The organism is Brumimicrobium aurantiacum, assembly GCF_003402975.1.
GTDB lineage: Bacteria > Bacteroidota > Bacteroidia > Flavobacteriales_D > Crocinitomicaceae > Brumimicrobium > Brumimicrobium aurantiacum.
In genome coordinates this window covers 116637-174307 of record NZ_QURB01000004.1, presented here as the reverse complement: position 1 = coordinate 174307, position 57671 = coordinate 116637, and the positions used below count along the sequence as shown (strand labels likewise).

The 57671-nt window shown below is 34.6% G+C and carries 49 protein-coding genes (2 of these 49 cut by a window edge); 24 read left to right on the top strand and 25 right to left on the bottom strand.

The window, feature by feature from the left end; all coding sequences use genetic code 11:
- The 5 genes from DXU93_RS08325 to DXU93_RS08305 all read left to right on the top strand — a co-directional run.
- A protein-coding gene (locus DXU93_RS08325) for an asparagine synthetase B (protein WP_116880822.1) crosses the window boundary here: on the top strand, positions 1 to 1100 show its 3' portion. The gene continues 160 nt to the left of window position 1, outside the view; the window shows 1100 of its 1260 coding nt (coding positions 161–1260); its start codon lies beyond the left edge, outside the window; its stop codon occupies positions 1098 to 1100.
- A gap of 5 nt (positions 1101 to 1105) precedes the next feature.
- A complete protein-coding gene (locus DXU93_RS08320; RefSeq protein WP_123776090.1) occupies positions 1106 to 1558 on the top strand; it encodes a hypothetical protein in 453 nt (150 codons plus the stop codon).
- Positions 1559 to 1904: 346 nt separating this feature from the next.
- Positions 1905 to 2279, top strand: a complete 375-nt coding sequence (locus DXU93_RS08315) for a T9SS type A sorting domain-containing protein (protein WP_116880820.1) — start codon at positions 1905 to 1907, stop codon at positions 2277 to 2279.
- A gap of 26 nt (positions 2280 to 2305) precedes the next feature.
- A complete protein-coding gene (locus DXU93_RS08310; RefSeq protein ID WP_165851367.1) occupies positions 2306 to 3322 on the top strand; it encodes a T9SS type A sorting domain-containing protein in 1017 nt (338 codons plus the stop codon).
- A 9-nt stretch (positions 3323 to 3331) separates the two neighbouring features.
- On the top strand, positions 3332 to 4054 hold the full coding sequence (locus DXU93_RS08305) for a T9SS type A sorting domain-containing protein (RefSeq protein WP_116880818.1): 723 nt from the start codon (positions 3332 to 3334) through the stop codon (positions 4052 to 4054).
- 148 nt (positions 4055 to 4202) lie between these two features.
- On the opposite strand, the gene tsaB is transcribed toward DXU93_RS08305, so the two are convergent.
- Complete coding sequence (gene tsaB, locus DXU93_RS08300) at positions 4203 to 4880, bottom strand: tRNA (adenosine(37)-N6)-threonylcarbamoyltransferase complex dimerization subunit type 1 TsaB (RefSeq protein WP_116880817.1); 678 nt, start codon at positions 4878 to 4880, stop codon at positions 4203 to 4205.
- 126 nt (positions 4881 to 5006) lie between these two features.
- Here tsaB and metK point away from each other — a divergent pair, with 126 nt between their 5' ends.
- Positions 5007 to 6263, top strand: a complete 1257-nt coding sequence (gene metK / locus DXU93_RS08295) for a methionine adenosyltransferase (RefSeq protein WP_116880816.1) — start codon at positions 5007 to 5009, stop codon at positions 6261 to 6263.
- Positions 6264 to 6375: 112 nt separating this feature from the next.
- On the opposite strand, the gene DXU93_RS08290 is transcribed toward metK, so the two are convergent.
- Complete coding sequence (locus tag DXU93_RS08290; RefSeq protein ID WP_116880815.1) at positions 6376 to 8403, bottom strand: S9 family peptidase; 2028 nt, start codon at positions 8401 to 8403, stop codon at positions 6376 to 6378.
- A 249-nt stretch (positions 8404 to 8652) separates the two neighbouring features.
- Here DXU93_RS08290 and fbaA point away from each other — a divergent pair, with 249 nt between their 5' ends.
- From fbaA to DXU93_RS08275, 3 genes are all read left to right on the top strand, one after another.
- Positions 8653 to 9720: a class II fructose-bisphosphate aldolase gene (gene fbaA, locus DXU93_RS08285; protein WP_116880814.1), complete on the top strand. Its 1068-nt coding sequence runs from the start codon at positions 8653 to 8655 to the stop codon at positions 9718 to 9720.
- Between the two features lie 52 nt (positions 9721 to 9772).
- Positions 9773 to 10618: an acetyl-CoA carboxylase, carboxyltransferase subunit beta gene (gene accD / locus DXU93_RS08280; protein ID WP_116880813.1), complete on the top strand. Its 846-nt coding sequence runs from the start codon at positions 9773 to 9775 to the stop codon at positions 10616 to 10618.
- 145 nt (positions 10619 to 10763) lie between these two features.
- The gene (locus DXU93_RS08275) at positions 10764 to 13253 is read left to right on the top strand and encodes a T9SS type A sorting domain-containing protein (protein ID WP_116880812.1); all 2490 of its coding nucleotides are present in this window, start codon (positions 10764 to 10766) and stop codon (positions 13251 to 13253) included.
- 208 nt (positions 13254 to 13461) lie between these two features.
- Here DXU93_RS08275 and DXU93_RS08270 read toward each other — a convergent pair whose 3' ends face one another.
- The gene (locus DXU93_RS08270) at positions 13462 to 15000 is read right to left on the bottom strand and encodes a cation:proton antiporter (protein WP_205679247.1); all 1539 of its coding nucleotides are present in this window, start codon (positions 14998 to 15000) and stop codon (positions 13462 to 13464) included.
- Between the two features lie 327 nt (positions 15001 to 15327).
- Between DXU93_RS08270 and DXU93_RS08265 the strand changes: the two genes are divergently transcribed.
- Positions 15328 to 16527 (top strand): oxygenase MpaB family protein, encoded by a 1200-nt coding sequence (locus DXU93_RS08265; protein WP_116880811.1) that lies wholly within the window; start codon positions 15328 to 15330, stop codon positions 16525 to 16527.
- 24 nt (positions 16528 to 16551) lie between these two features.
- On the opposite strand, the gene DXU93_RS08260 is transcribed toward DXU93_RS08265, so the two are convergent.
- From DXU93_RS08260 to DXU93_RS08245, 4 genes are all read right to left on the bottom strand, one after another.
- On the bottom strand, positions 16552 to 17427 hold the full coding sequence (locus DXU93_RS08260; protein WP_116880810.1) for a pirin family protein: 876 nt from the start codon (positions 17425 to 17427) through the stop codon (positions 16552 to 16554).
- A 52-nt stretch (positions 17428 to 17479) separates the two neighbouring features.
- Positions 17480 to 18079 (bottom strand): Crp/Fnr family transcriptional regulator, encoded by a 600-nt coding sequence (locus DXU93_RS08255; RefSeq protein ID WP_116880809.1) that lies wholly within the window; start codon positions 18077 to 18079, stop codon positions 17480 to 17482.
- A 32-nt stretch (positions 18080 to 18111) separates the two neighbouring features.
- Positions 18112 to 18900: an ion transporter gene (locus DXU93_RS08250; RefSeq protein WP_116880808.1), complete on the bottom strand. Its 789-nt coding sequence runs from the start codon at positions 18898 to 18900 to the stop codon at positions 18112 to 18114.
- A gap of 93 nt (positions 18901 to 18993) precedes the next feature.
- Entirely contained in the window at positions 18994 to 19563 is a 570-nt protein-coding gene (locus DXU93_RS08245) for a pentapeptide repeat-containing protein (protein WP_116880807.1), read from the bottom strand.
- Between the two features lie 91 nt (positions 19564 to 19654).
- Between DXU93_RS08245 and DXU93_RS08240 the strand changes: the two genes are divergently transcribed.
- Positions 19655 to 21484 (top strand): AAA domain-containing protein, encoded by a 1830-nt coding sequence (locus tag DXU93_RS08240; RefSeq protein WP_116880806.1) that lies wholly within the window; start codon positions 19655 to 19657, stop codon positions 21482 to 21484.
- Positions 21485 to 21658: 174 nt separating this feature from the next.
- Here DXU93_RS08240 and DXU93_RS08235 read toward each other — a convergent pair whose 3' ends face one another.
- The 4 genes from DXU93_RS08235 to DXU93_RS08220 form a co-directional block, all read right to left on the bottom strand.
- Positions 21659 to 22039 (bottom strand): GxxExxY protein, encoded by a 381-nt coding sequence (locus DXU93_RS08235; RefSeq protein ID WP_116880805.1) that lies wholly within the window; start codon positions 22037 to 22039, stop codon positions 21659 to 21661.
- A 164-nt stretch (positions 22040 to 22203) separates the two neighbouring features.
- Positions 22204 to 24294, bottom strand: a complete 2091-nt coding sequence (locus tag DXU93_RS08230) for an alpha-ketoacid dehydrogenase subunit alpha/beta (RefSeq protein ID WP_116880804.1) — start codon at positions 24292 to 24294, stop codon at positions 22204 to 22206.
- Positions 24295 to 24395: 101 nt separating this feature from the next.
- Positions 24396 to 25241, bottom strand: coding sequence for a class I SAM-dependent methyltransferase (locus DXU93_RS08225; RefSeq protein ID WP_116880803.1), 846 nt, complete (start codon positions 25239 to 25241; stop codon positions 24396 to 24398).
- Positions 25241 to 25828: a DUF3109 family protein gene (locus DXU93_RS08220; protein ID WP_116880802.1), complete on the bottom strand. Its 588-nt coding sequence runs from the start codon at positions 25826 to 25828 to the stop codon at positions 25241 to 25243. Before DXU93_RS08220 ends, DXU93_RS08225 begins: the two co-directional genes overlap by 1 nt.
- Before the next feature lie 99 nt (positions 25829 to 25927).
- On the opposite strand from DXU93_RS08220, the gene DXU93_RS08215 reads away from it, so the two are divergent.
- From DXU93_RS08215 to DXU93_RS08195, 5 genes are all read left to right on the top strand, one after another.
- Positions 25928 to 26584: a YceI family protein gene (locus tag DXU93_RS08215; RefSeq protein ID WP_116880801.1), complete on the top strand. Its 657-nt coding sequence runs from the start codon at positions 25928 to 25930 to the stop codon at positions 26582 to 26584.
- A gap of 154 nt (positions 26585 to 26738) precedes the next feature.
- The gene (porW, locus tag DXU93_RS08210) at positions 26739 to 29435 is read left to right on the top strand and encodes a type IX secretion system periplasmic lipoprotein PorW/SprE (protein ID WP_116880800.1); all 2697 of its coding nucleotides are present in this window, start codon (positions 26739 to 26741) and stop codon (positions 29433 to 29435) included.
- 15 nt (positions 29436 to 29450) lie between these two features.
- Positions 29451 to 29873, top strand: coding sequence for a bactofilin family protein (locus DXU93_RS08205; protein WP_116880799.1), 423 nt, complete (start codon positions 29451 to 29453; stop codon positions 29871 to 29873).
- Entirely contained in the window at positions 29873 to 30118 is a 246-nt protein-coding gene (locus DXU93_RS08200) for an AtpZ/AtpI family protein (protein WP_116880798.1), read from the top strand. Before DXU93_RS08205 ends, DXU93_RS08200 begins: the two co-directional genes overlap by 1 nt.
- Positions 30099 to 30479 (top strand): hypothetical protein, encoded by a 381-nt coding sequence (locus tag DXU93_RS08195; protein ID WP_116880797.1) that lies wholly within the window; start codon positions 30099 to 30101, stop codon positions 30477 to 30479. Before DXU93_RS08200 ends, DXU93_RS08195 begins: the two co-directional genes overlap by 20 nt.
- A gap of 2 nt (positions 30480 to 30481) precedes the next feature.
- On the opposite strand, the gene rfaE2 is transcribed toward DXU93_RS08195, so the two are convergent.
- From rfaE2 to DXU93_RS08180, 3 genes are all read right to left on the bottom strand, one after another.
- Positions 30482 to 30994 carry a D-glycero-beta-D-manno-heptose 1-phosphate adenylyltransferase gene (gene rfaE2, locus DXU93_RS08190; RefSeq protein WP_116880796.1) on the bottom strand — a complete coding sequence of 171 codons (513 nt, stop codon included), beginning with the start codon at positions 30992 to 30994 and terminating at the stop codon, positions 30482 to 30484.
- On the bottom strand, positions 30972 to 32027 hold the full coding sequence (locus DXU93_RS08185) for a lysylphosphatidylglycerol synthase transmembrane domain-containing protein (protein WP_116880795.1): 1056 nt from the start codon (positions 32025 to 32027) through the stop codon (positions 30972 to 30974). Before DXU93_RS08185 ends, rfaE2 begins: the two co-directional genes overlap by 23 nt.
- Positions 32028 to 32160: 133 nt before the next feature.
- Positions 32161 to 33798 (bottom strand): T9SS type B sorting domain-containing protein, encoded by a 1638-nt coding sequence (locus DXU93_RS08180; RefSeq protein ID WP_116880794.1) that lies wholly within the window; start codon positions 33796 to 33798, stop codon positions 32161 to 32163.
- A 198-nt stretch (positions 33799 to 33996) separates the two neighbouring features.
- Here DXU93_RS08180 and DXU93_RS08175 point away from each other — a divergent pair, with 198 nt between their 5' ends.
- Positions 33997 to 34923 (top strand): LpxD N-terminal domain-containing protein, encoded by a 927-nt coding sequence (locus DXU93_RS08175; RefSeq protein ID WP_116880793.1) that lies wholly within the window; start codon positions 33997 to 33999, stop codon positions 34921 to 34923.
- Positions 34924 to 35020: 97 nt separating this feature from the next.
- Entirely contained in the window at positions 35021 to 36262 is a 1242-nt protein-coding gene (locus DXU93_RS08170; protein WP_116880792.1) for a PP2C family protein-serine/threonine phosphatase, read from the top strand.
- On the opposite strand, the gene DXU93_RS08165 is transcribed toward DXU93_RS08170, so the two are convergent.
- The 5 genes from DXU93_RS08165 to DXU93_RS08145 all read right to left on the bottom strand — a co-directional run bounded on the left by DXU93_RS08165 (position 36259) and on the right by DXU93_RS08145 (position 44282).
- Positions 36259 to 36702 carry a hypothetical protein gene (locus DXU93_RS08165; RefSeq protein WP_116880791.1) on the bottom strand — a complete coding sequence of 148 codons (444 nt, stop codon included), beginning with the start codon at positions 36700 to 36702 and terminating at the stop codon, positions 36259 to 36261. The genes DXU93_RS08170 and DXU93_RS08165 overlap by 4 nt on opposite strands.
- 24 nt (positions 36703 to 36726) lie before the next feature.
- Complete coding sequence (lptB, locus tag DXU93_RS08160) at positions 36727 to 37458, bottom strand: LPS export ABC transporter ATP-binding protein (protein ID WP_116880790.1); 732 nt, start codon at positions 37456 to 37458, stop codon at positions 36727 to 36729.
- 43 nt (positions 37459 to 37501) lie between these two features.
- Positions 37502 to 39952, bottom strand: coding sequence for a DUF5686 and carboxypeptidase-like regulatory domain-containing protein (locus DXU93_RS08155; protein WP_116880789.1), 2451 nt, complete (start codon positions 39950 to 39952; stop codon positions 37502 to 37504).
- Between the two features lie 71 nt (positions 39953 to 40023).
- On the bottom strand, positions 40024 to 40821 hold the full coding sequence (tatC, locus tag DXU93_RS08150) for a twin-arginine translocase subunit TatC (protein WP_116880788.1): 798 nt from the start codon (positions 40819 to 40821) through the stop codon (positions 40024 to 40026).
- A 116-nt stretch (positions 40822 to 40937) separates the two neighbouring features.
- Positions 40938 to 44282, bottom strand: a complete 3345-nt coding sequence (locus DXU93_RS08145; protein ID WP_116880787.1) for a T9SS type B sorting domain-containing protein — start codon at positions 44280 to 44282, stop codon at positions 40938 to 40940.
- A 142-nt stretch (positions 44283 to 44424) separates the two neighbouring features.
- Here DXU93_RS08145 and DXU93_RS08140 point away from each other — a divergent pair, with 142 nt between their 5' ends.
- Together DXU93_RS08140 and DXU93_RS08135 are read left to right on the top strand one after the other, a co-directional pair.
- On the top strand, positions 44425 to 44964 hold the full coding sequence (locus DXU93_RS08140; RefSeq protein WP_116880786.1) for a T9SS type A sorting domain-containing protein: 540 nt from the start codon (positions 44425 to 44427) through the stop codon (positions 44962 to 44964).
- A gap of 1 nt (position 44965) precedes the next feature.
- A complete protein-coding gene (locus tag DXU93_RS08135; RefSeq protein WP_116880785.1) occupies positions 44966 to 46009 on the top strand; it encodes a hypothetical protein in 1044 nt (347 codons plus the stop codon).
- Positions 46010 to 46039: 30 nt separating this feature from the next.
- Here DXU93_RS08135 and DXU93_RS08130 read toward each other — a convergent pair whose 3' ends face one another.
- Genes DXU93_RS08130 through DXU93_RS08120 form a run of 3 tightly spaced genes read right to left on the bottom strand, consistent with a single transcriptional unit; the run spans position 46040 to position 49489 of the window.
- Positions 46040 to 47296 (bottom strand): M16 family metallopeptidase, encoded by a 1257-nt coding sequence (locus DXU93_RS08130; RefSeq protein ID WP_116880784.1) that lies wholly within the window; start codon positions 47294 to 47296, stop codon positions 46040 to 46042.
- Positions 47289 to 48533, bottom strand: coding sequence for a M16 family metallopeptidase (locus DXU93_RS08125; protein ID WP_116880783.1), 1245 nt, complete (start codon positions 48531 to 48533; stop codon positions 47289 to 47291). The genes DXU93_RS08130 and DXU93_RS08125 overlap by 8 nt, the downstream gene beginning before the upstream one ends.
- Positions 48533 to 49489 carry an NAD(P)H-dependent flavin oxidoreductase gene (locus DXU93_RS08120; protein ID WP_116880782.1) on the bottom strand — a complete coding sequence of 319 codons (957 nt, stop codon included), beginning with the start codon at positions 49487 to 49489 and terminating at the stop codon, positions 48533 to 48535. The genes DXU93_RS08125 and DXU93_RS08120 overlap by 1 nt, the downstream gene beginning before the upstream one ends.
- Before the next feature lie 183 nt (positions 49490 to 49672).
- On the opposite strand from DXU93_RS08120, the gene DXU93_RS08115 reads away from it, so the two are divergent.
- Positions 49673 to 50791 (top strand): pirin family protein, encoded by a 1119-nt coding sequence (locus tag DXU93_RS08115; protein WP_116880781.1) that lies wholly within the window; start codon positions 49673 to 49675, stop codon positions 50789 to 50791.
- Positions 50792 to 50870: 79 nt separating this feature from the next.
- On the opposite strand, the gene lgt is transcribed toward DXU93_RS08115, so the two are convergent.
- The 3 genes from lgt to trhO all read right to left on the bottom strand — a co-directional run bounded on the left by lgt (position 50871) and on the right by trhO (position 53726).
- Positions 50871 to 51704: a prolipoprotein diacylglyceryl transferase gene (lgt, locus tag DXU93_RS08110; RefSeq protein WP_240623441.1), complete on the bottom strand. Its 834-nt coding sequence runs from the start codon at positions 51702 to 51704 to the stop codon at positions 50871 to 50873.
- 225 nt (positions 51705 to 51929) lie between these two features.
- Positions 51930 to 52307 carry a GxxExxY protein gene (locus DXU93_RS08105; protein WP_116880780.1) on the bottom strand — a complete coding sequence of 126 codons (378 nt, stop codon included), beginning with the start codon at positions 52305 to 52307 and terminating at the stop codon, positions 51930 to 51932.
- A 333-nt stretch (positions 52308 to 52640) separates the two neighbouring features.
- Complete coding sequence (gene trhO / locus DXU93_RS08095; RefSeq protein WP_116880778.1) at positions 52641 to 53726, bottom strand: oxygen-dependent tRNA uridine(34) hydroxylase TrhO; 1086 nt, start codon at positions 53724 to 53726, stop codon at positions 52641 to 52643.
- A gap of 214 nt (positions 53727 to 53940) precedes the next feature.
- Here trhO and DXU93_RS08090 point away from each other — a divergent pair, with 214 nt between their 5' ends.
- The 3 genes from DXU93_RS08090 to carA all read left to right on the top strand — a co-directional run.
- Positions 53941 to 54231: a hypothetical protein gene (locus tag DXU93_RS08090; RefSeq protein WP_116880777.1), complete on the top strand. Its 291-nt coding sequence runs from the start codon at positions 53941 to 53943 to the stop codon at positions 54229 to 54231.
- A 218-nt stretch (positions 54232 to 54449) separates the two neighbouring features.
- Entirely contained in the window at positions 54450 to 56567 is a 2118-nt protein-coding gene (locus DXU93_RS08085; protein WP_165851366.1) for a protein-disulfide reductase DsbD family protein, read from the top strand.
- A 224-nt stretch (positions 56568 to 56791) separates the two neighbouring features.
- Positions 56792 to 57671: the 5' portion of a glutamine-hydrolyzing carbamoyl-phosphate synthase small subunit gene (gene carA, locus DXU93_RS08080; protein WP_116880776.1), read on the top strand. Its footprint extends 236 nt past the window's final position; only the first 880 of its 1116 coding nucleotides appear in the window; the start codon lies at positions 56792 to 56794; its stop codon lies off the right edge, out of view.

Here is a 57671-nt window from a genome sequence, read left to right as displayed (position 1 = left end):
TCAATTATCGAGGAGGTTCATTTTTAATTCCACATTTAACAAGCATAGAAAATGAATTGGTGATTAGAGGTGTGAGTTATGAAATTGTTGCGGATGGTCAAGTGAATACCATTAAGCGAAATATTGCTTCACCAGAAGTTAATCAAGAAGTTGTACAATTAGAAGTAGCGCCCAAAATCGCGGTTTATACTCCAGGAGGAAAACAACCATGGGATGATGCTGTGACTTTGGTGATGGAATATGCCGAAATTCCTTACGATAAAGTCTACGATAGTACTGTTGTTACAGGTGGATTAAAAGAGTATGATTGGTTACATCTACATCATGAGGATTTTACAGGGCAATATGGAAAATTCTATGCGGCCTATAGAAATGCTCCTTGGTATAGAGAACAAGTTGCAAAACTGGAAGCAAGTGCACAAAGTTTGGGGTTTGCAAAAGTGTCTGATATGAAATTGGCTGTTGCAGAAACAATTAAAGCTTATGTAAACTCTGGAGGTTTTCTCTTTACAATGTGCAGTGGTACAGATAGTTTTGATATTGCTTTGGCTGCACATAAAACGGACATTGCCGAGCAAATGTTTGATGGTGACGGAATGGATCCTAATTATAAATCTAAATTAGACTTTAATAATTCTCTAGCTTTTGAGGATTATCAGATAAAGGAAAACCCAATGGAATATGAATATTCTACCATTGATGGAACGGATCGTCATCGAAGAATAGCAGAAAACGATGATGTTTTTACCCTTTTTGAATTTTCTGCAAAATGGGATGTTGTTCCAACGATGTTAACACAAAATCATACTTCAATTATCAAGAATTTTTACGGACAAACCACTGATTTTGTAAAAGAATATGTTAAGCCATCGGTAACGATCATGGGAGAGTCTAAATCCATAGAAACGGTGAAATATGTACATGGTGAATTGGGAATTGGAACATGGACTTTCTATGGAGGACACGACCCAGAAGATTACCAACATAGGGTAGGAGATCCGCATACAGATTTAACATTACACCCAAACTCGCCAGGTTATCGTTTAATTCTTAATAATGTTCTTTTTCCGGCAGCGAAAAAGAAAAAACGTAAAACTTAATCAAATTGAAATTTCTCTTTAAAAAAGAATACCGTCTAGCTCTTTTACTTATTGCAGTTTTCGGTTTATTCCTTGTATTCGCAGATCAAACCTCCGAACAGTTGGTGACTTACTTTACCAATACTGTTTTTCGATATGAAGAACCCGCTTTTTTAAAATTGGTTTATCTGCTGCTTTTAGTCGTAACCATTTCAATTTTAGCAACGCTCGATAAAAGTGAAAACGCTACTCCGCAAGAAAAACAAAATGTGTTTAACTCATTTGTGTTCTCAAGTGTAACCGGTTTTTTCTCCGGATGGGTAGTACATTTGTATTTTGTGATTCAAACGGTTGAAAATAAAACCAGTTTCATGCAACTTGAATCAGAATTTTGGATTTACCATTGTGCCGACCTCACTTTGGTGATTAGTTTTGCATTTGCAGCCTTAATGAAAGTTAGACCTGCTATCCATAAATGATTACAAGTAAGACTATTCATTCATTAGTTTTCGGACTGTAGCGTAGTGTTTAGATTTATATCAGTAGAACGTTACTTCGAGTGGAGTTCGTAGCATGGCGGAGAAATTTGTATCGAGATGAGATGTGTTTCTCAATTCAATTAAATCAATGACTTTTAACATCTTAAAGTTTGACTGTTGTTAATTTATTCCTAATTTAGTAGAGAATTTCTAACACTATTTATGAATTTCTAACACTATTTATTATGAACCACACACACACACACACACAGCGCTAAAGGGAAGTCGCTAAAATTTTGGTTTATTTCATTAAACTTCATCTTTATGTTTGCCACAACCCAACTTTTTGGACAAAATCAGATTTATTTTTCTGAAAATTGGATGGAAGAAGGTGGCGAGGCTACACTATTTTACAAAAAACACTACCGCAACTGATGGGTTGGGGTATGTTTATATGGCAGGTTCGTCTATCAATTCAAACGGAAATCACGATATTATTATACAGAAATTTACTCCAGATGGGGGATTAGTTTGGGAACAAACCTACAATGGCGCAGCAGATATGGACGATTTTGCTGCTGATTTGTTTGTTGATGATGACAATAATGTTTTTGTAACAGGTACGGCAATTGATGATGTTTCAGATTTAACTAATGGCTTATACCTGTGTAATTTTGTGACAGGGGATAAAAAAATAACTCGAAAATTTATTAAACAATAAAAAAGCATAAAGACATGATTATAAATATGTTAATAAATTTAGTATTGTCTTTTAGGATGAGGGTTTCAGTACAAGCAAAACCATTATTTTTAATGGTTTTGTTTGTCACTATTTTTCCTCCTATTTCGCAATCTCAAATATACCCATCCTCTTGCACAGGTTCCGAATATGCCTTTAATAGATTTAAAATTGATGCAACTCAAATTGCAGTACGTAAGTTTTTTGATCAAAATTTAACTTACAAAGATAGTATTGATGTTCCTGATGCGCATCGAGATACCATTCTCAATGCTTTGATTGCTGTGTATAATTTAAGTATTCCAGAAAGTGATAGTGTAGATTGGCTAGATATTGATATTATTTATCAAAGAATGGGGGATGTATTTATAAGTGTAGATACGTCTTACTTTACAATGAGTGAGCCATCCCTAGATAGCTTAATCACAAAGTATAACTTATCTTATTTTTATCATAATCCTGAAGTTATAGTGTTTAATGTTGCAGATAAATACAACCAAAGGGCATTAATTAAAGCGCTTGAAGATGTTTCTGGTATTAGTGATGCGGCTGGCAGGTTTACTGAAATGGATGGAGGTAATATTGAAGCGGAAATTCATGATGATTATGTGGAGTTGGTGTATACTTATGCTTGGCACTTATGCCCATTTAATTGTCAATATTATCGTCATTGGAAATTTAGGGTTTATTACGATTGCTCTGTAGAATTTGTTGAGGCTTATGGAGACGAGTACTTTCCGCTAGATGAGTTAGGTTTAAACAATAATGGGATTTTTGAAGACATTAGTCTCTTTCCTAATCCAGCAAATGATAAACTCAACATTAGTTTAAATAATTACACTAATTCTATGAAACTAGAAATAATTGATCTAACTGGAAAGAAAGTGAAAACACTAAACTATTCAAGTCAAGGTAATGTAGAGTTTAAAATGTCTATTGATATTTCAAATTTAAGGAATGGTTTATATTTCTGTAAGTTTACAAGTGATGGTAAACAAGTAACACATAAGTTTATTAAACAATAACTACAGATTATGAAAGTCAAAAAAGTCAGCCAAAAAAAATACTTTACAAAGTTGCTGAGAGAAGTGACAATCATCCTTGTTTTAAGTTTTATTAGTTCTCTTAATCAATTCTATGCTCAATCTTATAGTCATCCTATTTTTGATAGTCTTAAAATTATCCCTGCCAACCCAAGTCCAAACGATAATGTAGAACTTGTTTGTTTTACAACATTATCACTTTCTCCTGCATATTTGGATAGTTCTAAAGTAAATTTTCAAAACAATCAGATAGAGGTTGATCTATATTATTTCTTAGGCAATTTTATGTCTGATTTCGTAAGAGTAGACACAATAGACTTAGGTTATTATTCTGCAAACGATTATACTCTTGTTGCATACGCTCATTCTTATATGACAGGCGTTCCTGATTTTAATAAAGATACTACATTTATAAACTTTACTGTTCTTCGTGAAGATGTTGGTCTTAAAACAGAAAAGACCTTTTCAAAAATAAATCTCTACCCTAACCCCGTAAAAAATCAACTCCACTTTACAACCCACTCCAATACAAATAAATTAGAAGTAGAAATTTATGATCTAACTGGAAAGCGAGTGGTTAGCCAGCAGTTTAACAATACTGATAAAGGAAAAATTCAAAATTCAATTGATGTTTCTAGGTTGCGAGAAGGACTTTATCTATGTAGATTTTCAAGAGGAGGAACGGTTGTTACAAGGAAATTTGTGAAAGAGTGATGAATTTCGAATGTTGTACTTAATTAGAAATTTTATCCAACCCAATAAAATCTGTGAAAATCCGTGTTCGGAGATCAGCGTCATCAGCGTTCCGTCATTCACTTAATAACATAGCAATTCACGTTACATTAAGTCAAACAATTACCAATCAAAACAATTTCTTCTTCGAAGGCGTAATCACAAAGTCCTTTAAATATTTAGGTTCGAAATACGCCACGTCTTCAAAGTCCACGTTTTTAAATTTTTCGAAGGCAATTTCTACTTGACCAGCGGCACTTGAAACGATAGATTCATCAATTTGTAGATCACGGTCACTCCATAACTCTTTGGTTTTTGCAGCGCCATCTCCACAAACTAAAATTGGAAGAAATTCCTCGTAGGTTTTTTCATCAAGAACATCGGCAGATAATGGTTTAACAATTTTTAAGTCACTGTTAAAAAGCGTTGAAAACACCTCCATTCTTCTTGCGTCAATCATTGCACATATTGTAGATTCTGGATGCTTTTTGTGTGCTAAAAATGCAATACTTTCGAGTGTGTTCACGGCGATTAATGGAACACTTAATGCATAGCATAATCCTTTTGCTGTTGAAACACCGATGCGTAATCCTGTATAAGAACCAGGTCCGCTCGTTACCACGATAGCACTGATTTCATTGAGCTTCCAATTGTTTTGTTTTACAATTTTTTCAATAAAAACAGTGAGCCTTTCAGAGTGAATATATGCATCTGAACTTTCCTCTAAGAGATCAATTAATTGACCATTTTCGGAGATTGCGACTGAACAAACTTTAGTTGATGTTTCAATGTGAATAAATTTTGCCATGCTCTTGATTTTTCGTTTTGCAAGAATACAATTTTATTACAGAATCGCATTTAATTATCTTAATTAATAGGTCAAATTTGCGAAGTATTGCTATTTTTGGGAGTTCTAATTTAGAAATATTCAAACATGTCATATTTATTTACGTCCGAGTCAGTTTCAGAAGGACACCCAGATAAGGTAGCGGATCAAATTTCCGATAGCCTAATAGATCACTTTTTAGCTTTTGATAAAGATTCAAAAGTTGCATGTGAAACACTTGTAACAACAGGTCTTGTGACTTTAGCAGGAGAGGTGAAATCAAACATTTACCTAGATGTTCAAAAAATTGCAAGAGATACAATTGAAAAAATTGGATACACGAAAAGTGAGTATCAATTTGATGCAAAATCTTGTGGTGTTATTTCTGCAATTCACGAACAATCTGAAGATATTAACCGTGGAGTTGATAAGGAAAACCCAGAAGATCAAGGTGCTGGTGACCAAGGAATGATGTTTGGTTATGCAACTAATGAGACAGAAGATTATATGCCATTGGCACTTGATTTATCTCACCGTTTGTTGATCGAATTGGCAGAATTAAGAAGAGAAAATGACGAAATCACTTATTTACGTCCAGATGCTAAAGCGCAGGTGACAATTGAATATAGTGACGACAATAAACCACAAAGAATTGATGCAATAGTTCTTTCAACGCAGCACGATGATTTTGATGCAGACGAGAAAGTAATGTTGGATAAAATCAACAAAGACGTCAAAGAAATATTGATTCCACGTTTGATTAAAAAATTGAATAACCCACTTGTTGAGGAATTATTCAAAGGAAACATTACTTACCACATCAACCCAACAGGGAAGTTTGTAATTGGTGGTCCTCACGGAGATACTGGATTAACAGGTCGTAAGATTATTGTTGATACCTACGGAGGAAAAGGAGCTCACGGAGGTGGAGCGTTTTCTGGAAAAGATCCATCAAAAGTGGATAGATCAGGAGCATATGCAACGCGTCATATTGCTAAGAATATGGTTGCGGCTGGATTGTGTGAAGAAGTCTTGGTACAAGTTTCTTACGCAATTGGTGTAGCTGAGCCAATGGGACTATATGTTAACACTTACGGAACTTCAAAAGTGGATATGACTGATGGTGATATCGCACGTGAAATTTCGAAGATGTTTGACATGCGCCCAGCGGCAATTGAAAAACGTTTGAAGTTAAGAAACCCAATTTATAGTCCAGCAGCGGCATACGGACACATGGGAAGAAAACCTGAAACAAAAACAGTGACTTTCGAGAATGGTGGAAGAACAGAAACTTTAGAAGTTGAATTCTTTACTTGGGAGAAACTTGATTTTGTTGATCAAATTAAATCTACTTTCGGTTTGTAAAAACCTACATTTTATAACATTAAAAAAGGTCGACAATTTTGTCGACCTTTTTTTTATGTTACGTTTTTCATTATGTAGAGGCGCACCGCCGTGCGCCTCTACATAATATAAATTAATTCTTCAACGTCTCATCCAACCATTTGAAAAATTCACTTTGCCAAATCATCGCGTTTTGAGGAGATAATATCCAGTGATTTTCATTAGGGAAATAAACCATTTTTGATTTTATGCCTTGAAGTTGCGCCGCTTGGAATGCTTCAAAACTTTGACCTTCTGGTACACGGAAATCAATTCCTCCTTGTATGATTAGAATAGGAGTGTCCCATTTCGCAACATGTTTGTGCGGACTAAATTTTTCATAGGATTTCTTGTTTTCTTCTTTCCAATATGGACCACCTAAATCCCAGTTCGCGAAAAATAATTCTTCCGTGGTTCCATACCAAGATGTCATATTGAAAAGTCCTGCATGTGCAATCAATGACTTGAATCTTCCTTCGTGAACTCCTGCTAAATAAAAAACAGAGTATCCACCGTAAGAAGCTCCAACAGCACCTAATCTATCATTGTCAACATATTTCTCTTTACTTACTTCGTCAATTGCAGATAAATAATCACGAATCGATTGACCTCCCCAATCTTTTGAAATAGCATCATTCCATTGTTGACCAAATCCTGGTAATCCTCTTCTGTTTGGCGCAACTACAATATAACCTTGAGATGCCATTAATCTGAAGTTCCAACGGAAAGAGAAGAATTGACTCACTGCACTCTGTGGTCCACCTTGACAGTATAAAAGTGTTGGGTATTTCTTTGTTTCATCAAAATTTGGTGGTAATATCACCCATGTCAACATTCTTTTATTGTCCGTAGTTGTAATCCATCTTTTTTCAATAGTTGGTACACTTAATTCTTTTAGTGCTTCATCATTTGCATGAGTGAGTTGTTTTGCTTTTCCTGTTTTGATATCAACTTCAAACATTTCATTAGGATGCAACATGGATTGACGCATTGCAATTATTTTTTTATCCGCTAAAGCTAAACTTCCGTAGTTGTGATCACCAGTTGTAATTTGACGGTGTTTTTTCGATTTCACATCCAATTCGAACAATTGGTAAGTCGCTTCCGTAACGGCTAAGAAATAAATTTTATCTCCTTTTTCGTTCCAAATAAAATTACTCACTGTTAAGTCAATGCTTGCTGTAAGGTTTCGATCTTCTTGTGTTTCGATGTCTCTTACGATAATGTCGTTTTTATCAGATTCAAAACCATCATTTGCCATGCTTAACCAAGCTAGTTGTTGAGATTTTGTATGTAGTTTTGGACTAGAATCATAACCGTTATATGCTTCTGTCCAGTTGCTTGTCGTTTTAGATTTGATGTCATAAACGAATAATTCTGTGTCGGTACTTGTCGCAAATTCCTTTCCTACTTTTTTCTTTGAAGAATACATCACCTTTTCTTCATTAATAAAAGTAACATTTTCGAGTCCACTAAAAGGTTTTACAACACCTTCATATAATGTACCTTCAAGTAGATTCACGCCATCAGAAACAGCTTTTCCATCTTTGATTTCATATAGGAAAAGTTGGTCACTATATTCATCTTGCCATGAATCCCAATGTTTATACAATAAATCATCATAGATTTGAACATTTGCTTCAGGATATTCAGGGTATTGATCCGCTGTTGTTTTTCTAGTTTTAACTTTTTGAAGCGTCAATAGGTAGTTTCCTTCTGGACTGATTTTAAAATCAATGAGTTCATCAGAAGGAAGAGTGATTAATGTTTGAATATTCGGTTGATGTATTGAAGAGCGTACAATTTTCGTTTGCTCTCCTTCAGAAATCGTCCCCGCTAGTTTATCGTTAAACCAACGCAAACCTTTCATTGATTTGAGTTCAGATGGAAGTTCATTACGTTCTTCAGATTTGAGGTCGTAAATAAAGTAATTTCCTTTTCCAGAGTTTTTGTCAACTTCATATTCTGATGACCTATAAAGTACGTCTGTTCCAGAAGTAGAAACAGTTCCACCACTTAATCTTTTAAGTTTCCATAGCTTTTCAGCTGAGAAATCTTGTTGACCAATTGAAATTGGTGCAATAAGGAGTATTAGGCTGGCGGTAAAGAATTTTAAATTCATTGTTTTGATCTTTAAATTATGAAAAAGTGAATTTATAAAAAATAATGATGATATGGCTTTATTGGAGGTGAATTTAGAAGAATCATTAATTGAAACTCTAGCGTTTTTAAGTAGAAAAATATAAAGTTTTTATTTATGAAATACTGAAGTAGGACTAGTTTTCAATAAAAAAATGGAGCTATCCTAACTTTGAACTATTTCTAATGAAAGATATTTATTACCTTTGCTTTCCTAAAAAACAATAAAAATATGCCACATTCAATAAAGCCCGGAGTTGCAACGGGGGATGAAGTTCAGAAAATATTCAAATACGCGAAGGAAAATAACTTTGCTTTACCTGCTGTAAACGTTGTTAGCTCAAGTTCTATCAATGCATGTTTAGAAACCGCTGCAAAGGTGAATGGACCAATTATTATTCAATTCTCAAATGGAGGAGGAATATTTAATGCTGGAAAATCACTTTCAAATGAAAATGAACAAGCTTCAATTGCTGGATGTATTGCTGGGGCGCGTCATATTCATTTAATGGCAGAATTATATGGAGCGACTGTTATTTTACATACAGATCACTGTGCAAAGAAATTATTGCCATGGATTGATGGTTTATTGACTGCAAGTGAAGAGGAATTCGCTAGAACAGGTAAGCCATTGTTTAGTTCTCACATGATTGATTTGTCAGAAGAACCAATTGAAGAGAACATCGAAATTTGTAAAAGTTACCTTGAGCGAATGAGCAAAATGGGAATGACTTTGGAGATTGAATTAGGAATTACAGGTGGAGAAGAAGACGGAGTAGACAATACAGATGTTGATGCATCAAAACTATATACACAGCCAGAAGAAGTTGCTTATGCTTATGAAGAGTTATCGAAAATTAGCGATAAATTTACGATTGCTGCAGCTTTTGGTAATGTTCATGGTGTTTACCGTCCAGGGAATGTTGTTTTAACACCGAAAATCTTGAAAAACTCACAAGAGTACATTCAAGAGAAATACAATACAGGAGAGAATCCAGTAGATTTTGTATTCCATGGTGGATCGGGATCAACAGTAGAAGAAATCCGTGAAGCAATTGGTTATGGTGTAATCAAAATGAATTTAGATACTGATATGCAGTATGCATTTAACGAAGGTGTTCGTGATTACATGGTGAAACATAAAGATTATTTGGCGACTCAAATCGGAAACCCTGAAGGAGAAGATTTGCCAAATAAAAAATATTATGATCCACGTAAATGGTTGAGAGAAGGAGAGACAGCATTCGTTAGAAGATTAACGAAATCTTTCGAAGACCTAAACAATATCGACACCTTATAATATAACTTGATAAAAATATTCGCTATATTTAGTGATATAAAAATAGAAAATCATGGTTTGGTTTAAGAGAAAATTAGAAGGAATTCAGACATCAACCAAAGACAAGAAGGAGACCCCTGAAGGTTTATGGTACAAATGTCCAAAGTGTCAAACTGTAGTAACTACTGAAGACCATATTTCAAACTTTTTCGTTTGTGAGAGATGTAGTTTTCATGAGCGCATTGGTTCCGAGGAGTATTTCCAGCTCTTTTTTGATGATGCGAAATACAAGGAAATTGATAAGAAATTGAAATCAGGTGACCCACTTGAATTTGAAGATACTAAGAAATATGTAGACCGTATTAAGCAAACGCAAAAGAAATCTGGTTTAACAGATGCAATTCGTACAGCTTATGGTAAAATCGATGGTCAAGATTTCGTTATTGCAGCAATGGACTTTAGTTTTATCGGAGGTTCTCTTGGTTCTGTAATGGGTGAAAAGATTGCACGAGCAATTGATAAAGCCATTAAATTGAAAGCACCATTTATGATTGTTTCCAAATCTGGTGGAGCTAGAATGATGGAAGCAGGATTGTCATTGATGCAAATGGCAAAAGTAAGTGCTAAATTGAATCAACTTTCAGAAGCAAAATTACCATATATTTCTTTCCTAACTGATCCTACAACGGGAGGAGTTACAGCATCTTTTGCAATGTTGGGAGATATTAATATAGCAGAACCAGACGCGTTAATTGCATTTGCTGGTCCACGTGTAGTGAAAGAAACAATTGGTAGAGATTTGCCGCCTGGATTCCAACGTTCTGAATTTGTTTTAGAGCATGGATTCTTAGATTATATTGTTGAAAGACATGACCTGAAAAAAGAAGTTTCAAAATCTGTAAGATTCTTTATGAATTAAGCATATTTTTTAATATTTTACTTTGAAAGTCCTCATTGATTGAGGGCTTTTTTTTTTGATGATTTTTTGTGATTTTAAAAGGTGATAAGCTTTTATTTTTAAGTAATTGTATCTATGTTTGTTAGCAGATGAAATTACTAGTTTTATGAACGGATCACTATATAGCTTAAAGTTTAATGTACCTTATTTCTACTGCACAATTAATCCAGTATTTACTAAGATAAAGTGTCTACTTTTAGTGTTTTTGTTTTTAAGTTCAATCGCTTCTAAATCAGTAGCACAAACATGTAATTCTGGAGGAAATCAAACGGATTATGGAACAGGAAAATGGATAGGATATGTCTATCAACATAGCTCATTCAATAGCCCAATATCCTCTCCTGAGTCTAATGATTATAGAGGTTATGTTATAGAAAATGAGGTTTTTGATAGAAATAATGGTTCGTCAAATCCTAGTTGTGTCAACAATGATTATTTTGCAGTTCGCTATAAGATGAAGAAGGAATTCGTTTGTGGTGTTTATACCTTTGTTATCGGTGGTGATGATGGAGTGAGATTAAGCATCGATGGTGGGGTTACTTGGCTAGTGTCAAAATGGACGAACTCAAGTTATGCAACGGTTACCTCAAATCCTATTACTTTAAATGGTTCGGTGAATTTGGTACTCGAATATTTTGAACGAACGGGGAACAGTCGTGTTTCATTTGCTTATAATGATCAATCCTTTGCTTCAGCAGTAAATGCTGGAACCGACCAATATGATTGTGGTGTAAATAGTATTGTCTTAAATGGTTCTTTTCTTGCCAATGATCCTAATCCTTCATATTCTTGGTCGGGTGGGCCTATTGTGAGTGGAGGCAATACCTTAACCCCAGAGGTTAATCCAACTGTTGCAACAGATTATACATTGACGGTGACTTCGGAAGGTTGCTCAGCCACAGATGATGTTCATATTGATATAGGTGGAGCGATAGCAGGAAATCCATCCGATTTCGGTGATAACTTTTGGAATGTTTATGCTTATAATGGGTCAAGTACAACTTTAAGTAATAATTCTTATCGTGGCTATTACAAACAACCGGCCTTAAGCGCTGCAGATTATGGAGTAGACACAGAGCAATTTTGGAGGGGAAATGAGTCTCCCGTTTTTGCTGGTAGTACCCTCAATAATGGGGATCTATGGCAAGGATGTAATGATTTAACAAAAGATAATCATACTGTTGTACATAAACGAATAGGTTTTCCGTGTGGGAAGTATACATTTAAATTTCATAACTGGGATGACGAAACACGATTATTCATTAATGGAAACAGAATTTGGTCATGTGCTGTTTGGGATGGAAGTCCTGGAGCGTATAGTAACTCAAACAATTCTCAATATAGTTGTGATGGCACTACTAATTTTGTTGTAGACTTGGACGGAAGTTCAAAAGTAGAGTTTCACACCTTTGAAGGATCTGGAGATTCAGATTTGAAGGTAAGTATTACTAAAATAACTCCAACAGCTTTATCGGGAAGTACGCAAAAAACATGCTACGTTAAAGGCTCTGAATGGAATGATTTCTATAATGATCAGAATGAACTAATAGCTTCAATAAATCCAAATGGTATTGATCTTGGTAATGTAACCATGGAATCATTTTTAGGATTACCTTTAGTGATGGAGTCATGTACCTCTTCTAATCCAATTTATCATACAGCTTATATGGGGAGAAGGTGGGTGATGGTTTCCAGCGCTTATCCTAATGGACATGATTTTGGAAATTCTATTTCAGTTCGCTTACCCTATGCCGAAAGTGATTTAGTGAAGTTAAATGATGAAGCTGAAAACAGTACTACCAGTAATAATTTTGATGGAGGATCATTAAACCCTGCAACCAATAGTAACTTGATGTTGACTAAAATAACGGGTTCCACAGAAAATGGAGTAGCCAATCAATCCGATTGTTCAAGTAATATTCGTGCTGTTTTACGTGCAGGAGGAGGGGCGAACCTCTATGGTTTAAGTAATACTGAATATGTAGATTTTAATATCAATCAATTTTCAGAATTCTTTTTACATAAAAATAATGGTGGGTCTGCTCTTCCTATAGAATTAACTAGTTTCTCTGCAAGGTGTAATGATGTAATTAAATTGGAATGGGAAACTGCTTCCGAGCAAAACTCAGATTATTTTGTTATAGAAAGTAGCAGAGATGGAATAGAATGGGAAGAGATGGGAATGCAAAAGGCAGCAGGTAATTCGAGTATTTCAAGAACTTATCGTCAAATAGATGATCAATTAACTGCTAGCGTAAAGTATTACCGACTCAAACAAATTGATCTTGATGGAAAAGAAAGAGTTTATGGTCCAATTAGTGTCATTTGTGATAATATCAAAAATGAAATTAAGGTTTTTCCAAATCCTAATCAAGGACAATTTACTGTAGAAGTACTAAGTAATGCGGATTATAAAGATGTGCCACTCATTTTAACCGATGTAACGGGTAAAGTTCTTCTTTCTAAAAATGTTGATATTGCTCTAGGGACAACGCATTTTAAAATTAATAATTTAGATTTGCAAAAAGGAACATATTTCATCAAATTGTTAAATGATAAACTTGAATTTGCTCCTTTAAAAGTAGTTGTGCTTTAGGAGTTTTAGTGTTACTCTGTTACCTTGATTTACTCGAGAAGATTGAGGTGACTTATTTTATCAAAAAGGGTGGCTATGAGCAAATAAACTTGTGATAGAATAAAATGTTGATCTTTGTTTTAAAAAATATGGCTGGATTAGTAATGATCTAGCCATATTTATTTGTTCATGTCTAAATTAAGCATAACAATTGTTAAGCCAAAAGCACCTATTTTTTCTCATCTTTACTATCCTCATCATTGTCTTTATCGTCAATGTTTTTATCCTCAAAATGCTCATTATCAGACTCATTATATTTCTTGTCTTTTTCTTCATCCGTTTCCTTAACATTAGATGAAATTTCGGAAGTGATTTTATCAGTTACTACTTCCTTGGCTTCATTAATGGTTTTAATGATTTCATCTTGGCTATGATCTGCTTCAGATTTAGTTTTTTTAGCTTCAGCCTCTTTCTGTTCTGATGAAGATTTGGTCACTGTTTCAGTTTTTAAATCTCTATTGGCATCAAAAGAAGCCATGGACATTCTTTCTTTAATTTTAGAAAGGAAAGTGTCCTCTTTTTCAACATTTTTATTGGACATAAGGCCAAACATCATGATGATAACAGTAAGTAGAATAACCTGAGTAATCAAGGTTTCATTCACAATTGCAATATTGTCTTCAGGATTGATGTATAAGAAAAGTAAAATGGTGATTAACCCACGAGGAGCCACAAACATTAATGGCATTGCCGGAAGTCCAGAAGCCTTGAGCTGGATAAATCGAATTAGGAAAATCAATCCTACGATCCCTAGGGCCCAATAAAACGTTTCCAAGTCTAATAGCTCTTCTGTATTGATCAAAAAACCAAATAAAAGGAAGAACATTACACGCACCAAGAATGTACCTTCTGCAAGGATTTCATGAAACTTCGTGACCTCATTTTCTAACTTTTTTAACTTAAAACGACGAATAAATTTGATGCGTTTTATTTCTTCTAAATTCCCTAAGAACATACCAAAGAGCATAATGAAAATTAATGCTGGTAAGTGGTAGATTTTAGAAATAGTATAGATTAAAATAACCAAAATGATAATCGGGACAAACTTAATTTGGTGGTTTATTTTGGCTAATAAGTATGATAAACCTACTGTTGCAAAGAATGAAACCAATGCAATTAGAATCAGTTGAAGTAAGAACATATATACTGATTCGAAATTAATAGTCGCATTTCTAAACATGAAGTCAAAGAATAATACCCCAAGAATATCTGATAAACTACTTTCATAGGTCACAAACTCCTTATTCTTTTTTCCTAAATTTACTGCACTTGGAATAGCAATAGCAGAACTAATTACTGTTAATGGAATAGCTCCAATCAATGCTTTTCTAAAGTCTGGATCAACTGTTCCTCCTGTAAAATGAACTTGATAGTAATAAAATGCACCGGCAAGTAGAAATCCTAATACCACCATCGGAATTAAGGCGACGATAAGGGATTTTTTCAAAACGGGGAGTTTGGACTTATTAAATTCCAGTTCTAAAGCACCCTCAAGAACAATTACAATCAAACCGATAGTTCCTAAAATTGGGAGTAATCCACTTAAATTAGGCATTGTAATTTCAAAAATATCTGTGATTTGTTGTAGTCCCCATCCTAAAAGTAAAAGTAAAATCACGGACGGTATTTTTGTTTTTGAGGTCGTTAGATCAAAAATATATGCCATGATAATGAGGACACAAAATGAAATTATAAATGTATTAGTCATCGGTTTTTTTTGAATTTTATAATGAACCTCCTTCTTAAATGAAGGTAACTCGTTTAATTTTTATATCCTTAAAGATAATAAGTTTTAAAAAACAGGGATTAAAAAGCAAAACCATTTTATAGATAATCCGTTTCTATCGAAAACATAATTTATAATATAATTTTCAGGACACCTTCTGAATTTTCCTTCAAACTCTTCGTAAATACTTTCTAACTTTACATTATATCACATTAAACTAGGCAATCATTTTTGGAAATTTTATCGTCCGATTCTTTTCTATCTTAATTCACTGGAGTACATTTATGTTTTTACCAAATCAGATGGATTATGGAACAGAATACAATTTCTCCTCGATATAAAAATGCACCACACTTTTTAGATTACTGGAAACATGGTAATGGAAATGATATTTTGAAATGGAGTGGAGTAGAGGTCAATTTCGAAGGTTTTGCATCAAAAGCTAAATTGTATTTTCAAGCCGATGAATTAGGTGATGAGGTCATCCGAGAATTCTATAGTAAACATTCCTTTCGAGAAGCGAATCTCAAATTAGAAAAATATATTCGTGAAGGCATTTCTCCTAACGAAGATGTACCGGATAGTGTAAGAAAGCTATTTGAATTTTCAGAACACATACCTGATTGGTTAGATTATGACTTGTTGAAATTAGGGGCTGAGGCATGTATAAAAACTGGTCGTGATGCGCTAATGTCTCTACGTGATTATAGTTTAATGGGCGGTTATGATTATGCTTATCTCAATAAACCATTAGTTTTTACAGGTGCTTTGAAAAAAGGTGCGCTGAAAAGATTGTCTGAAACTCTTGATTTCTGGGTGAATGTCACACGATTGGATGCTATGAAGCCTCATCAAAAGGGGTACGAACATGCCATAAAAACAAGAATGATTCATGCTTTTGCAAGATTTCAATTGAAAAAACACGTGAAAGACTGGGATACACAAACTATGGGTGAACCACTTAATTTGTGGGATATGACAGCAACCGCCAATGGCTTTAGTTTGGTGTTTTTACATGGACTAAAGAAGTTAGGTAATCAATTCACTGCTGAGGAAGAGCTTGGTGTTTTTCATTTGTGGAAATATATTTCTTATTTATTGGGCGTTCCTGCTGATGAATTGCCAAACAATGTAAAAGAAGCAACTCAAAATTTTTATTTGTGGACTTCAATTCAACCGCCAGCAGATAAGGACTCTGTTTATTTAGCGCAATCTTTGATAAAAGAATCCCTAGATAATCCAATTCTAAAATTTCAATTTCAAAGAAACTTCTTGAATTATATTCATGTTTCCAGTTCTAAATTTCTGCTGGATAAAGCTGTTTTCGAACGTTTGAAATTACCACAAGTTTGGAATGCTAATTTTATTCCAAAAACCCTGAAATTGAGTAATCAAATGATGCAGAAATATATTAGTCGTGACAAGTTGGTGAGGCGTGGGAATAAATTGCAAATGGATATTTTACAGCAGTATTTATCAATTACGAATTACGAATTGTATGGTTTTTAATTCGCAATTCGTAATTTTCAATTCTCAATTAAGCTCACCAAATTTCCCTTCATTAAAGTCTTGGAATGCTTCAATTAATTCTTCTCGTGTATTCATGACGAAAGGTCCATGAGCTGCAATTGGTTCGTTGATTGGTTCACCACTTAAAACCAAAACGATTGATTCTTCCAACGCTTCTATTTCAAACTTTTCACCGTCTCTAGCCATCAATGCCAAGTGATCAGTATCAATTTTATTTTCACCGTTTACTTTGATTGCTCCTTTTACAACCAATAAAACGGTTGAATAATCAGCAGGAAAGTTAAAGTCGGCTTTTCCACCTGTATTCAATTTTGCATTCATCATGTGGATTGGTGTAAATGTCGATGCATTTCCTTTTGTTCCATTATATTCACCTGCAATTACTTCAACTGTTCCAGCATCATTGGGTAGGGTGTGACGTTTAATTTTGTCATATTCTACTGCTTGATATTTTGGTGCTGTACTTTTATCTTTTGCAGGTAGATTAACCCATAATTGAACCATTTGAAATTCTCCACCTTTTTTACTCCATTCTTTTTCATGGAATTCTTTGTGTAAAACTCCCTTTCCAGCGGTCATCCATTGTACTTCACCTTCACCGATTACTCCACCGCCACCGCTACTGTCGTGATGTTCTACTTTTCCTTTGTAGGCAATAGTCACTGTTTCAAAACCTTTATGCGGATGAACATCTACTCCTTTTGGTGTTTCAGAAGGCGGGAAATGATGTGGAGAATTGTAATCCATCATAATGAAAGGATCCATTCTTTTCATGTCCATTCTAGATACTCCAGGAATAAAGTTATGAACTCTAAAACCATCACCAACAAAATGTGGAGGATTTGGCGCTGCTATATATTCTATATTCTTTGTTTTCATCATTTTTTCTTACAAAGATACAGCGATAGGTTTGGTTCTACATTGATGTATGTTAAGAATTAGGATTGAAGTTTTTAGAAGCCAATTCTTTACGCACTCGACTTAAACTTTCGGGTGTGATTCCCAAATAAGTAGCAACCATCCATTGTGGAACACGAAGTAAAATGTTCGGATACATATTGATGAAAGACATGTATCGATCTTCAGCTGTGGCACTTAAAAGTAGATTGATTCGGTATTGTAAGTGCCTGATATGATTTGTCATGAGTTTTTTGTTGAATGTCGAAAAACCATCTATTTCATCCTCTAGTTTCTCCAATAATTCAACACTTAAATTAAAAACTGTGGTATCCTCTAATGCTTCAACTTTATATTCTACCGGTTTATTGAGGTGTAACATTTCCCTGTTATTCAGAAACCAACCTTCAGGAGCAAATTGTAAGACATGTTCTTTTCCTTTTTCATCAATGGAATATTGTCTCAATAAACCTTTTTCAACGAAATAAATATATTCTTGTTTAGCGCTATTCAGTGAGATGTGCTCACCTTTTTGAAATGATTTTCTGGAACAATGTTTAAATAACTCCTTTAGTTGAGCTTCATCTGCATTAACATTGCTTGTCAAATAATTATTAAAGCTAAATTCCTTCATGAATATAATTTGTGTTTTGTTACATGATAAAGCTAAGATTTATTGTCTTGTTTCCCTTTTTTTAGCACATTTTTCTCGTCCATTTTGGATTTTTCTTCAGTATCTTTAAGAAATGCTTCTTCTTCCATTTCTCTGGCTTTGGTTAACGCACTAGCAACCAAACCGGCGGGGATTGTCACAATACCCACTCCCATCATAAGAATAAAAAAGGTGAAGAACTTTCCTCCTGCGGTGATTGGATAAATATCCCCATACCCAACTGTAGTTAATGTTACTACTGCCCACCAAGCGCTGTGAAAAATGGATTTAAATTCTTCAGGTTGGGCCTTGTTCTCAAAGTAATAAATCCCAGCTGAAGCCAAAAAAAGAAAAATTCCTGTAACAATTAAAAACAGAATAACTTCCTCTCTAATTAATTTCGCTACCAAATGAAAACGGTTCAATGCTTTGTTATATCTGATTAATTTAAAAGCCCTAAAAACACGAAATATACGAAAGGCTCGAAGAGACATAAATCCTGTTGTGCTCATGAAGAAAAATGGAATGATCGCCAGAAAGTCAATGATTCCATAAAAACTAAAAATGTATTTTAAAGGATGTTTTGCTGTGTATAATCGGAGTATATATTCAATGACAAAAACAATTAAACATACAATTTCTATCCAGAAAAGCGTGTCATAAATTTGATTTGATAAGTCAGGTAGTGTTTCAATGGCATAAGCTGACAATGAGATCATAATCAATATTTGAATGGTATAATCAAATATTTTTCCTTTCTTGGTTGTATTGTCATTAATTATCTCACGTAATTCTTTTCTCATGCTTGGTGAAATTTCATTCTGTTAGTGGTTGGTAAATTTAAACTATAAATTTATAAAAATGAGATGTTCTAATAGTGAATGATCTTACTATACTTATTCAACTGAAATTTTGTGTTTTTCTAGAAGGCCTATTACATTTTGATAAGAGAATTTAGCTCCTTTCATTTTATTTTGTTCTGGGTCAATACTTAAATTATATGCATTTCTAAAATCAGCTTTCTCTAAAACACAATTTGTAAAAGTAGAAGCCTGTAAGTCACATTCTTCAAACGAGGCCAGTTTCAAATTACAGTTTGAAAAATCAACACCTTCTATTTTGCAAGCTGTAAATTGTGTATTTGTCAATTTATTTGATAAAAAAGTGGAGTGACTTAGTTGGCAATTTTCAAATCCTACTTTAAAAAGAAATTCACTGCATTCATCAAAATGAACCCCTAAAATCTTACAATCTTTAAAATGGACATCCTGCAATCCCGCATCAGAAAAATGAATTGCACTGAGATTACAATTGATGAATTCACATTCTATAAAGCGCGTATTGGACAATGAGGAGCCTGAAAAGTCACATTGTTCAAAGGTGCATAGCTCATAATCTCCTTTTTCGATTCTATCCTTAGTAAAATCTTCATTTTTAAAAACTTCTTCTTCGATATAGTTTCCCATTTTCTACGTGATTGTCTATTTCATACAAAGATACTTCAACTTGGGTGTGGCGCAAGGAATTTGATTATTTTCGTGTTGAATAATTGAAGTCATGGAAGAAGTTAAAACAAAAGTAGAAGCTCTAAGAAACCTTTTAAGAAAGGAAGAAGAAGAGCAGGAGAAACGTTGGTTTGAGAAAGATATCTCTTTGAAAGAATTAAGAAGTGAAGGGGCAATCTTACATCCTGTTAAAATTCAAAATAAATCTTTTGGTTACACCGATCAGCCTGTTGTAACGGTTTCTTATCATTCAAATGCCGGTGTGAATTCTTCTTTTTTTAATGAAGGTACTCCGGTTGCTTTGTTTCTTCCGAACACTAATGAAATCTGTAATGGACAATTGTTATCCTTGTCTGAACGAAAGGCTGAGGTAATGTTGTTTAAAGATGATTTTCCAGACTGGATTGACGAAAAGAATATTGGAATAAAACGACTTCCAGATAATCGTACTTTCAAGGTGATGCACGGGATTTTAAAACGTGTTGCAAATGGAGAAGCAAAGAAATCCCTTCAATTGTTTGAGATTGTACATGGAATCAAAAAACAGAATATTGCAGAGTCGCAAAAGAATTCCTATCAAAATGATAAACTCAATGCATATCAATTAAAGGCTGTTCAAAATGGCCTAAATAATACTCCACTTCAAATTATTCATGGACCTCCAGGTACAGGAAAAACAACTACGATTGTAGAATTGATTAAAGAATTACGCAAAGGGGATAAGAAAATCATTGCTTCTGCACCGAGTAATACAGCAGTGGATCATTTAGCCTTAAAACTACTGGAACAAGGTTTAAAAGTTCTTCGATTGGGAAATACAGCCAAAGTGAATCAAAAAGTTTGGGAGCATACTCCAGCGGGAATAATGAGTCAGGATAAATACAATAAGAAAATTAAACGATTGAAAATTCAAGCGGCTGAGATGCGTAAAATGGCTTTTCAATACAAGAGAAGTTTTGGAAAATCGGAGCGTGAACAAAGAAAGTTATTATTTCAAGAAGTACATGCTATCCGAGATGAAATTAGGTCTTTATCCAACTATTATATTTCACAATTCTACGATGAAGCAGATGTTATTTTAGGAACCCCTGTTGGATTGATTGACCCAATGTTGAATGACAAGAAATTCGATGTTGCGTTTTTAGATGAAGCGGGTCAATGTATTGAACCTTTGTCTTGGCTAGTACTAGAAAAAGCTGAACGAGCGGTTTTAAGTGGTGATCACCTCCAATTACCACCTACCGTAATTAGTGAAGAAGCTGCTAGGAAAGGCTTAACGGTTTCTGTTTTAGAACAAGCCATAAATGCTGGCGTTCAAAATGATTTGTTGGGAATTCAATACCGAATGACGCCAGAGATTGCAGGGTTTTCTACGCGTTATTTTTACAATGATGAACTAAAATCACATGCTTCATCTGTTCCAGATTCTTTAATTTTCTATGATACTGCAGGTGCTGGATTTGAAGAGAAAAAACAAGAAAATTCACGTAGTTTAACGAATCCAGAAGAATTAAATATTGTTGTACAACAACTTGATAATTGGACCAAAGATCAACAAAATGTGGTTTTTATTTCACCTTATGCGGGGCAGGTACTTTTGGCAAAATCATTATTGAAAAATGTAAATATCAGTACAATCGATTCTTTTCAAGGACAGGAAGCTGATGTTGTTATTTTGAGTCTTGTGCGTAGCAATGCTGACGGAAACATAGGGTTCTTAAAAGATTATAGAAGGATGAATGTGGCCTTAACTCGAGCAAAGCAAAAGCTTATTGTAATTGGAGACTCTTCTACGCTGGGCAATGATAAGTTTTATAAATCCTTTCTTGATTATGCAGAGGAAGTGGGAGGATATAAAAGTGTGTTTGAACTCTTGTATTAACCACAAAGTGCACGAAGAAGTCACAGAGTTCATAGAGCTTTGTTTGACTGCTGTAAATGAGTTTACAGTTTTAAAATATTCAGATAGAACGATTAAATAATGGTGAATGATTTTTTCTTTTTATCACCTATGATTTCTCAGTGTCCTTGGTAGTTATTTCTATTAAGTTAAAAGTTATAAATAACCGTTAATTACGCGTTTGATACCTTTTTTTAATATAGATACATTGAAGTTGATTAACAAACCTAGTTTATAGTCACCCAATTTAAGGTAAGTTAAGGTTTGTGCTAAATGTATATCATTGAGCGATTCAACGCTTTTCAATTCAATGACAACTTTATTTTCAACTAACAAATCAATTCTATAACCACACTCTAATTGCACTTCTTCAAATACTAAAGGCATAGCTTTTTCCTTGACAACATGTAAGCCTTCTTTTTGAAGCTTATAATACAAGCACTCCTGATAAGCACTTTCAAGAAGTCCAGGGCCTAAAGCTTTGTGAACTTCGATGGCACAGCCAATAATTTTGCTTGAAATTTCATTTTCTGTCATTTTCATTGCTTTCTTATAAGACTAACATCTTTGTATCCACTGTGCACTTTGTGGTTAAATCAAATCTTCTGCATTTCTTTCTACCTTTCAATACCAATAAACTTACAAAACAACCATTTTTCTTAGCGATCTTTGTGCCTACTTTGTGTGCTTTGTGGTTAATTTTAATATTCAATCAATTCCTTCAAAGCGTCGCTTACCTTATCAGCATTTGGCAATAAAGCAAACTCTAAATCACTATGCAGTGGAATGGCTGGAGTATCAACTGCTCCAACAATTGCAACTGGAGCATCCAAGGATTCAAAACAATCACGTTGAATTCTACCTGCTAATCCTAAAGTGAAACTCGCTTCGATAGATTCCTCAGTAACCAACATTACTTTATTGTGTTTTTTCGTTGCAGCGTAGATTGCATCTGTATCTATTGGACTAAGTGTTCTTAAATCAATGATTTCTACTGCTCCAGGATAGTTTTTTGCAGCAGTTTTTGCCCAATAAACGCCCATACCATAAGTAATTACAGCAACACTTTCTCCATTGTCAATCTTGTTTTGATCTGCAGTTTGGACAGTTCTTGCTTTACCGATTGGAACTACGTAGTCTTCATCTGGTTCAACTGACATTGCGCCTTCTGTACCTTTGATTTTTGACCAATACAATCCTTTGTGTTCTAAAATTAAAACGGGGTTTGGATCATAATATGCAGCTTTCATTAAACCTTTTAAATCTGCTCCTGTTGAAGGATAAACGACTTTTATTCCGCGGATATTTGTTACCACAGATTCCACACTTGAAGAGTGGTAAGGTCCTCCTGAACCATACGCTCCGATTGGAACACGTAGCACAGAACTTACAGGCCATTTTCCGTTTGAAAGGTAATTACTTCTACTTAATTCGGTGAATAATTGGTTCAATCCAGGCCAGATGTAATCTGCAAACTGAACTTCAACGATTGGCTTTAAACCAACAGCCGACATTCCCACTGTACTTCCAATAATGAAAGCCTCCATAATTGGAGTGTTGAATACGCGGTTGTCACCAAATTTCTTTCCTAATGTTGCGGCTTCTCTAAATACACCTCCTAAACGAGCACCAACATCTTGACCATATAATAAAGCTTCAGGATGCTTTTCCATCAATTCACGTACTGCGAAAAGCGCACAATCTACCATTACAGTTTTTTGTTTTCCTTTTGGCTCACGTTCTCCTTTTTCTTCCGTAATTGGAGTAGGGGCGAAATAATTATCTGTTATACTTGCTGGATCTGGATCTTCAGCACTTTTTGCTTTTTCGTATTCTTCATCAACCTGCTGTTTTATTTCAGTTTCAATGTTCACTATATCAGCTTCATCGATACCTACACTTCTTGCAAGTTCTTTGATTTTTGGATATGGATCTCTTAAAGCATGTTCATCCAAATCGTCACGGTAAAATTCCTTACGAACACCAGAAGTATGGTGACCCAATAAAGGAACTTTTGCATGAATCAAAAATGGACGTCTTTCTTCACGGATCATTTTCAATACTTTTTTAATCGTATTGTAAGATTCTTCAAAATCAGAACCATCAATTGAAAAAACTTCGATGCCTTTAAATCCACGTGCGTAAAAAGCCATGTCTTGGGCTCTAATTTCTTCTGCACTTGCCGAAATGTCCCATTCATTATCTTGAACAAGATATAAAATTGGCAATTGCTTTAACGCTGCCATTTGAAGTGCTTCAGAAAACTCTCCTTCAGTACATGCAGCATCACCGATTGAACAAACAGCTACTGGATTTTCACCATTTAAGTCCTCAGCTAAATTTTCAATTTCTTTATATTGCATTCCCATCGCAACTCCTGTGATTGGAATAGCTTGCATTCCTGTTGCAGAAGATTGGTGTGGGATTTTAGGCATATCTGGTCGTTTCAACGACGGATGAGAATAATATGTTCTTCCTCCAGAAAAAGGGTCGTCTTTTTTAGAAAAAAGATCGAGCATTAATTCATAAGGAGTCATTCCCATTCCCAAAAGAATACTGTCGTCACGATAATAAGGAGCAACAAAGTCTTGTGGTTTTAATTGCATTCCTAAAGCCAATTGAATGGCTTCATGTCCACGAGAAGTTGCGTGAACATACTTACTCGTAACTTCTTTATTCGCCTCATACTTTTCAGCCAAAGTTTTAGCTGTACTCATGAGTCGAAACCCTTTGAGAACTACTGATTGATCAATGTTTGATGATTTTTTGTTTGCTGTTTTCGTATTTGGCATATTCTTGAAAATTTTTGGTTCGCTAAGATAGTGATAATTTTTTGGAAAGTAGATTTTATCAACCTAGCTTGTTTTGATGTTTTTGGGTCTTTTGTTTAATCTTAATTTTTGTAGGCACGAAGTAAATGTCCGAAAAACATATCTTTACCCGTATAGGTTTTTTTCCACAACTCTGAAAGTTCAACTTTTTCAAAATGTTTTTTTGCGAAATAATTAATCTCTTTCAATTTTACTTTTGGCGAGTAAGTGTTGAGAATCAATAGCCCACCTGGTAATAATAGTTTTGAAGCAATTTCAATTAACCCTTCTAGTTTCTGTTCTATTTTCCACTTTTCCTTTTTCGCTCCGATTCCCCATGCTGGTGGATCCATAACGATGAGGTGATATTGATTTCCACGTTTTAAAGCTCGTTCGGCAAATTTCATAGCATCTTCATGTATCCACCGAATGTCTTCAAGTTGAGAATCCTCCATGTTTGTTCTCGCCCATGAAATAAGTTGTTTAACTGAGTCTACATGTGTTACATCAGCACCTTTTGATTTTCCAACTATAGATGCAGCACCAGTATAGGCAAAAAGATTCAGCATTTTCATGCCTGGAGATAGATGTTTTAAAATCAGATTCCAGTTGGTCGCCTGCTCTGGAAATAAACCTACGTGCTTGAACTTAGTTGTTTCTAAATTGAAGGTAAGGTCTTTAAATTTTATTTTCCAATCTTCAGGAGGAAGTTTTTGTCTTTGTATCCATTTTCCTGCGGTATTCCCTTTTGGGACGAACTCTAAATGTGCTATTTCATTCCATTCTTCAACTGGCATACCTGGTTTGAAATAAGCTTGACGTTCAGGTCTGATGGTGACAACATTGCCCCAACGTTCAAGTTTTCGCTCATTCCCAGCATCGATCAATTCATAATCAGACCAATCTTCACTATATGTTTTTTCGGCCATTAGTTTTCTTCGTTGTGTTTTTGTAATTCTTTGTCAACTTCCTTTAATCCTTTAAAAAAATCATCTCCATAAGCACGGATTAATGGTTCTTTTAAAAATTGATATACTGGAATGTTTAATGTTTCTCCTAAAACACAACCTGGTTTACAAATGTCGATTTCCTCGTAGTTTAAGGCCGTAAAACTTTCGTACTTTTTAGCGCGAATAGGATAGAGTTCACAAGAAATTGGCTTTTTCCAATCCACATCTCCATTTCTGTAAGCTTGTTCTATGGTGCATTTTGTTGTTCCATCAGGATCGTATGCTACAAAGGCACATGCTCCACCTTCAACTAAACTTGTTACAGGTTCATTGAAACGGTCGAGGTAAGAAACACCATCTTTTTCGACTTTCTCAATTCCTTCTTTTGTCATGTATGGTTTAACCTTTGGAAAGATATCCTCCATGATCTTGATTTCTTCTTGGGTAACAGGAGCACCATCATCTCCTTCAACGCAGCAAGCGCCTTTACATTTTGATAAGTCACAAACGAATTTACGTTCGAAAATCTCATCAGTTACTATTTTATCGTCAACTTCTATTAACATGCTGCAAATTTACCGAAAGCAATTGACCCAACATAAAAATCAACCTGTGAAATTGAAGGATGATTTACTTTTCTTTATATATTTAACAAAAAAAGAATTATGAAGAAAAATATGAAGTTTTTGTCTGTAGCTTTAGTAGGGTTAATCATGGCAAGTTGTTCAGGAGAAACGAAAACAAGTGAAGCTGAAACTAACGAAGTTGAATCAAAAAAGCCGGTGACATGCATGTATAGTTACTCTTCAGAAAATACGGAGCTTAACTTTACAGCATACAAATTTTTAGGAAAGACAGGTGTTGGAGGAACATTTACCAATGTAATTGTAAAAGGTGAAGAAAGTCAAAATGCTCAAGAAGTGATCGAAAGTTTGAGTTTTAAAATTCCAATTTCAAGTATTAGTACGAAAGATGAAGGTCGAGATGCTAAAATTGAAGAACATTTCTTTGGTACAATCAATACATCAGAAATCACAGGTGAGGTTGTAGGATTGGATTCGCTTACCAATACAATGCAGTTGAAAATAACAATGAATGAAGTGAGTAATGATATTACAGCAAAATATACTTTAAAAGATGGTGTTTTTACAATCGATGCTGAAATTGATGTAAATGATTGGAACGGAAATCCTGGTATTGTAGCATTAAACGAAGTGTGTAAAGAACTACATACGGATGTTGCAAATGGTGATACAGAGTCTAAATTATGGCCAGATGTTTCTATTTCATTTAGCACTGAATTGAAAGAGAAGTGTGATTAAAATAAATCAACATAAATTTAAAAATGCCAGGGGTAACTCTGGCTTTTTTTGTATAATGAAATAAATATCAAAATTTAATAATATTTTTGTGGGTTTTGAGTTATTTATATCAAGTGAATCAATTGTTTGGTATTACTGGGAGTAGAAGAATTTTATGAAACGAATAAAACATAAGCGAATATCACTTGGAATAATAGCCGCATTTTTGGCTTTTTTAATCATTCTAGGTAGTTGTTCAACAGAAAAAAATACGTTTATTAATCGTACTTACCACAGTACGACTGCAAAATACAACGGTTACTTTAATGCCAAAGAACTCATACGAATGGGGCTGGAAGATTATCGTAAAAACTATAGAGAAGATTATAATGAAATTTTACCGATTGAATTGATGCCTAATGAAGAGGATGTTGTCGATTTTTATCCTATTGTGGATACAGCAATCGTTAAATGTCAAACTGTGATTTCTAAACACAGTATGCCAACTTCTTCAAAGCCTTCTAAAAAGAAAACAGAGCATGCCAATTGGATTGACCAAAACTGGTTTATGATCGGTTATGCCAATTATATTCGTCGCGATTATGATAGAGCTTTAAATAATTTTGAATACATCAGAAAGTTTTACTTAGATCGACCTAGCACATACACAGGGCACTTGTGGGAGGCGAAAACTTATATTCAGATGGGGAAGTTGTCTGAGGCGACAAGGTCATTACAAAAGTTGTCTGTTCGCACCAACAAGGTCATTTCATCTGATGAGCAAAAGAAAAAGAAGAAGAAAAAAAAGAAATTAAAATATGTAAAAAGTAGCAGCGACGATGAGGAAGCACCAGAACTTCCAAAGGATTTTGATTTTGAATTTGCGAAAACGAAAGCCATGTTGGCTTTAGCAAAGGAAGATGAGAAAGTTGCTATTGATGAACTGAGAGAAGCTTTAAAAGAGGCGCCATCAAAACAAGATAAAGCAAGGTTGAGCTTTATTTTAGCACAATTGCTTCAAGAGGCTGGAGATCCAGAAGCAAGGGAATTATACACACAAAGTATTAAAAAGAATGCACCGTTTGAAATGAGCTTTAATGCCAAAATCAATCGTGCTGTAGTGAGCGACCTTGATGATCAAGTGATGATTGAGGAATTGGAAGATCTTGCGGAAGAAGAAAGATACATGGAGTTTCGTGATCAAATTTACTTTGCAATGGCGAAAGTAGAATTGGGGCGTAACGATAAGGAAATGGCAAAATACGATTTATCTAAATCCGTATTCTATTCTTTAAATAATCCAAGACAAAAAGGAGTGAGTTATGAAAAGTTAGGAGACATCTCTTTTGAGGATAAAAACTATGTTTTTGCGCAAAGATATTACGATAGTTCTTCTCAGGTAATACCAGAAACTTATTACAATTATGAAGTTATTAAGAATAAGGCCGATAAATTAGAGAATCTCGTACGTGATATAGACATCATTACTTTTGAGGACAGTGTTCAACGCATTGCTAAAATGGATGAAAAGTCTCGTGAGAAATTCATAAAAGATGTAATAGCAAAGATTCAGAAAGAAGAGGAAGAGCGTAAAAAACGTGAAGCCATTCGTGCAGAACAATTACGTGAACTTCAACAAACATATGCTGAGCAAAATCAGCCGGGAGGAAGTAAATGGTATTTTTCAAATCCTAAAGCCAAAAAAGAAGGTGTTGAAGAATTTAGAAGAATTTGGGGGCAAAGAGAAAATGAAGATTATTGGAGATTGTCGAATAAACCCGCAAGAATTGCTTTCAATAACCTAGAAAATGACTCTATTCAAGGTGATTCTTTAAATCTGGAAGGTATAGAAAATGAGGAACTAGCCGTTGAAGATTTAACTGTTGATGCCTTGATGAAAGATATTCCATTAACGGACTCGATGATGGCTGCAAGTAATGAGAAGTTGCTGAAGTCATTGTATAATTCTGGAATGATTTATAAAGAACAACTTGATGAAGTTCAAATGGGAGCAGTTCAGTTTCAACGTGTTTTAGATCAAGATGTTGAAAATGAACACAATGTAATGGCAGCATTTCAATTGTATAATATCAACCAAGCAAAAGGAAGTTCAGGACAGTATAAAAATTACATTTTGAATAACTATCCGAATTCAGATTATGCCAATTATTTAAGAGATCCTGACTACTTTATCAAGAAAAAAGAAAGAGATGCATTAGCTTTAAAAGATTACTTAAGGTCCGTAACACGTTTTGAACAAGGATTATATTATCCTGTAATTTTGAAAGCGGACAAAGTTATTGCGGATGAACCGAATAACCTTTACAGAAAAGAATATTTCTTATTGAAAGCAATGGCAATGGGACAAATCAACAGTGACAAAACCTCATTGTTGCCTGTTTTGGAGCAAGCTGTAGAAGAATATCCAGATACTGAAGTCGGAGCAAAAGCAAAGACGTATATTCAGTTGATCAATGAAGGTGTTCCTCCATTTGAAGAGTTTAACTTTGAAAGCACTGAGCTTTTTGCCTTAGATTCTAAAACATATTATGTGTTGATTTTTATTAAGGATGGACAAAACAGTAACAGTTCAGCGAACAGTGTTTCTAACTTTAATAGAAATTACTTTAGTCGATTGAGGTTAACAACATCAGAAGAGCTTTACGGTAAGGATACAGAAATTGTTATGGTAAAGGATTTTAAAACTTCGGGTGAAGCAAAACAATATATTAAAGACTTTAAGAGAACGAAACAGTTTATTGGAAACATCAAAGATAATGAGTTGATGTTTATTTCAAGAGAAAATTATAAGGTTGTAATTCAACAACAAAAGTTGAATGAATATAGAGAATTTTACAGTAAAACGTACTAAAAAAAATACAGTATAATGTTTAAAGGAGATAAAACAAAGCCAGAGAGCCCAGACAGATTAAACCGATTGGTTTCTGGGACGAAAATTACAGGAGATATTTCTGCAAACAGTAGTTTGCGTATTGATGGTGAAGTATTGGGGAATATCGAATGTAATGGAAAGCTAGTTTTAGGACAAGAAGGTCAAGTTAATGGAAATATTGTAGCCACCGAAGTTGAAATCGATGGAAAAGTAGAAGGGAATATCAATGCTGAAATTTTACTTGTTTTACACGAAACTGCAGTGGTTGTTGGGGATATCTTTACTGGTAGAATTGTGATTGAAGATGGTGCACAAATCGATGGAAATATCAAAACAGGTGATCAAAGCAAAAAATTGAAAAAAGGAATTGGTCGTACCAACGGTAAAAAAATCGAAACTTCTGAAGTAGTATATTAATGAAGGACAAAAAGGAGAATAAAAAACGAATGAATAATTATGTTCGTTTTTCTAGTGTAGCCATTCAAATGGGGATAGTGATTACTATTGCAGCCTTAGGAGGTGACTATTTGGATGAAAAGCAAGAAAATGATTTTCCGATATGGACACTTGTACTAACATTAATTGCCATTTTTGGATCGTTATATCAGGTAATTCGAGCAGTGATTAAAATGAGTAAAGAAAATGACGATTCTAAAAGATAATCTACTATTTGGTGTGTTTTTTGCCGTTTTGGCACTTATTCACAAAACCTTGTATTCTTTTTTTCCAGAACTGTATTTTGGTGATGAAATAATACTTTCATATGCGTTACTATTTATCCTGAATAGTCTAGGTTCAACACTTTTTCATCTTGGCAATAATGGATCGTTTAAGGTAGACTTTGCTCAATTGTATTTGGCTTTTACCACTATCCAAATGTTGGGCTGTTTTGCCTTTGCTGCATTTATTAAGATTGGTTACCCTGAAAATGCAAAACCTGCTTTAATTCAGTTTGTTATTTTGTTTTTCTGTTCGTTAATTTTTCAAACGATTTACTTCGTAAAAACAAGAGTAAAACAGTAATTCTATTTCAATCTTTCTATAATTCTTGTCGTCGAGAATCCTTCTTCCAGATCAATTGTGTCGACAGTACCACCAGCCGCTTTAACTTCTTTAGCACCTACAATGTATTTTGGATTTGATTCATCTTCTATATCAGCATCATAGTCTGCACCTTTAATTAAAATTGAAGGCTCAATTGTTTCAATGAGTTCTTTAGGAGTATCATTTTCAAAAATAACAACCAAATCAACGACTTCTAAGGACGCAATCACAAGTGCACGAGATTGCTCATCGTTTACAGGTCTATTTGGTGCTTTGTTTAATCTTTTAACACTGTCATCGGCGTTTACACCCACCACAAGATAATCTCCTTTTGAAGCTGCTTTCGCAAGATAAGTAATGTGTCCACGATGTAAAATATCAAAACAACCATTGGTGAAAACCACTTTTTCTTCGTTGTTTTTCCACGAAGAGATTACAGTTTTTGCTTCTTCTTGAGAAACTAATTTATGTTTAATGTGCTCCCATTTTGTCATCACTTTCTTTTTTATAATTCCTTGGTAATAATACCAAAGAGATTAAACCTAATATGATCATCATTATTGTTTGAGATAACCATATAATCATTCCTAATGCTTTCCCAATTCCTTCGGCATGTTGTTGGGCTTCAAATTGATCTCCAATAAAATAAATCACTACAATTCCTACCAAGTAAGGATATGCACCAATTCCTCCGCTTGTAAACATTAAGCCAAAAGTTCCAGCGATAAATCCAATTAAAACACCATTTATAGGGAAGTCTTGTGTTTGTTCAAATGCTTTAAAACAAATGCCGAAAAAGAGGAGGTATAAAATCCATACCATCAAAGTATAAAAGATAAATTGAAATGGATTTTTAGACTTTAAAATACTAAAAACACCATTTAGGACATCTTTTACGAAATCAATAATTTTATTCCTGAATTTCTCAACTTTAAACCATAAGATAGCGAATACGAGAATTCCTCCAGCAATAACTGAAATGATACTATTAATAATCCACTGACTGCTTTGTGCTTCTTTACCAGCCTCTGGAGCACCATCTACAATGATGTCTTTTACAGCAATTAAATCGTCAAAACTTAATATGATTGTGGCCAAAAATATGATTCCCAGCATGACCAAGTCAAACATTCTTTCAGCGATTATGGTTCCAAAACTTTTCGAAAATGGAATTTTATCAGTTTGATATAATAACGCTGGTCGTGTTGCTTCTCCTGCTCTTGGTATTAAAAGATTAACCAAATATCCGACCATCATGGCGTGATATCGGTGCCAGAAATTGGTTTTGAAACCGATAGGTTCAAGCATATACTTCCATCTGTAGGCACGTATAAGATGACTCATGAAGCCAAGTAACATCGAAAGAAAAATCCAAAAATAATCGGCTTCCTTTATGGCTTTAAAAAAGATCTCTTTTGTTGGCTCGTCCATTGCATTGTAAAAATGCCATGTGAGATAAACACCAATCACCAATGGAATAACCACTTTGGCAACAGAAATGATTTTTTTATTGAAATTTTTCGCCATTCTATATTTTAAAGAGCAACGAAGATAAAATTTTCTTGGGAATTATCTTTGTTTAGAAAATTAAACTCATCATCAAAAAGCTCAAAAATCAAGTTCTTGAATGGTAAGACAATAAATAAGAATGTTCTTTTAGTTATCGAGCAAGTTGTATAAAACCTTGTTCCAATTTTTCTTGCCCAATAGAATTGGTTATTATCATTTTATAAAAGTAGCTACCATCACCACATTCAACACCAGTGTTTTTATTTTTCCCATTCCATTTAAAGTCTTTATCTGTGCTTTCAAAAACAACATTTCCCCAACGATTGAGGATAACTACTTCCAAGTCTGAAATACTCTCCGAATTGATTAATTTGAAATGATCATTTTGAAAATCTCCATTCGGTGTAAATACATTTGGAATTTCATAATCTAAGGAAGGAGAAGAAATGGTTATCGTAGAGATGAAAGTATCAGTACAATGATTTGCATCGAATGCTGTCAAAATAACCTCATAAACACCAGGTTCCGAGTTTGGAAAATGATGAACTGGTGAAACTGTATTGTCTAAACTTGAATTGTCGCCAAAATCCCATAGGTAATCTACAGCATTTATCGATTCATTTGTAAAGCTAACCATTGTGTTCTCGGTTGTGGTAATCGACGGAGATGCAGTAAATTGTGCAATTGGTTGACTGATTCCTACAATAACAGAAGCACTATTCATGCAAGGTGCAGTGCCCAATGAATAAACGTATTCACCAGCATTCATTGTTTGTGGATCAAAAGTTCCAAGGTCTCCATTGGTTAAAGGTGATGGTCCTGTCCAAGTACCATTTTTATCTGGATTTCCATTAAGTAAATCGAATAAATTTGAAGGGTTATCTGTCCTACAAAAGTCAATTGAATTGTCATCTCCTGCATTGCCTATCGCTGTGTTTGTTACAGTTACACTTGCAGTTTCTTGGCATGGTGCAGAACCAACAGTATAGGTGTATGTTCCCCCAAGCATTGTTGCAGGATCAAATGTTCCTTGATCACCATTTGATAAGTTTGAAGGACCCGACCATGTTCCTCCACCTAGTGGGTTTCCTCCCAATTGATCAAACAAGTTAGTAATTGGTGAAGTAGAACAAATGTTTAAAACACCATCTTCACCTGCACTTTGAGAACTACATGTGACTGTGATGTCGTCTATCTTCCAATATTCTGTCGAAGACCAGCATTGTACAGAAATTCGGATTTGTAAGTTAGAACCATTGGCAGGAATACATCCTGTAGAATAAACTTGAGAAGGAACATCGTCTGAAGCAATAACATTTATCCCAGCACAAGGTCCAGAACACATTGAAGAATTCGCAGGATCTTGCCACCCTGTTCCATCTATATTGTATTGAAGTCTAACCCAGTCAGCTGAATTACATCCTGTTCCACAAGCTTCCATAGTTCCTTGACTCTCGATGTTTAAGCTAATTTCAATGTTGCCACAATTGGATATATCTATAGCGTCGTCTGTGTTCCAAAATGCTTCTCCATTGGTGTCTTTTCCTTCAAAAACGCCAGATTTAGTTTCCCAATAATCACCGTTAAGGCAAGATGGACAAGAGGAAGACCAATCTACTCCATTTGCAGTTCCTGAAGTAGAGCCGTCAGCACCATTAAATCCTTCATAAAATAAAATTTGTGATTGAAGGTTTCCTGAAGTTAACAAGAAGATAAACAGGATGAATTTTGACGCGTTCAGAATTAACGCATTGAAGTAGGGAATAGATAGCTTACGAAATTGTTGCATCGAAAATACTTTATTTAATTTTTTCAAAATGCAAATAAACCACTTTTTATTCAACTACATCATTAACGAATTATTAAAATTGGTTTTCATTCTAAGATCCTTTACTAACAGATAAAGGCTAATAACTATTTCTTGATTTGTAATTTGTGACCTCGAATCTTTTTAAATTTACTAATTGATCTAAATTTAATTTGTGTTATGAAATTACAGACTCCAAAAAGCCTTAAAGAAATAGCAGAATTACTGAACTGTAGTTTTGTTGGAAACCCTGAACATCAGATTCTTGGATTGAATGAAATTCATTGTGTAGAAGAAGGAGATGTGGTTTTTGTTGATCATCCAAAGTATTATGACAAAGCACTCAAAAGTAAAGCCACAACAATTTTAATTGACAAGGAAGTTGAATGTCCTGAAGGAAAAGGATTGCTGGTTAGTGAACAACCTTTTGATGATTTTAACAGATTGACAAGACACTTTAGACCAACTCAATTCTTGAATGGAAATGTTGGTGAGCATACAAAAATTGCAGAATCCGCTCAAATTTACCCAAATGTGACTATCGGAAACAATGTGATTATTGGCGAGAATGTAGTGATTTACCCTGGAGTTGTGATTATGGATTATACCATCATTGAAGAGAATGTTGTAATTGGAGCCAATACCGTAATCGGTCATTCAGCATTTTATTATAAGAAAAAAGAATCTGGATATGATAGGTTACATACATGTGGAAATGTAATTCTTAAAAAAAATGTAGAGCTAGGAGCCATGTGTACTATTGATGCTGGAGTAACAGCTTCCACGATAATTGGTAAAGGATCTAAATTAGATAATCAAGTTCAAATTGGTCACGATACGGTTTTAGGAGCAAATTGTCTTTTGGCTGCAAATGTTGGTATTGCTGGTTGTACAGTCTTGCAAGATAATGTAACGATGTGGGGACAAGTTGGATGTGCAAGTGATGTTGTGATTGGTGAAAATGCTGTTGTATTGGCGCAATCAGGAATATCAAAAAGTTTAGCACCAAACAAAACTTATTTTGGAAGTCCTGCAAAAGATATTCGTCTGATGTATCGTGAAATGGCTGCTTTAAGAAAGTTACCAGAGATATTGGAGAATATGTAATCCTATATTAATAATGATTATTTCTAGTACAAGACCTTTATAAAGAATTCAAAACTGATGTCCATTAGTTTTGGATAATGAATGGCGATAGATTGAAATGAAACGAGATGCCACAATAAAAGCAATCAAGGAAGAACTCAAGTTTAAAGACTTTGAGTTAAATTCTTTATTGGAGATAACGAAAGGAATCAATTCGAATCAATCATTGGATTATCTTTTGTCAGTTTATGAATACATCCTTAAAGAACAACTAGGATTACAAAAATTTGTATTGTATAAAAAGCAAAAGACTTGGACGCAATTGATCAAAACAGGGATTCGTGGACATATCAATGAATTGAATATTGAAGAAGATTTATTGCGCTTTAAGAAAATTACTTTAATTGAATCTTCTAGCAATAAAGGATTGAATCAGTTTGATGTGGTCATTCCCGTTTACCATCAAAATAGAGCGCTAGCATTTCTATTGCTAACAGAAGATGCCCGTGGTAACAATGAACTCAATTTTTCAAGTTCAATTAAGGAGCTTTCTTTTATTGAAACGCTGACCAATATCATAGTTGTGGCTATTGAGAATAAGAGAATGACGCAATTAGGCCTGAAGCAAGAACGCATAAAAAAAGAGTTAGAAGTCGCCTCTGAAATGCAAAAATTATTGTTTCCAGATGATTTGCCTTCTGACAAGCGTTTTGATTTAGCAGCAACCTATACAGCACGTCATGAAGTCGGTGGAGACTATTATGATTTTATTCGAATCAATGACGATGAATTCTTTGTTTGTATTGCTGATGTTTCGGGGAAAGGGGTGGGAGCAGCAATGTTGATGGCCAATTTTCAAGCAACTATTCGTACCTTATTAAGTTTTGAAAAATACGATTTGGATTATTTAATTCATGAATTAAATCGAAAGGTTATTCATGCAGCCAAAGGAGAAAAATTTATCACCTTCTTTATCGGGAAATATAATTCGAAAACTAGGAAATTTCACTATGTCAATGCAGGCCATAATCATCCGATTTTGACAACCGGTAAAAAAGCACAGTTCCTAGATCGTGGTTCAATAGGCTTAGGAATGCTAGATGAAATTCCTTTTATTGAGTCTGATGAAATTGAGATTCAACCTAATTCAACATTGATACTTTACACAGATGGAATTGTTGAGCTTCAGAATAGCGCAGGAGATTACTTTGAAACAGATCGATTGATTAAATTAATTCATAGTTTTTACCCTCTTAAAATGGAGGACCTAAACAATTTAATCTTTTCTAAACTAGATGAATTCAAAGAGAAAGAAGACCTGGTTGATGATACCGCAATTTTTAGTTGTCGCTTCTTTTAATTTCTATCTACTTCATAAATTACTTCATCATAATATGACGGAATACTTTCTGTAAGTACCCAATTGTTAATGGTTGAGTTGTTTTTGCAGGTTTCGCACTCAGTAATTGAAATATTATAAATGATTGTTGAATCGCTTTTGTTGAGTGTAATATTTCTGTCGTATCCAGAACTACATGATGCTGTTGTGGTCAAAGAAAAAACAGCGTATTTAGAAAAATTTACTGGACTATAGTTTAATCCACCATCAAAACTCACTTCAATAAGTTTATCGTAATTTGATTGATCAGTGATGTAATTCTCTCCCGCTTGGTATCCTATTACTTTCACAATAGCGTCTTCTATTATTTCACCACCATGGCTGTTAGTTGGGTCACATTTGTTACAAGATGTAAAGAAAAGAGCAACTGCTAATAATGTGAATAATAAAGACTTGTTCATGATTTAGTTTTTTGTACAAATATATTATGATTTTTTTCTCAGTTCAAAGTTTTGACCTAAATAAACTTTTCTAACCTGTTCATCAGCAGCTAATTCCTCTGCTGTACCTGCTTTAAGAATATTACCTTCAAAAAGTAAATACGCACGGTCTGTAATCGAGAGGGTTTCTTGTACATTGTGGTCTGTAATTAAAATCCCTATGTTTCTTTTTCTAAGATCAGCAACAATAGACTGAATATCTTCAACGGCAATTGGATCGACTCCTGCAAATGGTTCGTCTAGCAAAACGAACTTTGGGTCAGTGGCTAATGCTCGAGCAATTTCTGTTCTACGTTTTTCTCCTCCTGAAAGAGCAGATCCTTTGTTTTTACGTACATGATTTAATCCAAATTCAGAGATTAATTTTTCGAGTTTAGCATCGCGTTCCGCAGCATTTAGTTGAGTCATTTCTAAAATAGCCATGATATTATCCTCAACACTTAATTTTCTGAAAACAGAGACTTCTTGCGGTAGGTATCCTACACCATATTGCGACCTCTTATACATAGGTAAACGCGTGATGTCTTCTCCATCAAGGTGAACCGTTCCCTGATCAGGTGTTACTAAGCCCACAATCATATAGAAAGAAGTTGTTTTACCTGCTCCATTTGGACCTAATAAACCAACAATTTCTCCTTGGTTGACTTCAATTGAAATCCCTTTTACAACCTTTCGACTTCGGTATGATTTAGTTATATTTTTTGTATATAATTTCATGCTTCAATTATCATTTTCACACTGTTGTTTATCTCATTATTGCTTAGAATCTAATTCTAAATTTAGCTCTTATGCCAATTGGTGAAACTCCTGGATCTAGATGAGTAATTCTCCAAATAGCATCAACTCTGAAAACTTTAAAAATATTTTCAATTCCTAAGGCTGTTTCTAAATAGGGTGTGTTACCAAAAGACTTCGTATTGTTTGGAAGTAACATTTCTGTACTCTGGTTTTGTGATATCTGACCCCAGACAGATTTTGCAGATGCGACAAACCTCCATTTTAATTTTCTAACCAATGGAATTCTATCAAAAAATAATCCATTGAAATGTTGTTCTGCAGATGCTCCAACATAACGGTCTGAAATAAACTCAAAATATTCCATTCTATTGTGTGCTGCAGATTGGAACCAATAGGTTTGCGAACCCTCATGTATTTTTAAAAATGGATAAGCCGCTTGTCCAAAAAATGCTCCTCCGTAAATTTCATAATAGAGCTTACCTAGAATTCCTAATTTTGGACTGTGGCTTAATTTTAATTCAAGCTTTTGATATTCATATTCAGAACCCAATACTCCTTTTATTCCTAAAACTCCTTCTAAACTAATTGCAGGATATTTAGAACCAACTGAAATCCTGTCAAAAGTACCAGAAATAAACTCTTCATTTTTTGCGTATCTTATTTTTAAAGAAGTTTCAAAGGTCGAGATATCATTTACATCTTGATAACCTAGAGAAGAAGTCGGCCTATGAAATTCTGTTTCCCCTAAAGCTTCTAGATTTTTCCATTCTGCTCCCGCTGTAATGATAAAGTTTTTTCCTACATCCTTTTCTAGTTTAGCTCCAAATTTCTCTGTTAAAATTAATTGGTTTAATGGTTGGGTTCTGAAAAGAGAACCTAGTGCTCCATCAATAGCTTCAGCATTGCTAGCCATTCCTAATTGTTGAACATCATAGTCGTAAAATAGGTTTAGCATTCCTCTTTTCTTTGGAGTGATGTTGTAGCGAATACCACCGCCATATTTAAATCGTTGATCTAAATAACCATAAGCTAATTTACCTGAAAACTCTATTCTTTCACTAAAATCATTTGAGGTACGCATTTGAAGTTGATTCCTGAATCCTTCAACTGTATTGTAACTAATCAAACTTTTAATGTTTCCTAATTCAAAATTCCCCATTGGATAAAATCCTGTGGTAACTAAAAATGTGAAGTTTTTAAAGGCCTTGAAGAGTGGAACTTCATTCAATGAGTCTATCATTGTTTCTATATTTTCCTCCTGTTTGTTTAAAGGGACATGTCGGTGTTTTTTCCAATATTCTTCGGATCTATTGTTGGCACCTTCTTCAACAACTACATTCTCACTTGCACGATAAAAGTCTGGAGGATATGGAGTATTAATCACAAAATTTTTCCTTGTGGTAAGTTTACGACCATAAAACCCTAATAGTTTAGAGCTTTCTAAAGCCTTTAAATCAACAATTAGTTTATCTGAAGTCATCATCCAAACTTCTTTTTCAACCTGCTCAAACTCCTGTTCTAAGTAAAATCCATTGACATAGTTAATATTTGCATCTTCAGCAACAGTTGCAGACCAGCTTTTTACAGCATAGGTTGTGTCATGAATCCACATTTCTCCTGTAAAAGTTAAATCTCCTTTTCTTTTAGGTTCAAATGACAATTTATAACACCATTGATTTCCGATAAATGCACTGTCTTTCAAATAAAGTGTATAGTAGGCGCGACCAAATCCTGCGATTGGACTAATGAAAGATTTGTCAAAAATACCGATGTAATTATCGTAAACATTGATGTCTTGATACATTTCTCCAAGAAACTGATTGACTTCAAGATTATTTACTCCAGTTATTCTTGATGCTTTAATTACTTCCTTTTTCTTTTGTGGATTTGTTCTGAAATAGAAATCTGAAAGTGATTCTGTTAATATTAGTGGGAGGTATTTGCCACCATCCATCGTGTCAAGATAATCCATGACAAGATCTAGGTTTTGGACAATTTTTCTATCTTCAAATTGATCCCCTATATTGTTTAAATCTAATTGGATTTTATTGTAAGTTTCATATTCGTATGCACCTAGTTTTTCTTTGTTGTTTATCGGTTTATTGTTTACAATTCTACGATGTAAAACTGTTGATGGTTTTTCATCTGGAGCGGTAATGAATACTTCATCAGTTACCTGTGTCACTGGTTCCAATTGGAAATTGATTACCTGTGAATGGTCTAATTTCACATTTATGATTTGAGTTTCAAAACCTGAAGCGCGCACAATTAAAGAGTCTGTAGCGTAATACGATTCTAGGTCAAATTTTCCATCAAAATCAGTTTCTGTTCCAATTTTAGAATCTTGAAAAAACACACTTGCAAACGGTACAGGTTCACCAGTTTCCTTCTCAGTCACAATACCTGAAACGCCTGTCTTTTGGGCGATAAGTAGAGTGGATGAAAAAATGAATATGAGTATTAGGATTTTCATGCAGTACTAAGTTAACTATATTGAATAAACCCTACTTAGAAATTAATATTTTTTTTGAAAAAGACCTTCTTTTATTTTCCTTGTTCCGCTTTTAGTCTCTTGCGATCAACGCGAGCACTGATTAAAATTCCAATTTCGTAAAGTAAAATAATCGGTATTGAAACAATAACTTGACTAATGAAATCAGGTGGTGTAATTAATGCTGAAAGGATTAAAACTCCTACAATTGAATGTTTTCGGTATTTTCTTAAAATTGGTGCACTCAGTAGTCCGATTTTTGTTAAAATGTAAACGACTACTGGAAGTAGAAATAAGAGTCCAGTGAAAATAACACTTGAGATAATCAGAGACATAAAACTCGCAATCATCCATATATTTTCAAATTCAGTGGATAAAGAAAAGACACCGAAAAATTGAATACATAAAGGAGCAACAACTAGGTAACCGAATACAACTCCAATTAAGAAGAGTAGCGTTACATAAAATGTAATTCCTCTTACTTCTTTTTTTTCATTGTACTTTAATCCAGGTTTTACAAAGCCCCACATTTGATGGAAAACAAATGGAAAAGCAATGATAAATCCTCCTACGACTGAAAGCAAAAGCGCTGTTGTAAATTGTGACCCAACTTTGTTGGATTGGAATTTTATGGGAATGTCATCCATGCAAATGCCCAAATATTCACACATAAACTGAAAGGAAATAAAACTTGGCTTAGTCATCGAAATGAACATGTTTTGAATAATCCATTCTTTGAAAAACCACATTACTATCCCGAACACAAGAATTGCAACTACTGATTTTACGATCCTCCAACGTAGCTCTTCAAGGTGAGCTAAAAAGGACATTTGTTCATCTACTTCTTCCATATCAATAACTGAATATAGCGTTTGTTTTATTGTTTAAAACGCCTTTCTGATTATGTTATAATTTCACAAAGATAAGATATGAATGGTATTTTTTCTAACATATGCTAAAAACAATTTTAATCAACATTTCTGTAGTCTAAAAGTGTTACATGTCCATGTCTTACAACTTCAATTCCGTTACCGTCCCTTAAGGATAGTCTATAGATATAAACCCCTTCATTGGCAAAGCGAGATTGGTCTTTTAGCCTACCATCCCATCCTTCATTTGGATCTGATGTTGTAAAAATGACTCTTCCATACCTGTCGTAAATTTCAAATTGATAGTCGTCAATTTGTCTTTGCCTTGTTTCAGGTTTGAGGATTGGATTTTTTCCACCCAAAGTAAATGCGTTAGGGATATAAATTACCGGAGATATAACTGCACATACAAAATTACTTTGGCTAACATCTTTTATTCCGTATTGATTACTGGCTTCCTCAGCTTCCACATAATAACAAATTTTACCTTCGCTTTCTTCACCAAGAGACGAAACATTGTCAGTGTATGTTCTCACATTATAGGGTAATGTAACGATAGGCGATGGGTCGAAAATACCATCAACTGATCTGTAAATTTTATAGCGCGATAATCCACCAATAAATTCCTCATATGGTGTCCACTGTAAGGTGTTCTTTTCTTGTAATTCGTCTGTAATTACATTTAAGAAAATAGTTTTTCCAATGTTTGAAATCGAGGTAACTTGATTACAAGTGTCAATAGTTTTAGTGCGGTATGTATATGATCGTCTATCAGTTTCTAATAATGGATCTTCATCTATGAAAACAATTTCAGTGTAAATACTAAGTGTTTGTTCTTCTATAAACTCAAATTGTTGTGTTGATTCATTGTAACGCTCTAAAACGATACTTTGCGCACCATCATTTAAAGATACTTTATGTTTGATTTCGATGTTTTCCCCATCTACACTAGCCGCTCGTAAATATGAAATTCCTGGGCCTTGTCCAGATTCCAATGTGACTGTGTCTTTATTTGAAAAAGAAATAACTCCTTGGTCTGAAACTGTTTCTACAACTACAATCAATTCATCACCTATGTTCATCGGTGTGTTGAAGGCATTGGCTTGTGTTTGTCCTAATTCTTGCCAAGCTCCACCATTGGTTTTGATGTGTATTTTATGCGTTGAAATTGCGTTGAATCCATTGTAGCCTGTCCAATTGATGTTTAATAATCGATTACAAGCATCAATTGAAGTTCTGATGTGATTTGTGGTATGTGGATCAGCTTTTGCAGATGTTTGATAGGTTGGAGGAACGTTTGAAGTATAACATGAGTCGAAAGCCGCAATAGAATATTGGAACGGTCCATTTTCTAGGTTTTCTGTATGCGTATAGCTTGTATTTGTTCGTCCAAAAACAGTGTCTATTTCTACTAAGTTTCCATTTAAATCCCTTTGATAAACGACATAACCGTAGGTGTCTTCTTGTTTATTTGTATCCCAATTTATGGTAATGTCATTGCTTAGGGAGTCAATGTTAACATTTGTAATCACAGGAATATCTGGAACTATTTTATCTTCAAAAGTGTCTCCAACTATATTACTTGTGAAATCACAGAAGTCTGTTGGTAAAACAATCTGATAATTCAAAAATTCTTCACAAACTGATATGGTATCAAAATAAACGCTTGTGTTGTATGGAACAGAGTCTATGAGTGACCAAGTACCCATTGGATATTCTTGGTAGATGTGGAAATAATCATTGAAATGACTTAATTGAGTTGGGGATGGAAGGTTCCACTGTAACACGGCTTCACCATTTCCCGGGTTATTTAAGTTGAGGAAAATGTTTTTCAAAGTATCAGAAGATCGTAAAGTATTTCCTCCACATCCCGAATTTACCGTTACAAAGTATCCATCGACGTTGCCCGCTCCAGGATTTGATATAGTTTCACTTGTTGTGTTGATGTTAGGATATGTATTGTAAAAACCACCACTTAAACCAAAAAGATCATAGCTATCAAAATCACCATTTGGATCATTCACAGTATTCCAGTTAATGGTAATATCGCCGTTTGGAGCAGTGGTAATACATGTAATTTCAGGAGCTTCAATTACACTTCTGTTTTGTACATTAACAGTTACAGTAACATATCTCGCTTTAGGTGTTGAGCAGTAATCATCTTTAACTTTAAATACAAAGACATAGGGAATTAAGTTTTGAGGTTGCCCAGAAGCACCAATCAAATGATCACATGTTGTTTGCCAGTTAAATCCTAAGGTGGCTCCTTGAACTCCTGTTACCGACGGTGCATTGTTCAAAGTGGCACATGGAGTAGTGATACATCCAGCATTTGCATTTGTAAACCCTGCGCCATACATTAATCCTGATGATGAAATAGTTACTGATTGAGGTGAACCATCTTGAAGGTTTTCGATATCTATTGCTTCAATATCAAAATTGATTAAATCTCCTGCATAAATTGTTGTATCGAATGATGTTCCACCTGCAAATGGAGGTGTGACAGTAGGAGGGGAGTTGTTCCCAATACATGAACTAACAATCAATTGAATTTCTCTTTCGACGGTGGCGATTTTTACGCCATTTCTATAAGCATCAACCATTACTTTGGTTGCAAAATTTCCTTGCGTAAATGAAGTGAAGCTAATAGCACCGTTTTGCGGGTTGAGTTGTGCCGCTTGATTGTTCGGATCGAATGTGTTATCGGGAGTAGGATTGTTAAATGAAAATCCCGGTTCGAAAGGAACAGGTGCTGGATTTGTTGGTGGATTGTATGTTCCAGTAGGAAAATGATCTAAAGGTGATCCCCAACGAAAATCAAGAGAATCTAAATCTTCATCAACTCCATTTGGGTTGAAATTATATTCTTCTCCAGTACAACTCACAACATAAGGTGATTGTAGAAAAGTTGGAGAATTATCTATACATCCTCCTGTTGCTCCAGGAATAGGAAACATCGTCGCCGTTAATGTTACTCCGTAGGTGTTCGGAGAGGTAATGTTTGTGAGTGCTCCACTTCGAGAAAAATTCTGATAAGTAAAATGCCAACCATTTGCAGGAGGAAAACCATTAAGTGTAATAGGATTACTGCGGTATAAGATTTCTTCAACCGCTCCAATTCCGTTTCCTCCACTAGCTCCTGTGCCGCAATCAAAAGGCAGGTTTCCCATTGAAGGAGTACAACTCGGTGAAATATCGGTTCTACTCATAAAGTCAACTTGAACCTCAGTGATTGTTGGATGTCCCCAAACTTCCAGCGTTTCAAAATTTGTATTTACATCAAAGCCATTACAATCTCTAAAGAATTTTAATTCAAATACATAATCTCCATTTCCTTGGCATTTCCAAGTGATTTCTCCACCCATCGCATGTGTCGCATGTACAGATTGAATTTTAAATCCAAAAAGTAGAAAAAAGAATGTGAAAAATAGAAATCTATGCATCTGTTACTAAACGTGTTTTTCTTGTATTTATTATAACGTAAAAGTAATGATTTGCGTTGCTAAATTGTAGGTTTAATTCAGTTCTGTTTTTTTTATTGTCTATTTAATTATACTTTAGTCTTAGATTTGAACTACTATTTATATGTCAATGAAAGTAAAATCCGGAGTCTTTAAATATTTGGAAACTAGTGTTTATAGACTTCTTGTTGTGCTTTTTATTTCCTTTTCAATCAATGGAAACACTCAGGATATGATGAAGGGTTCTATTTCATCTTTAGGAGCAAACCTACTGACTTCGACAAACCAAATGTCTCAAGTTGTTGGTGATATTAATAATGACTTCAACGTTTACTCTGAGCAGTCTTTTAGTTCAGGATCGATGCATTGTTTCTTGATTTATAATATTTACAATGACCCTTCTGATGAAGGAGGTGATGGCTATGTGATTTTTCCTAATCCTACAAGTGACGAAATTAAAATTCTGTTTCACTCACCTTTGGAAAGTGATTACAAAATAGAAGTCTATGATGCCATTGGTAAAATCATTTTAAAAACAATGATGTACAAGGATTCCTTTGGGGTCACATTAGATTTTTCTCCTTTTGCAAAAGGCATGTATTCTGTTTATTTGATGAATATCAATGGAGAAAGAATTTTAGAGAAAATAATAAAAGCGAATTAAAATGAGAAATATACTATTGCTTATGTTGCTGACCCTTCTTGCAAGTTTTGTATTTGGTCAAGCTCCTCCTCAAGCCTTTAATTACTCTTCTGTAATAAGAGGTGATAACAAACAGGCGATTCCAAATACTTTGGTTTCTATTCGATTGAACATTAATAAAAGCTCGCCTTTCGGAACTTCGGTTTACAGTGAAATTCATACGCTTAAAACGAATAAGTTTGGAGTGGTTAATTTGCAAGTAGGGAATGGGGTTTCTAAAGTAGGTGTGTTTACTGATATCGATTGGGGAGAGGCAACATATTATTTACAAACAGAATTAGACGATGAAGGTGGAACTGATTTTGAAATGATGGGTTCCTCACAATTTCTTTCCGTTCCTTACGCCTTGTATAGTGGAGCTAGTGAAAATGATTTAAATGATAATGATACAAGTCGTACGAATGAAATTCAAGTATTAAGTGTTTCAAATGATACTATATTCTTGACGAATGGTGGTTTTGCAGTTCTACCTGCAGCGTATAGTGGAACAAATACTGATAGCCAAACCTTGAGTTATCATAACGATACAATTTCAATTAGTAATGGAAACAGTATTGCAGTTCCAGGTTTAGGTGGGGCTTCTACTCTAGGAAAGAAAATAGGATATAACAATGTGGCTACCGGAAGTGTTGCAAGTGGTTGGAGGGTTGTTCCTCATTTGACTTCCAGTGATACATTGCAATTGAATATTAATGTGAATGGTCCTCATGAAACTTTTATTGTTCATGCTGGATTCTTCTTAACAAATTTAGGGTCTACTGGTGGTGCATCAAAATCTGCCATTTGGGTTTACAATAGTTATGGATCAAAGGTGAGGTCTCAAACAATTTCAAATGAAACACATTCAAACGGACAGATGTTGGCAGGATGTGCTGGATCTATGATTTTAGCAGACCTTCCGCCTGGACAATATACAGTTCGAGTAATGCATGAGTTGACTTCGAATTCCAGTCCTGGAAACCTTTATTTCGAAGGTCAACGTCATCTATTGGTTAGACGATTTTAATGGTCTAACAGCATTAGTTAATAGTAAGGTTTACCCAGCACTCACAATCGTAAAGTCCTCCCAATTCAAATATAAATTGGCCAACTCTTTAACTTCGGCAGGTGTTATTGCATTGACTTGCTTGATGAATTCATCATAATATGAAAAGTCTAAACCGTAACTTTCAACTGAGATAAATCTGTCCATCATGGCCTGTGCTCCATCAGATTGTTCTAAAATTTGACCAATAATGTAGTTTTTCACCAATGATAGTTCCTTTTCACTTACTTCTTCAGTTTGTAAAAGTGTAATTTCTGCTGCAATCGCTTCTAGAGTCAAATCCTTAAATTCCTTCCCAACTTCTGTACTGATGAAGAAGTATCCAGTTTCTTTTAATTGTGCAACGCCAGAACCAATGCCGTAGGTATATCCTTTGTCTTCTCGAATGGATGTCATTAGGCGACTCCCGAAATATCCACCTAAAATGGTATTCACCACACTAAACTTAATAAAATCAGTATGTGTTTTGTTGAACAAAATTCTTCCTACACGAATTGCAGTTTGAACAGCTTGCTCTTTTTCAATGTGAATTTTGTTTGGAGTATAGCCATAATCGTAATCAATTGTTGTGAATTCTTCCTTGCTGAATCGTTCTCCAAGGGTCTGTAGTTCCTTTAAATCTTCTTCAGAAATAGCTCCAACTACTTTGATGTATTGTAAACCTGAAAGATACTTTTCTTGGTGAAACTCAATTAAATCATTTTGTTCGATTTTATCGTAATCTTCTAATTGTGTTAAATCTCCGTAAGGTGAGTTTTTAAATAAATCACTTAAAAAAGCACGTCTTGCTTGCGTAGAAACTTTTTCCAAGCTAATCGCCATTTTCTTTTTCTTCGATTGAAGTAATTGGTTTATCTCCTTTGGATTAAAGTTTACGTTAATGATGGCATCAACAACTGTTTTTGTAATTGAAATGATGTGTTCCCTCAATCCAATTGCAGAAATCGTTGCTTTTTCTGTTGAAACCTCAATTCCAGTAAAGCCACCTAAACGATCAATTGCCTCTTCAATTTCATCGCTCGATTTTTCACCAGTTCCTGAGAGTAGAAGTTCACCTGTTAATTGCGCAATAATTTTAGAGGTTTTTAAACTTCCAGCGTCGAATACGAAATCCACACGAACCGTTTCGTCGTCTGTTTTACGCATACTATAAATATTCACCTTGTTGTTTAAAGTGTGAATTTCTGGTGATTGAAAATCTATATGATGTACCGTTTTTGTTTCGGGTGCAATTGTTCTATTAATCATTTATCTTCGCTTTAATAATCAGTTGTGAACAGTTTGTTTTTTGTAATATTTCGTTGGCTTTCTTCTGCAAATCTTCAACCGTGATTTTTTCATATTCTTCGGTTTCCGTATTGATGAGGTTGGCGTCACCTAACAATTCATTCATCGCTAAGGCCATGCTTTTATTTAATACACCTTGCTCAGAAAAAGCCTTTGTCGTTTTTACTTTATTGATGATTTTTTCTAATTCTGATTGTTCAATTAAATTAGATTTGAGCTCTTCAATGATCTTCCAAATTTCCTTGTCAATTTGTTCTAGAGTAGCATCATCACTTGGATGAACAGAAATTATTAAAAGTCCAGTATCTAAAGAACCCATTACATAGGCACTAATTTCTGTGACTAATTCTAATTCCTTTTTCAAACGTTTATAGAGTCGAGATGATTTTCCTCTACCAAGTACATCTGAAATTAAATCAGCCTCGTAATATCCGTCTTGACCTTTACCTGGCATTTTGAATCCATAAGTGTAAACATCTGAAGGGACTTCTCTCTCAATTGTTTTGGTTCTGAATTCTGTTTGTTTTGGCTCTTCTGGTAAATTTCTAACTTTCTTTTCTTTCGATGGAATATCTGCAAACCATTTGTTTACTAATCTTTTGACTTCTTCAAGTTCAAGATTTCCAGCGATACATAAAATGGCATTTCCAGGATGATAATGTGTATTGAAAAAGTCTTTCACTTCTTCCATTGTTGCTTCTTGGATATGTTCGATGTTTTTCCCAATTGTGGCCCATTGGTATGGATGTACTTTGTAGGCGAGTGGTCTAAACTCCAACCATAAATCACCATATGGTTGGTTTAAATAACGTTGTTTGAATTCTTCAATAACGACACTTCGCTGAACTTCTAAACTTTTTTCAGTAAATGCCAACGATAACATTCTGTCGCTTTCTAGCCAAAGTGCGGTCTCCAAATTTTGAGCAGGAACAACGTCATAATAATTTGTAACATCATTACTGGTAAATGCATTGTTTGAACCACCAGCTTCTTGCAAAGGACCATCAAAATTCGGAATGTTAACTGATCCTCCAAACATTAAATGCTCGAATAAATGCGCAAATCCTGTTCTTTCTGGAGACTCATCTCTTGCGCCAACATCGTAAAGTGTGTTGACAACTGCCATTGGTGTAGTTACATCTTTATGGAAAATTACGCGTAATCCATTATCGAGTTTAAAACGTTTAAATTCTACCATTAAAAATTAAATTTTTCGTTTGTTTGTTGTGCTTTTAATGCTTTTCTATAATCTGTAACAATCTCTTCAACGATTTGTGCGGCAGGTTGTACCTTTTTTATTAAACCTGAAACTTGTCCGATCTCTAATTCACCTTCTTCAAGATCTCCTTCAAACATTCCTTTTTTCGCACGACCTCGACCAAGAATTTCTTTTAAATCTTCTGCTTTCTTACCTTGGTCGTATGCTTCCACTAATTGTGAGTAAAATGCATTTTTAACTAAACGAACTGGAGTTACCTCTTTTAATGTCAAAATGGTATCACCTTCATTGGCTTCAACTACTGTGTTTTTGAAATTAATGTGCGCCGAAGATTCTTCAGAAGCTACAAAACGACTACCGATTTGAACAGCATCAGCTCCTAGGTTCATAGCGGCCAACATACCAATTCCGTTTCCTATTCCTCCTGCGGCAATCACTGGAATATCTAGTGCTTCTGCAACCATTGGGATTAAACAAAATGTAGTTGTCTCATCTTTTCCATTATGTCCACCAGCTTCAAAACCTTCTGCAACAATTGCGTCGACACCTGCTGCTTGAGATTTCAAGGCGAATTTTACACTCGAAACCACATGTACAACAACAATTCCATGGTCTTGTAAGTGTTTTGTCCATGTTTTTGGATTTCCTGCTGAAGTAAAAACGATGGGAACTTCGTGTTTTATAATTGTTTCAATATGTTTGTCGATATCTGGATAAAGCATCGGAAGATTCACTGCAAAAGGCTTATCTGTTGCCGCTTTACATTTTTGAATATGTTCATCCAGGATTTCAGGATACATACTTCCCGAACCGATGATTCCTAGTCCACCTGCATTAGAAACAGCCGAAGCCAATTCCCAGCCAGAACACCAAATCATTCCTGCTTGAATCAATGGGTACTTTATATTAAATAATGATGTTATTCTATTTTTCATAAAAAGAGTTTTTTCTATTTTAATGAGAAGCGTAAAGTTATTAGTAATATTTTGAAAAAGGTCATGTAATTGTAAAAAGACTTTATAGAATAAATTGTGATTAAAATTTATATTTAAATGAACAATTTTTTAGAGCTATTGTTAGCTTTTTAGTATTTTCGAAATACAAAATTCATTACAAAGATGAAAAAAAACAATAGAAGAAATTTTCTTGGCAAACTAGGCCTTGGAGCCGCAGCATTAGTTTCAGCACCAGTAATTGGAGGGATGTCTAATATGGAAAGAAAAAACAAAAAAGAAATGAAGAGTATCAAAAAAGTAAGAGCTTTAGGATTTCAATGGGAAACATTAGATCCATTTTTATTTTGTGTTCATCACGAAGATAAATTTCCAAAGGGGAATGATAAAATGGGACCCGATGCTTCAGAGTTAAAAGGTAGACAATTAGGCCAAGATTTTAATATTAAAGACGGCTGGAGGATGTATCATGGGAAAGAAGTGCCTGGTTTTCCAGGGCATCCCCATCGAGGATTTGAAACGCTTACAGTCGTTCGTGAAGGAATGGTAGATCATTCAGATTCTGCTGGAGGTGCAGGAAGATATGGAAATGGAGATTTGCAATGGATGACAGCAGGAAGTGGTCTGTTGCATGCGGAAATGTTCCCACTAATTAAAAAAGAGGCTGAGAATCCACTAGAATTATTTCAAATCTGGTTAAATCTTCCTAAAAAAAGTAAAATGGTAACTCCTGATTATAAAATGTTTTGGGATGAAGATGTTCCTAAATTTAGAGAGGGAAGTGCTAAGATAGAGGTGCTTGTAGGTGAATTGTTTAGTCATAAATCTCCAACTCCACCATTGGCTTCTTGGGCAAGTGATGTTAACAATTATGTTGGTGTGTTTAACATTGAGTTGGATGAAAATTCAACATTTAAGCTTCCGGCAACTGCAGAAGGAATTAATAGAACCGTATATTTCTATAAAGGAACCAATCTTGAGATCGAAGGTCAAAATATTCCTGAATACCATGCTGTTGATGTTGAATCTTCTGTTGATTTAGAAATGACTACAGGGAATAGCAAGATTAAATTCCTAGTGCTTCAAGGACGACCAATTAACGAACCTGTTGTTCAGCATGGGCCTTTTGTTATGAATTCACGTCAAGAAATTCAAGAAGCTTTTGCCGAATATCAGCGAACTCAATTTGGTGGATGGCCTTGGCCAAAACAAGAGCAAGTCCATGATAGAGATATAGGAAGATTTGCTAAATATTCTAATGGAATGAAGGAGTTTAAAAGTTGATATTTTAACCAAAGAACATATGTGATTTGTTATAGAGTTGTAGGGACGATTTACAAACCGTCCCTACTTTAAAAATACATCAATTATTTTTAGAGTTCAGTTTCTTTCCCCAAGCCAATAACATAATAATTATTCCAGCTAAAACGAATGGAATACTTAACCATTGCCCTGTATTAATAATCAAACCTGCATCGCGATCCGCTTGTCCAACTTTTACAAATTCAATAATGAATCTCCACCCGAAAATGAAAACAAGGAAAAGTCCAAATAGGAATCCGTTCTTTTCTTTTAAATTGGTTTTCCAATAGAGTCTAAGTAAAATAAAGAAGCTCAGTATGTAAGCTAATGCTTCGTATAGTTGTGCTGGATGACGATAAACATGCACCATTTGTCCATCAACTTCAACAAGGTTGTTAACACTTTCATGCATGAACTTGAATCCCCATGGCATTGTTGTCGGGTTTCCAATGATTTCGTGATTGACTAGATTCCCTAAGCGAATAAAACATGCCGCAATTGCTATTGGTGCTACTATTCTGTCTAGAATCCACCACACCGATTTTTTGGTTACAAGTTTGCTATAAAGAATAAGTGCAATTAGAATTGCGATTGCCCCCCCGTGACTTGCTAAGCCGCCTTCCCAAACTTTGAAAATATCAATTGGATTTTCGCGATAAATATGCCAGTCATAGAAGAATACATGGCCAAGTCGAGCTCCAACTATCGTAGCTACAACAACATAAATCAATAATTTGTCTAACCATTCTTCAGGAATTCCTTCTGCTTTAAACATGCGTTTAATAACATAAAATCCAATGATTAATCCGGTGACAAATAATATTCCGTATAAATTCGGGGTGCTCCAACCATCAATTAGTTGAGAGTCCATTTTCCAATCAATTCCTAAAATCACAACGTACGTTTTTTAAATGTTCTCGAAAGATACTTTTTTTGAATTAAAGAGTGAGGAGTTTTTTGAAGAATTACGCAGAGTCGCGCAAAGTTTTCGCAGAGTTACGCGGAGATGAACTGAGGTTTGATTGGAGTATTTAGAGTTAAGTTAGGGTTTGGCTGGAGTTGTTTTTTTGGTAGGCGTATTGGACCTTTTTCATTCTCTTTGGTTAAAGAAGGTTGTTTGCTATAAATTATTGACCATTCTTCTAATTCCATGTTTCATTAGCTTTGTTTTAAAATTTAAAAGAAGTCCTAATTTGTATTTGCCAAGTTTTAAATAAGTTAATAATTGTGCCTCGTGAACATCAATTAAAGATTCTACGGTTTTTAATTCGACAACTACTTTTTTCTCAACGAGTAGATCGATGCGGTAGCCTTGGTTTATTTTTATTTCTTTATAGATAATTGGCATTTTCACCTCTTTATCAACCCCTAGTCCAACTTTCTCTAATTCATATATCAAACATTGTTGATAAGCTGACTCTAGTAAACCAGGTCCTAATGTATTGTGTACTTCTATGGCACAACCAATTATAATCGAGGAGATTTCGTTTTCTTTCATTTTGATTTAGGTTTTTAAGTTATTACCTAAGATAAATAAAATTGTTGAATAACAAGGTCTAAAAGAAAACTATTATTGATCCATGCTAAACTTCCATACTTCCACTTCTTATATCTTTGCACAACTTTAAACCAAATGGCCCCCCTCTGCGAAACTTTGCGAAACCCCGCGAAACTCTGCGTAACACTATGCTTCAAGACAGTTTTCCACGAAACCCCTTGAAAACCAAATCCACACAATTGCCACTGCGAAATCTTTGCGTAACTCCGCGAAAACATTGCGCACCTCTGCGTAATCCTATACTTCAAGATTCATCTCTACGTATATCGTCGCTTACTTCTCTAGCTTAACCGCTTCAGCCACCTTAAAAGGCTTTTGATTATTGCTCTTAAACTTTAGCTTTTCAGATCTACCTTTCTTGAAAATTTTATTGCTATTTTCTTTTCCTTTCCTTAATGCACGTTGTTCCTCCTCAGGCAGGTTATGGATTTCTTGACATTCAGTTGAACAACAGTTTTCCATTTTTTCTTTACAACTATCACATTGAATAAATAACAAGTGACAAGCATCGTTCACGCAATTGGTATGTGTATCAGCAGGCTCTCCACATTGGTGACAAACAGAAATAATGTCTTCGGTAATACGTTCACCTCGTCGCTCATCAAATACAAAGTTCTTACCGATAAATTTATTTTCTAAACCTTTGTCAGTACAGTCATTTGCATATTTAATAATTCCACCTTCTAATTGATGTACATTTTTAAATCCTCGGTGTTTATACCATGCAGAAGCTTTTTCACATCGGATTCCACCAGTACAGTACATCACAATGTTCTTATCTTCGTTACCAGATAAGATTTCTTCTTCTATAATAGGTAAAGATTCTCTGAAAGTATCTACGTCCGGAGTGATGGCACCTTTAAAATGACCAACTTCCGTCTCGTAGTGGTTTCGCATGTCAATCAATATCGTTTCTGGATCATTGATTAATTCATTAAACTCATCGGCTTTAAGGTGTTTCCCTTTGTTAGTTACGTCAAAAGTCTCATCATTTAACCCATCTGCTAGGATTTTTTTACGGACTTTAATTTTTAACTTTAAGAATGGGAATTCTGCTTCAGACTCGTCTACAGCTAGGTTTAGTCGAATGTTGTTCAAGAATGAAATTTCATATAGTTCCTTCTTAAATTGTTCAAATTTATCCGCTGGAACACCAATTTGGGCGTTAATTCCTTCGGTAGCTACGTAAGTCCTACCTACGATTCCTAGATTCGACCACATTTGGAAAAGGTGATCTCTAAATACTTGTGTGTTTGGGATTGAAGCATATTGGTAAAAAGAAACGGTAACGAATTTTGTTCCGCGTTCTTTTAGTTTTTCTACCAATTCTTCCTTACTTAATTTATTCCACAGTTGCATGCTATGTATTTTTATTAATGATTAAAGATTTTGCAAAGATAAAGGAAATGTGTGAGTAATTGAGTTTTAGGTTTTTGTTTTTTGCTTTGTTTTCATTTTGCTCAATTGCTTATTCATTCTTAGGGGTAAATTGAGCTGATTAATAATTTGAAGATAAAACTTGTATTAAATCATTAATTATAGTATTTTTAATACACTTTTAAAATTATGAGCCATGCAAGAAGTAGTAAAGACAAAACCCCAAATAATAGAGAAAGAACTTATTCCTCAACTGAAGTTTCCAAAGGAATTGAGTCATGTCCAACAAGAAGGATTGATGGAAAAATTAATTGAAGCAACCAAATTGGGTAATATTGACCATGTGAAGGTTGCGATAGTTTTTGAGGATTCTGAAGGAGTGAAACAAGTTGAAACTACTATTTGGGCAGCAGGATTGAATTATATTTGTTTGAAAGGAGGTATGTGGCTTCCGATTGCAAATATTATAAAAATTGAAACACTCTAACTTTCGAATGATCAATTTTTGAATCCGTAGGAATACAAGAATGATTATATTAATTCTGAAGTTAAATCAAAAGAGATTGTTTAAATTTGGGGCGCGACAGTTTGTCGTGCTTTTTTTTTGCTTACTACTTTGATATTGTAAAAATACAAGGAAATATTAGAAGCCTAAAAGCGTTATTTAACACCATAGAGTTATGCTCTACATAAAATATTTAAAAGATGATTAGATCACTAAGTTTGTTAATAATGATTGTTTACAGTCTTTTTGGGTTTTCTCAAGCTGAGTATCCAGAAGATAAAGTTGATTGGAATTTTACAGTAAACCAATCAGGTTGTGAAGCTGAAATAATTGGTGAATTCACAGTTGATGACCATTGGCATATTAATGCTTTAACACTTCCACCGGATAACTTTGGTATCCCAACAACTTTTAAAATCCATAAATCTTCTAAATTCGATTTAGTAGGAGGTGTGATAGAGCCTGCTCCAATTGAAAAATATGACGAAGAATCTGAAGAGAATCTGCGTTATCACGAAGGTTCTTTTAAAATCAAACAAAAAATAAAGATCAATACAGATAAAGCTTTTGAACTTAAGCTTGACTTTGGTTTTCAACCTTGTGATTCTGTAAAGTGTTTATTCCCTTTCGAAGATGTTTTTACTGTTCAAGTCAAAGGATGTGAAATCAAAGTAGAAGAACCAGAAGATGATGGTTTGATGAAAGTTTCAGATTTGGACGAAAAGAAACCAGAAGAAACAGAGGAAGCGCATTTAATTATTGATGAGTCGGATGAAAATGTATCAAATAATGATGATGCGAAAAGCAATGAGTCTAAAGCTGAAGAAGAGCCTGTTTTCACAGAATCGGGAGAAAAGAAAGAAAGTAAAGGCGATCCTGCTGACCGTTCATTGTGGTGGATTTTTGCTGTTGCTTTTGGAAGTGGGTTAGTCGCATTAGTGACTCCTTGTGTTTTTCCAATGATCCCAATGACAGTAAGTTTCTTTACTAAGCAAAGTAAAACTAAGAAACAAGGGGTTAGTAATGCAATTAAATACGGTGTTTCAATTATTGTAATTTACATCGTTTTAGGAACTGTTGTGACAGGTGTTTTTGGAGCGAGCGCTTTAAATGAGATGTCTACAAATCCTACCTTTAACATAATATTCTTTGTCTTATTGGTAGTATTTGCTGTTTCGTTTATGGGAGCATTTGAAATTAGGTTGCCAAGTTCTTGGGCGAATAAAGCAGACGCAAAAGCAGATAAAGGAGGTTTCATCGGTATATTCTTTATGGCTTTGGCTTTGGCTTTGGTTTCATTTTCATGTACCGGGCCAATTGTAGGTATCTTGTTGGTTCAAGCGGCTTCTGAAGGAGGGATGGCTCCTTTTATCGGGATGTTTGGATTTTCACTCGCTTTAGCTTTGCCTTTTGCTTTGTTTGCAGCCTTCCCAGGATGGATGAATACACTTCCTAAGTCAGGTGGTTGGTTGAATGCGGTTAAAGTTGTTCTAGGATTCTTAGAATTAGCTTTAGCATTTAAATTTTTATCAAATGCCGATTTAGCTTTACAAACACATTGGTTAGAGCGTGAAGTATTCTTGGCGATTTGGATTGGAATCTTTATTGTTCTAGCACTATATTTATTTGGTAAAATTAGATTGCCACACGATAGTCCAATTGAAAAGCTTTCTGTAGGACGAACTTTGTTTGGAACAACAGTTTTGATTTTTGTAATTTACCTTATTCCTGGAATGTGGGGAGCGCCGTTGAAGATTATTAGTGCATTTCCACCACCAATGAGTTACAGTGAATCTCCACTTGGTTTTGGAGGAGGCGGTGCTGCGCCTGTTGCCAAAGGAGACTTTGTTGAAGGAACACATTTAGGACCTCAAAATATTATGGTTTTCCATGATTATGATAAAGCTTTAGCGCATGCCAAGAAAGTTGATAAGCCTTTGTTTGTTGATTTTACTGGACACAATTGTGTGAATTGTAGAAAGATGGAACAAAGCGTTTGGGGAGAACCTGGAATTATCGATATCTTAAGAGATGACGTAGTGATAGTTTCTCTTTATGTTGATGAAAGAATCGAGTTGCCAGAAGAGGAAAAAGTTACAGTGACTTTTCCTAATGGTAGAGAGAAAGACTTGAAGACTACAGGAGATAAAAATATGTACCGTCAAGTTTCTGAATACCAAGTTACGGCTCAACCTTATTACATTATGCAAAATGGAGAAGGTGTTGATTTGAATATCGGTTCAGCAGACTATGAAAACCATAGAAACCCTGAAGATTTTAAAGCATGGTTAGAAGCAGGTTTGAAAGCTTATAAATAAAATAATTAAGAGGTAAAGTCTCTACCATAACTGAAAGGTGTTTGTACATTTATGTAAAAACACCTTTTTTTATTTCTTTAAATGAATATAATGAAGTGATATTTTAGACTTTACATAAACTTGTTTTAGCTGTCTGTGAAAGCAAATAAAAAGTCTAACATTATTTAATTTATTTGAATGTTTAATCACTATAATATATTATTTTTGCCAAAACTATATTAGACATGATTGAACGAGCAAATGCAGTTTTAGTTTTAGAAGACGGAACTACTTTTCACGGTAAAGCAATAGGGAAAATAGGTAAGGCAGCCGGAGAGCTAGCATTTAATACTGGAATGACAGGTTATCAAGAGGTTTTTACAGATCCTTCGTACCTAGGTCAGTTAGTAACAATGACATCGCCACATATCGGTAATTACGGTACGGCAGAGCCTGAGTCAGAGTCAAAATCCATGCAATGTGCTGGTATAATCATTAAAAAGTTTTCAGAAGTCGCTTCACGTGAAATTTCTGATTCATCTCTTCAAGAATTTTTAGAAGAAAACAATAAAGTAGGTATCTCAGATGTTGATACTCGTGCTTTGGTGCGTCACATTCGTTCTAAAGGAGCAATGAACGCAATTATTTCTTCTGTTGATTCAGACTCTATTGAAAGCTTATCCGAAGAATTGAAAAATGTACCTTCTATGGAAGGTTTAGAATTAGCAAGTAAAGTTTCTACTAAAGAAGCTTATGTTTTACCTGCAACTTCAGAAGAAAGTACTTTAAAAGTTGCTTTAATGGACTTTGGTTCAAAAAGTACTATTGCTAAGTGTTTGAACGAGAGAGGATGTGAGGTAAAGGTATTCCCAATGGATACTGCCTTAGAAGATCTTTTGGCGTATAATCCAGATGGGTTTATGTTGTCAAACGGTCCTGGAGATCCTGCAGCAATGACTTCTTCTCACCAATTGGTAAAAGAAATTATTGATACAAATATTCCTGTTTTCGGAATTTGTATGGGGCATCAGTTAATCGCTGCTAGTCAAGGTTTAACTACTGAAAAGATGCACCAAGGTCACAGAGGTTTAAATCACCCAGTTTTAAATCATAAAACAGGAAAAG

Excerpts from the sequence above, each read along its gene's own strand:
- DXU93_RS08310 (WP_165851367.1), top strand. The coding sequence starts at position 2,306 with ATGTTAATAAATTTAGTATTGTCTTTTAGGATGAGGGTTTCAGTACAA.
- DXU93_RS08305 (WP_116880818.1), top strand. The coding sequence starts at position 3,332 with ATGAAAGTCAAAAAAGTCAGCCAAAAAAAATACTTTACAAAGTTGCTG.
- tsaB (WP_116880817.1), bottom strand. The coding sequence starts at position 4,880 with ATGGCAAAATTTATTCACATTGAAACATCAACTAAAGTTTGTTCAGTC.
- metK (WP_116880816.1), top strand. The coding sequence starts at position 5,007 with ATGTCATATTTATTTACGTCCGAGTCAGTTTCAGAAGGACACCCAGAT.
- DXU93_RS08290 (WP_116880815.1), bottom strand. The coding sequence starts at position 8,403 with ATGAATTTAAAATTCTTTACCGCCAGCCTAATACTCCTTATTGCACCA.
- fbaA (WP_116880814.1), top strand. The coding sequence starts at position 8,653 with ATGCCACATTCAATAAAGCCCGGAGTTGCAACGGGGGATGAAGTTCAG.
- accD (WP_116880813.1), top strand. The coding sequence starts at position 9,773 with ATGGTTTGGTTTAAGAGAAAATTAGAAGGAATTCAGACATCAACCAAA.
- DXU93_RS08275 (WP_116880812.1), top strand. The coding sequence starts at position 10,764 with ATGAACGGATCACTATATAGCTTAAAGTTTAATGTACCTTATTTCTAC.
- DXU93_RS08270 (WP_205679247.1), bottom strand. The coding sequence starts at position 15,000 with ATGACTAATACATTTATAATTTCATTTTGTGTCCTCATTATCATGGCA.
- DXU93_RS08265 (WP_116880811.1), top strand. The coding sequence starts at position 15,328 with ATGGAACAGAATACAATTTCTCCTCGATATAAAAATGCACCACACTTT.
- DXU93_RS08260 (WP_116880810.1), bottom strand. The coding sequence starts at position 17,427 with ATGAAAACAAAGAATATAGAATATATAGCAGCGCCAAATCCTCCACAT.
- DXU93_RS08255 (WP_116880809.1), bottom strand. The coding sequence starts at position 18,079 with ATGAAGGAATTTAGCTTTAATAATTATTTGACAAGCAATGTTAATGCA.
- DXU93_RS08250 (WP_116880808.1), bottom strand. The coding sequence starts at position 18,900 with ATGAGAAAAGAATTACGTGAGATAATTAATGACAATACAACCAAGAAA.
- DXU93_RS08245 (WP_116880807.1), bottom strand. The coding sequence starts at position 19,563 with ATGGGAAACTATATCGAAGAAGAAGTTTTTAAAAATGAAGATTTTACT.
- DXU93_RS08240 (WP_116880806.1), top strand. The coding sequence starts at position 19,655 with ATGGAAGAAGTTAAAACAAAAGTAGAAGCTCTAAGAAACCTTTTAAGA.
- DXU93_RS08235 (WP_116880805.1), bottom strand. The coding sequence starts at position 22,039 with ATGACAGAAAATGAAATTTCAAGCAAAATTATTGGCTGTGCCATCGAA.
- DXU93_RS08230 (WP_116880804.1), bottom strand. The coding sequence starts at position 24,294 with ATGCCAAATACGAAAACAGCAAACAAAAAATCATCAAACATTGATCAA.
- DXU93_RS08225 (WP_116880803.1), bottom strand. The coding sequence starts at position 25,241 with ATGGCCGAAAAAACATATAGTGAAGATTGGTCTGATTATGAATTGATC.
- DXU93_RS08220 (WP_116880802.1), bottom strand. The coding sequence starts at position 25,828 with ATGTTAATAGAAGTTGACGATAAAATAGTAACTGATGAGATTTTCGAA.
- DXU93_RS08215 (WP_116880801.1), top strand. The coding sequence starts at position 25,928 with ATGAAGAAAAATATGAAGTTTTTGTCTGTAGCTTTAGTAGGGTTAATC.
- porW (WP_116880800.1), top strand. The coding sequence starts at position 26,739 with ATGAAACGAATAAAACATAAGCGAATATCACTTGGAATAATAGCCGCA.
- DXU93_RS08205 (WP_116880799.1), top strand. The coding sequence starts at position 29,451 with ATGTTTAAAGGAGATAAAACAAAGCCAGAGAGCCCAGACAGATTAAAC.
- DXU93_RS08200 (WP_116880798.1), top strand. The coding sequence starts at position 29,873 with ATGAAGGACAAAAAGGAGAATAAAAAACGAATGAATAATTATGTTCGT.
- DXU93_RS08195 (WP_116880797.1), top strand. The coding sequence starts at position 30,099 with ATGACGATTCTAAAAGATAATCTACTATTTGGTGTGTTTTTTGCCGTT.
- rfaE2 (WP_116880796.1), bottom strand. The coding sequence starts at position 30,994 with ATGACAAAATGGGAGCACATTAAACATAAATTAGTTTCTCAAGAAGAA.
- DXU93_RS08185 (WP_116880795.1), bottom strand. The coding sequence starts at position 32,027 with ATGGCGAAAAATTTCAATAAAAAAATCATTTCTGTTGCCAAAGTGGTT.
- DXU93_RS08180 (WP_116880794.1), bottom strand. The coding sequence starts at position 33,798 with ATGCAACAATTTCGTAAGCTATCTATTCCCTACTTCAATGCGTTAATT.
- DXU93_RS08175 (WP_116880793.1), top strand. The coding sequence starts at position 33,997 with ATGAAATTACAGACTCCAAAAAGCCTTAAAGAAATAGCAGAATTACTG.
- DXU93_RS08170 (WP_116880792.1), top strand. The coding sequence starts at position 35,021 with ATGAAACGAGATGCCACAATAAAAGCAATCAAGGAAGAACTCAAGTTT.
- DXU93_RS08165 (WP_116880791.1), bottom strand. The coding sequence starts at position 36,702 with ATGAACAAGTCTTTATTATTCACATTATTAGCAGTTGCTCTTTTCTTT.
- lptB (WP_116880790.1), bottom strand. The coding sequence starts at position 37,458 with ATGAAATTATATACAAAAAATATAACTAAATCATACCGAAGTCGAAAG.
- DXU93_RS08155 (WP_116880789.1), bottom strand. The coding sequence starts at position 39,952 with ATGAAAATCCTAATACTCATATTCATTTTTTCATCCACTCTACTTATC.
- tatC (WP_116880788.1), bottom strand. The coding sequence starts at position 40,821 with ATGGAAGAAGTAGATGAACAAATGTCCTTTTTAGCTCACCTTGAAGAG.
- DXU93_RS08145 (WP_116880787.1), bottom strand. The coding sequence starts at position 44,282 with ATGCATAGATTTCTATTTTTCACATTCTTTTTTCTACTTTTTGGATTT.
- DXU93_RS08140 (WP_116880786.1), top strand. The coding sequence starts at position 44,425 with ATGTCAATGAAAGTAAAATCCGGAGTCTTTAAATATTTGGAAACTAGT.
- DXU93_RS08135 (WP_116880785.1), top strand. The coding sequence starts at position 44,966 with ATGAGAAATATACTATTGCTTATGTTGCTGACCCTTCTTGCAAGTTTT.
- DXU93_RS08130 (WP_116880784.1), bottom strand. The coding sequence starts at position 47,296 with ATGATTAATAGAACAATTGCACCCGAAACAAAAACGGTACATCATATA.
- DXU93_RS08125 (WP_116880783.1), bottom strand. The coding sequence starts at position 48,533 with ATGGTAGAATTTAAACGTTTTAAACTCGATAATGGATTACGCGTAATT.
- DXU93_RS08120 (WP_116880782.1), bottom strand. The coding sequence starts at position 49,489 with ATGAAAAATAGAATAACATCATTATTTAATATAAAGTACCCATTGATT.
- DXU93_RS08115 (WP_116880781.1), top strand. The coding sequence starts at position 49,673 with ATGAAAAAAAACAATAGAAGAAATTTTCTTGGCAAACTAGGCCTTGGA.
- DXU93_RS08105 (WP_116880780.1), bottom strand. The coding sequence starts at position 52,307 with ATGAAAGAAAACGAAATCTCCTCGATTATAATTGGTTGTGCCATAGAA.
- trhO (WP_116880778.1), bottom strand. The coding sequence starts at position 53,726 with ATGCAACTGTGGAATAAATTAAGTAAGGAAGAATTGGTAGAAAAACTA.
- DXU93_RS08090 (WP_116880777.1), top strand. The coding sequence starts at position 53,941 with ATGCAAGAAGTAGTAAAGACAAAACCCCAAATAATAGAGAAAGAACTT.
- DXU93_RS08085 (WP_165851366.1), top strand. The coding sequence starts at position 54,450 with ATGATTAGATCACTAAGTTTGTTAATAATGATTGTTTACAGTCTTTTT.